Below are 54,903 nucleotides of genomic sequence, written 5' to 3'. Positions count from 1 at the left end.
GCCGAGCGAAAGGAGCGAACGCTGGAGGAGGCCCGGGCCGGAAGCCTGCCGCTTGCGCGCAGCCGCGGTCCTGCCCTTGCCGGCGCCGCGGTCAGGCTGTTTTCGCGCGCGTGCCGTCATGGCCCCTGCTCCTGCTGCTGCCCTTGTTGGCGTTGGAGACGTCTCCCTCCGTCATGGCCGCCGGTATCGCATCGTTTCTCTCGCGGGGAAACAGCCGCGGCGGAAATTCCCCGTCATTGTCGAAGACGCGCTCGCCGGCCTCAACCGTGCCGGAGCCGTCGGCGGGCAGGCAGACGGTGATGCGCGTGCCCTCGCCCGCATCGCTGCGGATCGTGAAGGTGCCGCCATGCAGGGCGACGAGGCCCTTGACCAGCGAGAGGCCGAGGCCGGTGCCCTCGTATTTGCGGGTATATTCGTTTTCCACCTGGACGAAGGGCTGGCCGATCAGGTCGAGCTTTTCGGCGGGGATGCCGATGCCGGTGTCGCTGACGGTGATGACGAGGTCGCGCCCGCGGCGGGCCGCATCGATCATGACCATGCCGCCCTTCTCGGTGAACTTGACGGCGTTGCCGACGAGATTGATCAGGATCTGCTGGAGCGCGCGCTGGTCGGCGATCGCCTCGCCGACGTCGCAGGGCACGCGGCTCGACAGCTTCACGCCCTTCTGGCGCGCCTGCAGCGCCAGCATCTGCTCGCAGGCCTTGACGCTGTCGGCAACCGCGAAGGGTTCCAGCACCAGTTCGTAGCGGCCGGCCTCGATCTTGCTGACGTCGAGCATGGTGTTGACGACCGACAGGAGATGGCCGCCGGACTGGTGGATGAGGCCGACATATTCGCGCTGGCGGTCGTTCTCCAGCTTGCCGAAATACTCGCCGGCGAGGATGTCGGAAAAGCCGAGGATCGCGTTCAGCGGCGTGCGCAGCTCATGGCTGACGGCGGCGAGGAAGCGGGTCTTGGCGTCGTTGGCCGATTCCGCCTCAGCCGCCTTGCGGGCGCTGTCGTGGCGCAGTTCCGCCTCGAGCGAGATATCGCGCGACTGGGCGACGACGGAGGCGAGCAGCCCGGACGTATCGCGCACCGCCGTCATGTCGGTGCGGACGTGCAGGAACTGCGGGCTGCCCTCGCCGGACTGGCGCTGCTCCAGGCGAAGGTCGACTGTGACATGGGCCTGGCCCTGGCGCAGGCGGTCGATCGCCTGCAGGAAGCCGAGCCGGTCGGAGACGTGGATCTGGTCGATGAAGCCGCGGCCGGCGGGATCGCGCATGGAGCGGAGATAGGCCTCGCGGTCGCGGCCGCGGACGTCGGTGACGTAGCCGCGCGGATCGTGCAGCGTGACGAGACCGGCGAAGAGATCGTAGCAGGCGGCCGGATCAAGGGCGGTGGCCTTCGGGGCGGCTGCGGCCGGGGCCCTGCCGATGCGGCGGCGCGACAGCACCGACGAGGCCGCCGTCGCCAGCAGGCCGCCGGAGGCAGCGAGCGCGGCGCCGGCCGGGAGCGCGGCCGAAACGGGCATGACGGTGGCGAGCGCCAGCGGTAGCAGCGGGACGGCTGCGACAGAGGAAAGCAGGATCGCGCGCAGGCCGGCGGGTGCCGCGTCACCGTTTGTGGAGACGCATGCCTCACCCGTAACGGCTGCCGCGAAGGCTGCCATCCTGTCAGCGATGTCACTCAAGAGACGCACGCAATACCCTGCCGTCAGTTGTTCTTTTATGTGGCCGCAGAATCGCACCGGCCGCTTAGAAAAGGATAAACAGGCCGGGTCGGAAAAGGGGCAAATAGGCCCAAAAGGCCCGTTTCAAACCGTTGCCGACGGCATTTGAATTTCGTGGTTAATGACGGGTAAGCGTCTAGAAATGCGGCATTTTCTCGTTCGCGTTAACCTCTCGGGCAGGACGCCGGCGAAGGGAATCCCCAACTTTCCGAGACTTGCCCCGATGCTGCCTGCCTTGATGTTTAACGCCGATCGCTAAATGTTGAGGTAAATGTCCGGCGGCGGGCATTGATTCAAATTTTATGCAGTTTTGAGGAAAAGCCGAGTGATTCCCGCAAAGGGCCGTTTTGGTGTATCCCCTATTGTCACAGCGACGGTCCGGAACGCTTTTGCGGGGCGGACAAGACGGCAGCGGCCGGAAAGAGCGGCGCCGGACAGACAACGAGGATGGGCAAGGCGATGTGGTTTCTGATCAAGGGAGCGTTCTGGTTCTCGCTGGTTCTGGTGCTGCTGCCGCTGTTCGACACGGACGCGACGCAGAAGCTGGAACAGGGCCCGGCGGTCGAGCTCGGCGATACCGTCAGCGCGGCCAGCGAGGCCATCTCCTACCTGTCGGCCATGTGCCTGCAGAAGCCTGAGGTCTGCGAAAAGGGCGCCGAAGCCTTCGTGGCCCTCGGCCACCGGGCGCGCGAAGGCGCCCATGTCGCCTACAAGCTGCTGGACTCGCAGTTCGCCGACCCGTCCGAACTGGCCGCTGCACTCGACCAGCCGCTGCCGGCAGCCGCTACCGCCGAAGACGACGCCGATAACGTCGTCACCGGCACGGTCGCCGCAAAACCGGCGATCTCGGCGGCAGACGCCCTGCTCGAGATCATCGCCATCCCGACGCCCCGGCCCGATCCGGCCGGCTAACTGCCTTACCCGCGCCGTTTTGCCTGGCCGGCGCGCCTTGGCTCTTTGTTTCGACGCATGTCTCGATCCCGAAACCGGAGACCACTTTCGGGAGACATGCTCCGGAACTGCCTGACTTGTTGCTTTGCAACCGCCGCGAGGACAGCCCATGCCTCGCGGCGTCTTCTTGTCGTGCGCCCCATATTCCCGCCGCGTCAATCCAGCCGCACGGTTCAAATTGCCGTCCAATTGCACTATATGTCCGGCAGGAGCCAATTGGACGCGACATGACAGAGCTTGACCGGATCATCGACGACTTCGCCTTCCTCGACGAGTGGGAGGACCGCTATCGCTATGTGATCGAGCTCGGCAAGGCGCTGCCGGAACTGGCCGAAGACAAGCGGACGGCGCAGAACAAGGTGCAGGGCTGCGCCAGCCAGGTCTGGCTCGTCACCCATTCCGACGGCGGCACCGACCCCGTACTCACCTTCGAGGGCGATTCGGACGCGCATATCGTGCGCGGGCTGGTGGCGATCGTGCTCGCCGTCTATTCCGGCAAGCCGGCCTCGGAGATCGCCCGCACCGACGCGATCGGCGTGTTCGACAAGATCGGGCTCGTCGAACACCTCTCCTCCCAGCGCGCCAACGGCCTGCGCTCGATGGTGCGGCGCATCCGCGAGGAAGCCACGGTGCGGGTCGCCGCCTGATACCAACCAGCCTCGCGCGCCGGTCGCGGCGCATTCCTCAATCCGGCGCCGCCGGCCGGTCGAGGCGGCCGGCCAGTTCCGGCCGGTATCCTTCCGCCCCCCAGGAATGGCTGCGCGGCCTCGGGCTCCTTTCGGGCGCATAGTGGCGCGAGAGCGCCATCAGGGCGGCGCGCAGCATCAGCTTGGCCGAACGCGCCGGCCACTGGCGCTCCCGCTCCACCGTCTCCAGACCCTTCATGAAGCAGCAGACGTCGAGGGCGGCGCCAGACAGCTCCGGCCCCATCGCCGCGATCGCCTGCTGCAGGCGGCCGCGCGCGGCGAGCGCGGTATCGGAGAGTTCGCGCGCCCGGCCGAGGTCGCCGCCGTCGCGCGCGGCGAGCCGCGGCTCCCAGCGCATGGTCAGCCGCGGCTGCAGGCCGGCGCGGGTGAAATCGCGCGCCAGCCGCTCCCCGGCCGCAATCGCAGCCTCGGGAAGAAACAGCGCGCCGGCCTTGTCCTTCAGGCGCGCCAGCGCCGCAAGCGGCGATTCCAGCTGGTTGACGCTGACGCGCTCGCTTCCGGCAGCCGTGACGAGAGCGCGTTCGGTCAGGTCGCGGTGCTGGTCGAGATAGCCATCGGCCCCGGCCATAAGCCGCCGCAGGTGGCTGCGGGTCTCGGGCGAGGCGCGCAACATGCCGGCCTCGCGGATCGCAAGGCCAAGGCGAAGCGCCTCGGCGACCACGGAGGCGCCGGCCGTCGCCTGCCGGCCGCCGGCCGCGGCGAGACGAAAGGGATCCTCGCCGGAGATCTCCGCTTCGCCCGCGGCTGCGAGAAAGCGCAGGAGCGCCGCCAGCGGCCGCTTCGCCGGGACCGCGGACGGCTGGCCGGTCTTGCCCGTGCCCGGCCTGTTCATGTCCGGCCTCCTCATGCCCGGCCTACTCATGCTCTGCCGCCCCGGAGACGGCGAAGACGGACAGCGTGATGCGCTCGAGCGTCGCCACGAAATCGTCGAAGGCGCTGTCGTCGCGACGGTCCTCGACCACGTTGCAGGCGTGGCTGACCGTGGTCCTGTCGCGGCCGAAGGCCTGGCCGATGTCGGCGAAGGAAAGCTGCAGCGCCACATGGCAGATATACATGGCGATCTGGCGGACATGGGCGGCCGACCGCCTGGCGCTGCGCCGCTGCTGCGGGCGGTCGGCGACAAGTTGCAGGAGCTCGGCAACGAGCTGGCGCACCGTGCGGCAGACCGAACGGGCGGACGGCTCGGCCTGGTGGAACCTGCCGGCGCCGGTGAAGGTCACGGCGTGCAGCCGGTCGCTCCTGGCCCGCAGCCTTGCGCCGGCGCGGCTGGTCCGGCCCGACCGGGCGCCGGGGTCACGATGGACGGAGGTGGAAACGGAAGAGAAAGCTGTGTCTGCATGGGCGCATCTCCTTTGTAGGAATTTATTCATACACCCTACGAAGGAAACGGGGACGAATGAAGCGCATAGACACAACCATTCCTTGAATTCCCAAAGGAAACTCGAATGATTATCCCCAATATAGGTTTATTTTCCTTCTTTCACATAAAGGCAACGGCCCCGGCGGCGCACGCGCGCATCCCCTCGCCGCCGCCGCGGGCGGGAAAACGCCAGCGCGACGCGGACATCATGCCCGCATCGGCGCAAGGGATCGGCTTTCTGGAAAAAGGGGCGCAGGAATGGACACTGCGCCGGGACCGGGGGAGGTCCCGCAGGAGGCGCGGCGGGGCGATGCCCCGGCCTGCGCATGGTTGCTGCGAAGCCCGGGCGGGCTCCGCGGATCGCTTTCTCAGCGCTTGGCGGCGGCCGCCTTGCGGCGCTGGCCGAGGCCCATTTCCTTGGCGAGGCGCGAGCGCGCTTCCGCATAGGACGGGGCGACCATCGGATAGTCCGCCGGCAGGTCCCACTTCTCGCGGTATTCCTCGGGGGTCATGCCGTAGTGGGTCATCAGGTGGCGCTTGAGCGACTTGAACTTCTGACCGTCCTCGAGGCAGATGATGTAGTCGCTCTGGACCGACTTGCGGATCGGAACCGGCGGCTTGGGCTTCTCGGCCTGGACCGGGGCTTCGGCAACGGCGACGGGTTGCGAGGTGTTGTTCAGTGCGGAATGCACATCGGCGATCAAGGTCGAAAGTTCTGCAACCGGAACGACATGATTGCTGACATAGGCGGCAACGATATCGGCTGTCAGCTCAACTAGCAAATTGGAGCCGTTACCGTCGGAAATCTCAGTCATCTTCTTCTCCTGTGGGTCGAACCGCCTGACTCGCGTACGCGAGCGCGGAACAAACTACGCTCTCTTGCAAAGCATACCTTGTTTTGGCTGGGTGAACCTGCCCGCATCCATGAAAGGACGCCCCACGAGGGCAGACTTCACTAATCGCTAATATTACTTCCGTTACCGGAGCGCCCCTCCGCTACCCAAATCTTTATCACAACCGTGCCTGAAAAAGAGCACTTTAGAATGGTCGCAACTTAGACTGGAGCTCTTCGCGCAAGCAAATTCAACACAGCAGCTTTACTTAAAGTGGAATAGCATCGTTTATCCCAAAGTCCAATATTATTTTGACCAAGATCAAACGATTCTTGTACATCCCCCAGATGGGTGAAATCCCGAGAAAAAAGCGTGTTTTTTGGGGGTGATCGAGCGCCCGTCAGCCCATCACTTCTTCGTGTGATCACGCATGTCGTCGCAGGTGGCACCGCGCGAGAGGCGGTAGCCGGCATGGTGGGCGGCCTTGGCCACCAGATGTGCCGCCACGGGCGCGGTGAGGACGAAGAAGAAGAAGCCGGCGAAGGCGCGGGCGAGCACGGCGAACTCGCCGGCATGCAGGCCGGCTGCGACCAGCATCAGCCCGGATCCGACGGTGCCCGCCTTCGAGGCGGCATGCATGCGGGTATAGACGTCCGGCAGGCGGACGACGCCGACCGCGGCCAAAAGGGTGAAGATGCCGCCGCCGATCAGCATGACGGCGACGACGAGCGCGAGCACGACCGCCATCACCGCGCCCTCCCCCGCCTGGAGGCGCGCTGCTTGCGCGGCGCCGGGCCCTTGCCGTGACGCGCAGCGGTGGAGGCGAGCGGATCCCGGTCGTCCTCCGGCATGCCCTGGGTGAGCACGAAGCGGGCCAGGGCGACGGTGGCCAGGAAGCCGACCAGGCCGAGCGAGATGGCGATGTCGATATAGAGATTGAAGCCGGTCTTGATCGCGATCACCGCCAGGAAGCCGATCGCGATCGCCACCAGCATGTCGAGCGCGACGATCCTGTCCGGCAGGGTCGGGCCGCTGATGACGCGCCAGACGGTGAGGAAGAAGGCGACGCACATCAGGAACAGGGCGACCGAGCAGGCGAAGAGCACGACGGTTTGAGCAAAGGTCTCGGCGGTCATCAGCGAAGGGCCTCCAGGATCTTGCGTTCGAAGCCGGTGGCGATGTCTTGTTTGGCGGCTGCGGGATCGGAGCAGTCGAGCGCGTGGACATAAAGGAAGCGGCGATCCTCGGAGACGTCCACCGACAAGGTGCCGGGGGTCAGCGTGATCAGGTTGGCGAGAAGCGTGATCTCGATGTCGCGGTCGACCTTCAGGGGATAGGCGAAGATGCCGGGCCGGAGGTCCATCTTCGGGCTGGCGACGAGGACGGCGACGCGCCAGGCCGACAGCGCCAGTTCCCTGGCGAACAGGACCAGGAGCGAGAGCAACTTAAGGGGCCGGACGACCGTGGGGGTGCCGGCGAAATCGCGGCGGATGATCCAGAGCGCGATCAGGCCGAGGAGGAAGCCGAGGATGACGTTCAGCGGCGACAGGCTGCCGGTGACGGCGGCCCAGACGACGGCGAAGACGAGGCCGGTGAAGAGGGTCACCATCATCGCGCTCCTTGCGGGAAGACCGAGTTCAGATAGGCGGACGGTTCCACCAGCCCGCTCGCCGCCTGCTGGACCTGCCGCAGCAGCGGATCGGGAAAGAGGCCGACCAGCACCGTCACCAGCACCAGCGCCGAGAGCGACAGGATGGCGCTCGTGCGGATGGCGTCGTCGCCGCCGGGCGTGGCCGCCGCTCCCGCCGGGCGCCAATAGGCCAGCAGCCAGACGCGGCCGACGGCGATCATGGTGAGGAAGCCGGTCAAAAGCACCGTGCCCGCCAGCCACCAGGCGCCGATGTCGAGCGCGGCCCTGGCCACCATCACCTTCGGCCAGAAGCCCGAGAACGGCGGCATGCCGGAAACGGAGAGGAACAGGATGAACGACAGGGCGGAAAAGAAGGCGGTGCGGCCGTAGAGCCCGCCCGCCCGGTTCAGGTCGAAAGCGCCGGACAGGCGCCCGGCCATGCCCGCCGCCATGTAGAGCGCGGTCATCACCACCATGGAATGGAGCGCATAGAACAGCGCGCCGCCGACGCCGCCGGGGCCGCCGACGGCGATGCCGGCGAGCATCACGCCGATGCCGGAGATCACCAGATAGCCGAGCAGGCGGCGGGTGTCGCTCTGGCCGATGGCGCCGAGCGCGCCGAAGATCATCGTTGCGGCGGCCGCGGCCGCGATCACCACGCTCAATTCGTCGCCCTCGACCGGAAAGAGCATGACCATGACGCGGATCAGCGCATAGATGCCGACCTTGGTCAGCAGGCCGGCGAACAGCGCGGAGACGACGATGCGCGGGGTGTGATAGGAGGCTGGCAGCCAGAAATTGACCGGGAAGGCGGCGGCCTTCATGCCGAAGGCCAGCACGAACAGGACGCCGAGCGTCATCAGCGGCAGGCCGGCGCGGCGCTCGACGGCCTTTGCCGCGATGTCGGCCATGTTGAGGGTGCCGAACAGGCCGTAGAGAAAGCCGACCGAGATCAGAAACAGCGTCGTGGCGATCAGGTTGAGGAAGGCGTACTTGATGGCGCCGTCGATCTGCTTCGGCTCCGAGCCGAGCACCAGCAGGCCGAAGGAGGAGATCAGGAGCACTTCGAACCAGACGTAGAGATTGAAGATGTCGCCGGTCAGAAACGCCCCGGAGACGCCCGCCATCAGCAGCATCAGGAACGGGTAGAAGCCGTAGCGGCGGCCGGAGGCATCGATGCTTTCCGCCGCGTAGACGCCGCCGGCAAGGGCCACCAGCGCCGAAGACAGGGCGAACAGCGCGCCGGCGAGATCGACGGTGAAGGCGATGCCGAAGGGCGGCAGCCACCGCCCCATCACCATGGTCACGGGGCCGCCCTCAACCACCCGCCAGAGCAGGGCCGCATCGAGCACGAGAAGCACGGTCAAGGCGGTGATCGCCAGCGGCGCCTGCAGCCGCACGTTCTTGCGCAGCATCAGCAGGATGGCGCCGCTTGCCAGGCACCAGGCGACGGGGAGGATCACCAGCCAGTCGGCAAGCGCCGGCGGCGTCAGCACCAGCGCCCTGGAGAGGTCGATCGCGGAAGCGGCAGGAGCGGCCATCTGTCTAGTATCCCGTCGGCGGCGCGCTGTCGGCCGCGGGTTCGGCGACGCGCATCTCATTGGCGTTGTCGGTGCCGAGGTCCTGGAAGGCGCGGTAGGAAAGCACCAGCAGGAAGGCGAAGAACGAGAACGAGATCACGATCGCCGTCAGGATCAGCGCCTGCGGCAGCGGATTGGCGGTGACGGCCACCTGGTGATCGAAGGCGGCGGGCACGATCGGCGGCACCTCGCGCACGATCCGGCCATTGGTGAAGAGCAGAAGGTTCACCGCATTGCCGAGGATAGCGACGCCGAGCAGGATGCGCACGAGGAATTTCGACAGCATCAGGTAGACGGCGGCGGCGAAGAAGATGCCGATCAGGATGACGAAGGGCACTTCCATCAGATGTCCTCCCTTTCCAGCGCCAGCGCGATCGAGGTGACGGCACCGACCACGACCAGGTAGACGCCGAAATCGAACAGCATCACCGTCGACAGCGGGACCTGCACGCCGAACAGGGCCGGATAGATCCACAGGCCCGTCATGAAGGGGACGGCGGCGAAGATGGAGACGAGGCCGGCGATGCAGGCGAGCAGCAGGCCGAAGGCGGCGATCGTCATCGGATGGAACCACAGCGCCTCGCGCACCGGGCGGATGCCGCGGGCGATGCCGTAGATCGCCAGCGCGGAGGCCGCAATCAGCCCGCCGATGAAGCCGCCGCCCGGCTCGTTGTGGCCGCGCAGCAGCACGAAGACGGAAAAGAGCAGCATCAGCGCGGTGAGGAAGGGGGCGAGCGTGCGGAAGATGACGGTGTTCACGGCTGACGCTCCTTTGCGACCTTTTCAGCGCCCCGGGCGGCCGGCGCGGCGGCCGTCCCCGAAAGTCCCTTGCGGATGCGGATCAGCGACAGGATGGCGAGGCCGGTGGTCATGACGACGGCGATCTCGCCCAGCGTATCGGTGCCGCGGAAATCGACGATGATGACGTTGACGACATTGGCGCCGTGGGCGATCGACTTGGAATAGAGGTCGAAGAACTCGGTCAGAACCGGATCGAAGCGGCCCTGCGTCACCTTCAGAAGATAGAGCGAGAGGCCGAGGCCACAGGCGATGGCGATGGCCGCATCGGGCAGCCTCTCGGGCAGCGGCCGGGAATCACGCGGCTGCAGGTGCAGCCGCGTCATGACGAGGGCGAGGATGACGACCGAAAGCGTCTCGACCATGAACTGGGTGAAGGACAGGTCCGGCGCGCCGAAGAGCAGGAACAGCAGGGCGACGGCGAAGCCCTGGATGCCTAGCGCCAGGATCGCGTTCAACCGGTTCTTCGCCGACAGCACGCCGAACACGCCGGCGAGCGCCAGCGCCATCACGGCGAGTTCGTGGAACTGCGCGTCGGCCGGCCAGATCGGCAGCCGCGGCCATTCGCCGTACCAGGCGAGCGGGACGAGGAGCGCCAGCGCCACGACCACGAACGTCACGGTGAGATAGGTCTCCATCAGGCCGGGCTGCAGACGAAGCGACAGCCGGTGAGAAACGCGGACGAGCCCGGCCATGAACTGGTCGAAGCCGCGGTCCGGTCCCCAGCCGATCGTCTGCACCAGCCGATCCGCAGCGGCGCGCGCGCGGTCGAGCAGCAGGAAGACGGTGACCCCGAGCGCGACCGTGACCGCCGACAGAAGCAGCGGCAGGCTCACATGCGGGATTGCGGAGATGGTCACCGCCTCCGGCGTTCCGGCGATGGCGGTCGCCAGCGGCGAGGAGACAAGCGGATGGACCGCTCCGGAGAAGAGGCCGGCGCCGAGACCGAGGACTGCAAGGACCGCCGGCCCCAGCCAGAGCAGCAACGGCCCTTCATGCGGCGCCTTCGGCGTCTCGACGCGCGGGCCGAGGAAGGGCTTCAGCGCGACGGCGAAGGCGACTGCGAGCATCAGGGCGTTGCCGATCACGGCGGCGAGCGTGGCAGCGATCGCCCACAGATTGCCGCCTTCGAGCGCCGCATAGACCTCCTCCTTGGCAAGGAAGCCGAAGAAGGGCGGCAGGCCACCCATCGACAGCGCGGCGAGCAGCGCTGCGACGAAGGTCACCGGCATCAGGCGCGCAAGGCCGCCGAGGCGGGTGACGTCGCGCGTGCCCGTCTCGTGGTCGATCACGCCGGCGACCATGAAGAGCGCGCCCTTGAACAGCGAATGGGCCACCAGATAGAGCGCCGCGGCGGCGGCGGCATGTTCCGAGCCGAAGCCGGTCAGCATCACCAGCAGGCCAAGCGAGGCGACGGTGGTATAGGCGAGCATCAGCTTCAGATCGGTCTGGCGGATCGCCAGCACGCCGCCGACCACGAGCGTCAGCCCGCCGAAGACCGGCAGGATCGTCGCCCACGAGGTGGTGTCGCCGAGCACCGGGTTGAGCCGCATCAAGAGATAAACGCCGGCCTTCACCATGGTCGCCGAATGCAGGTAGGCGGAGACCGGCGTCGGCGCCTCCATGGCGTTCGGCAGCCAGAAATGGAACGGGAACTGCGCCGACTTGGTGAAGGCGCCGCCGAGCACGAGCAGGAGGATCGCCAGATAGAAGGGGCTGGCACGCACCGCCTCGCCCTGGGAGAGCAGCAGCGACAGCTGCGTGACGCCGGTGACGTTCCACAGCACGAGTAGGCCGGCGAGCAGCAAAAGCCCGCCGCCGCCGGTGACGACGAGCGCCTGCAGCGCCGCCCGGCGCGAGGCCTCGCGCGCATGGTCGAAGCCGATCAGCAGGAACGAGGTGATCGAGGTGAGTTCCCAGAACACGAACAGCATCAGGAAGCTGTCGGAGGCGACGAGGCCGAGCATCGCGCCCATGAACATCAGGATGAAGGAGAAGAAGCGCCCCTGATGGGGATGGCCTTTCAGGTAGCCGCCGGAATAGAGGACGATCAGCGCGCCGATGCCGGAAATCAGCAGCAGGAAGGTGAGCGAGAGGCCGTCGATCAGCCAGGAGAAGCTGACATCATAGGCGGGCACCCAGGCATAGCCGCCGGTGACGACGCCACCGGCGGCCACTTCGGACAGAAAGCCGGAAAAATGCGCGAAGATCGCCGCCGGAAACAGCGCCAGCGGCCAGGCGGCCCGGTGGCCGAGAAGGCGGGTCAGCACAGGGGCAACGAGCGCGCCGAGGAACGGCAGACAGAAGGCAATGAAGGTCATGGCCATCTTATCCGTCTGCATGCGCCCTCCCCCTCAAGTCCTGCGGCACCCGGTTCCCGCCAAGGCAGGAACCCTTAATTTACGGCCGGCGATCCCATCGTCGCCGTCAGCGGCCGTGCGCCCGCCAACCCCGATCGCGGGCCGCGATCCCGCCGTGCGGAACGGATCACGGACGCGCGGCGATCCGATTCGGTCGCTCCGTCAACGGGCAGGTTCTATGTCGGTATGGCCGAAATCGCCACCCTTGAAAAGCAGAGGGGCCTGTTTTTCCCATAGAGGAACAGGCTCATGGGCGATCCGGGGCGACGATGGAGAGCCTGGGGAAATAGGTATGATAACGTGCGACGTCGCGCGTGATCAGGATGAGATCGCTCACCGCCGCATGGGCGCCGATGAAGAAATCAGGCAGGACGCCCGTCCGTGTTCCGCCGGCGCGGCGATAGCGCTCGAATGCCTTGCCGGCCAGAAAGAGCGCAGCCCGGGGCGTGCGCCGCACGTCGATCTGGGCACCAGCCAGCATCGCATCCAGTTCCTCTATCCGCCCGTACCGGATCGAGACCTCCGCATAGATGACATCGTTGACGTGGACGGGGCCGGCGAGCGAGGCGATCTCCAGTTGTCGCACCGACCAGCCGGCCCATACCGGGTCGTCCGTCACAAGGTCGAGCAGAACGTTGGAATCGACCAGGAACAATTAGCCCTCGCCGCGGGTCAGCGCCATGATCTCATCGGTGGAAAGGCCTCGTCCTGCCTGCCCTCGCAAGCGCTCGAAACGGCTCGGGCCCGGCTTTTCATCCAATGCGACAAGCACGATCCTGCCGTTCGGATCGCGCCGGAATTCGACGCGGCTTCCGGCCTTGAGCCCCAATATGTCGCGCACCGCCTTGGGGATGGTGACCTGCCCTTTCGCCGTGACTGTGTTTGCCATGATCGCCTCGGTAAGACTTCGCTATTCCAAAGTATTACTTAGCCGATTTTGAAGACGTTGCCAAATTGCGCAACGCCCCTCTCGATTGCATTCCGCCCTGCCGGGCCCTACATCAGGCGCAAAGGAGGCTCCCATGAGCGACAAGGCGAACATGAGCGACAATGCGAAGCTGAAGGTCTTCAAGACGGACGAGGAGTGGCGGCAGATCCTGACGCCCGAGCAGTATCGGATCACCCGGCAGCATGGCACCGAACGGGCGTTTTCCAGCCCGGACTTCGACAGTTCCAAGAGCGGCACCTATCGCTGCATCTGCTGCGATCGCCCGCTCTACAGTTCGGAGGCGAAGTTCAACTCCGGAACCGGCTGGCCGAGCTTCACCCAGCCGATCGCGCCCGATGCGGTGACCAACCACCGGGACCTGTCCTACGGCATGAACCGGGTGGAAATCCGCTGCGCCGACTGCGACGCCCATCTCGGCCACGTCTTCCCCGACGGCCCGCCGCCGGCCGGGCTGCGCTACTGCATGAACGGCGTGGCGCTGTCCTTCGAGGAGCAATAGCCAAGCGGTCGCGCGGAGACGAAGCCCCCTCCCGACCCTCCCCACAGGGGGAGGGCTTACCCCAGGCGCATCGTCGGGGCTCCAGTCGGGCAGGACGTTGCCGCGGGCTTTCTCCCCCCTTGTGGGGGAGATACCCCGCAGGGCAGAGGAGGTTGCGCCACCGGCGCCCTGCGACAGGCCACCTGCCCGAACGAAATAAAAAGCAATATTAAGCAATGACTTGATGGAATCTTCCGAGAATCCGATTCCGTTCGGCGGCGCAGCAGCGCCGCCGCTGCCCCTGGCGGAGCGGTCGGGTTCGCTTCGGATCAGACAAGGATTCGCCTGATCCGCCCAAGGCCTTGTCAGGCAACGTTTTTCTGGCGCCTGAGGCAGAGCTCCATGCAGGTCAGGTCGAGCCAGCGGCCGAATTTGGTGCCGACCTCCTCGAACCGGCCGACGACGCGGAAGCCGAGGCTTTCGTGCAGGCGGATCGAGGCTTCGTTCTCCGCCTCGATGCCGGCAATCATGACGTGGATGCCGGCATCCTTCGCCCGGGCGATCAGGCTTTCGAGCAGCGTGCGCCCGACGCCCCTGCCACGAACGTCCCGGTGCACGTAGATCGAATGCTCGGCGGTGTGGCGGTAGCCGTCGAAGGCGCGCCAGTCGCCGTAGGAAGCATATCCGACCACCCTGCCCTCGATCTCGGCGACGAGCACCGGAAAGCCGCGGGCGCGACGGGTGCGGAACCAGTCGAGCCGGTTTTCCAGATCGACCTGTTCGTCGTTCCAGATGGCGGTCGTGTTGGCGACGGCGTCGTTGTAGATCTCCATGACCGCGCCCATGTCGTCCTCGCGCGCATCGCGGATGAGCGCCGCCTGTTCCGTCGTCGCTTGCCTCATGATCGTCTGTCCACTATTGTTACAATATGTCCATTTTAGCAGATGATTTCGACCGGAGTCTAGGCCTTCGCGTCCGCGCCGAGCGCGAGGGCCGCGGCTGGTCGCTGACCGAACTTTCCGAACGCGCCGGCGTCTCGCGCGCGATGATCCACAAGGTCGAGCGCGGCGAGAGCAGTCCGACGGCGGCCCTGCTCGGACGGCTGTGCGGCGCCTTCGGCTTTTCCGTCTCGACGCTGATCGCGCGCGCCGAAGCCGGTTCCGAGCGCCTGATGCGCCACGCCGACCAGCCCGTCTGGGTCGACCCGGAAACCGGCTACCGCCGCCGCCAGGTCTCGCCGGTCGCAGCGCCCGCCGAACTGGTCGAGGTGGAACTGCCGCCCGGCGCCCGGGTCGCCTATCCCGCCGCGGCCTTCGCCTTCCAGCGCCAGATTCTGCGCGTCGGCTGCGGCGTGCTGACCTTCGTCGAGGGCGAGACGACCCACCGGCTCGAAGCGGGCGACTGCCTGACCCTCGGCGCGCCGGTCGACTGCGTCTTCGTCAACGACGGCAAGCAGCCTTGCCGCTACCTTGTCGTCCTGCTCAAGGGCGAGCGCCGTTCGCCGGGTCCCTGACCTTGCGCATGTCGTGCCGGCAAACCGCAGCACGGTGTTGCGAGACCTGCCGGCCGCCCGGATCCCGTCAGGCGCTGACGCAGGAAATCACCGCGGAATAGTGGATGCCGGCGGCGGCAACGACGAAGCCGTGCCAGATCGCGCTCTGGAAGCGCAGGCTCTGCCAGATGTAGAAGACGACGCCGAGCGAATAGACGATGCCGCCGGCGAGGATCAGCAGGATCGTCGTTTCCGACAAAGTCGCGCTCAAGGGCCCGGAGGCGATGACGCCGCTCCAGCCCATGCCGAGATAGAGCAGGATCGCCAGCCGGTCGTAGCGTCCCGGCAGCAGGAACTTGAGCGCCACGCCGGCGGCCGCGATCAGCCAGACGGCGACCAGCATGCCCGCCAGAACGGGATCGTGCAGCCCGCGCTGCAGAAACGGCGTGTAGGTGGCCGCGATCAGGACGAAGATCGCCGAATGGTCGAAGCGGCGCAGCATCCACTTCACCTTCGAGGCGGGCCAGAGATTGTAGGCGAAGGATATGCCGAGCGACATCAGCAGGCCGAGACCGTAGATCCAGGCGGCGGCGATCTGTCCGCTCGTGGTCCAGACGGTGGCGTAGAAGATCAGCGCGGTGACCCCGATGAGGGCAAGCACGACGCCGATTCCATGAACGATGCCGTCGGCGATCAGTTCATGGCGGTCGTAGTCCCATCGGATGCCTTCGAGTTCCATGCGACCCCGTTCCACGCGCTACATTGCCGACGTCAGGCTTCGAAGGCGCGTCCGGCAAGCCAGGACCATCGGCGCCATGCTGCCCCACTCCCCTCCCGGAAGGGAGCGCCCCATCGAGACGTTGCGGGCATCCCATGGTGCCAATTGCGGGCGCAGCCTTCAAGGCCGGCAGGCGCCGGGAAAGCCGCCAGGGCTTCACGTTTGGTAACCTCGGTAACGGTTTGGCGAGGACTCTAGAGCGCGAAAGCGATCTTTCAGGGTCGCTTCCGCGCTTCGGATTTCTGATCCTGCGCATGTCGCCGCCGCAAAACCGCTGCACACTTTTGCGCGACATGCATTTTTTGATTGCGCATGTCGTCGCCGCAAAACTGCTGCACACTTTTGCGCGACATGCTTGTGAGGAAAAAAGCCTACGGGTGGATGCACTCCTCGCAGAGCGCCGCATGCGGGACGGCTGCGAGCCGCGCCGGCGAGATCGGGTTGCCGCATTTGGGGCAGATGCCGAAGGTGCCGGCCTCGATGCGGTTCAGCGCGGCGTCGATGGCGGCGAGTTCGCCGAGGCCAGTATTGCCGATCTCCTCCAGCACCTCGTCGTTCTCGCGCTCGGTCGCGCGCTCCTCGGCGTCCGGATTGGGCGTCGCCTCCAGGTCGCCTTCGATCTTGTGCAGGCGGCGATAGAGTTCGTGCTTGCGGCCGAGAAGCCTGTCCTTGAATTGTGCGGTATCCAGCATCGGCTGTCCTTTCCAGAAAATACCCGTCCGTCGAAGACGGCGGGGATGCCCGCCCCGGCGCGGCGGCAACGCGACTGCACGACATGGGAGGAGCCTGCGTCCCACCTCCCATTGCCGCCCCGTCACGGGCCGGCGGTCGGGGCGTCAGCGATCGACGAGAACCGAGATCGGCGCATGGCGTACGACCCGGTCCGCAGTCGAGCCCAGCAGGTAGTTTGCCAGCCCCGGGCGATGCGAGGCAACAATGATGAGATCGCCGCCATGTTCCTGCGCGGCGGCGAGAATTTCGCGGGCACTGGCGCCGTAGCGGATGTCGATCGTCGCCTTCAGGCCGAGCTTGTCGCGCAGGCGGGCGAGGCGCTCCTCGGCCTGCTTGAGTTCCATTTCGACCATGCCGGCGGGAAACTCGATCGAGATGTAGCTCGTGGCGATCTCGATGACGTTGACCAGGACGACCTCGCCGCCTTCCGACAGGAGCCCGACGGCCCTTTTCAGGATCTGCTCGCCGCGCTCCATCTGGTCCATTGCAACGGGAACGATGATCTTCTTGTACATGCCCGGCTCCCTTTTCTCCTTATCACGGAGCAAACGTCGCATGCCGAGACTGCACGCGACATTGACGAGGATCAAGCCAAAACTGAAGGACCGCGCCAAACCGGCCGCCGGCATGCGGTTACCGAACCGGCGCGGCCCCACCGTCAACTCCATGTTGACAATATTTCGCCAGATCACCACCTATTCCGAACGACCGCCCGCAGCCATATTCACGACAGATCGGTTTTACCGAAAACCGAAGCCCGAAACCGGTCCGAAGCTCTCGGACCGGCACGATGGAAATCACAGCGGAGTAAGGTTCATGACCGAACAGACGGCGCTCGCCTCGCCCAACCATGCCGTCAACATGCCGGCCCATGTCGACCATGCGCACCTCGTCGTCATGGACCTGCCGATGGTGGCGGACTGGTACCAGAAGATCATGGGCCTTTCGGTGCTGGAGCGTTCACCTTCGGGCCTGACGCTGGGCGTCGGCGGCCGGCCGCTCCTGACGCTGTCCACCGACGGCAAGGCCGCCCGCGCCTCGCGCCGCGCGCCGGGGCTGTTCCACAACGCCTTCCTGGTACCGGACCGCAAGGAACTTTCGCGCTGGCTCGCCCATGCCGCCCATGGCGGCGTGCACCTGACAGGCGCCTCCGACCACCTGGTCAGCGAGGCGATCTACCTGGACGATCCGGAAGGCAACGGCATCGAGGTCTATCGCGACCGCAGCCGCGAGGACTGGAACTACCAGCAAGACGGCACGGTGGAGATGGCAACGCTGCCGCTCGACCTGCAGCGGCTCTACGACGAGGCTCCCAAGGACGAAGCCTGGAGCGGCCTTTCCGAGGAAACCGCTATGGGCCACATCCACCTGCAGGTGTCGGACATCCCCCAGGCCGACGCCTTCTTCCGCGACGTGCTCGGCCTCGACCTGATGGCGCGCTATCCCGGGGCGAGCTTCTTCGCCTCCGGCAAGTACCACCACCTTGTCGCGGCCAATGTCTGGAATTCGCGCGGGGCGGCCAGGCGCGAGCCGGCGATGAGCGGCCTTGCCGACTACACGATCCGCTTCGCCGAGCCCGGCCGGCTGCAGCAGGCGGTCGACAGGCTCGAGACGATGGAAATCGCAACAACGCGGCAGGGCGGCGTCGTCTCGCTGGTCGACCCCTGGGGGATCGGCCTCAACCTGTCGGCCTGAGGCAAGGCTTCAGGCCGATGCGCCGGCCGGGGGCGTCTCAGTCGTAGAGGTAATGCTCGTCCCAGGCCTCGCGCGGCACCATCTCGCCGATCTTGAACTTGAAGGCGGTGACGTCGAAATGGTCCGGCGTGGTCTCGCACCGGAAGGCGAGGCGGTACCATTCGCCCTTGCTGCGGAAGACGGCGCCCTTGGTCTTGAGCATGTTGCCGGAGGTCGTCGGATCGCCGAAGGAATAGGCGATCACCTTGTCGGGCTGGTAGCCTTCCTTCGCCTTGCGGATCCGGTTCATCGCCTCCATGTCGCAGCGCTGCTCGAGGCGGGTCTGGGGATCGAGCTTGGACAGCTGGCGCCGGATGCTTGCGTCCATTGCGGATGCGGCGGACGCGAGCGCGCAGACGCCGACGAGCAGCGGGATGGCAGTCTTCATGCGTTTGGTTCACTCCGATGCTGGGACAGCCGCTCCTGCGACAGAAATGGGGCGATTACGAGTCCAAAACCGCACCTGGCATGTTTTACACAGGACGGCCGGCCGCAGCATCCCGGCGTTTCAGGGAACTGCGGGCGTTCTTGCGCGTTGTCTTCGCGATCCGGGGACCCGCACCATGCACAAGATTTCGTCGGCAGCCATCCATCAGATTGCGCGCAAGCGAGAAGGACGCGCGCTCGCGCGACAAGACGGCTCTGCGCTGCGTCTGATCGACGGGGCTGCGGAAGACGGGCCGCCGCCGACGATCAGCGGGCTGGAGCTCTCCTGGCGCTGGGCGATGATCGGTATCTTCGTCATCCTGGCGCTCGGCGTCATCTACCTGATGGCGCATATCCTCATTCCGCTGACGCTGGCGGTCGTCGTCGGCCTCATCCTCGGCGTCGCCGCCGAGAAGCTGAACGACCTCGGCATTCCGCCGCTGCCGACCGCGCTTTTGCTGGCGACCGGCTTCGCCACCGGCGCCTTCTTCGCCGTCGCCGCCCTGTCCGGCCCGCTGATGCGGCTTGCCGCCGAAGCGCCGGACATCGTCAACGCCACGATCGAGCGCTTCGCGCCGCTCCTGGGCAAGCTGGAATGGCTGCATCTCGACCCGCGCAGCCTCACCGCCGGCTCGGTGACGCTGGACGGGCTGCTCGACAAGGCCGGAAGCGTGCTCGGCATGGTCACGGCCGGGATCACGCCCGCCCTGATCCAGGTGCTGATCTTCTTTGCCGCGCTCGTCTTGTTCCTGTCGGGGCGGGTGAAGCTGCGGCGGATGCTGATCCTCGCCTTCCCGCACCGCCGGCAGCGGCTGACGACGATCCGGGTGATGAACGCGATCGACTGCGCGCTCGGCTACTACTTCGCCACCGCATCGCTGGTCTACGGCGCGCTGGGGCTGATCACGACGCTGATCGCCCTTGCCGGCGACCTCGGCCTTCCCTGGATGTGGGGGCTGTTCGCCTTCGTCTCCTCCTTCGTCCCCTTCCTCGGCGTGACCGTGATGACGCTGGCGCTCGCCGCCGGCGGGCTTCTGGCGCACGACACCGTGCTGCCCGGCCTTATGCCGGCGCTGGCCTTCGTCTCCATTCATCTGGTGATCGAGAACTTCGTGCTGCCGGCGATCATGGGGCGACGGTTCGAGGTGAACGCCTTCGTCATCTTCACCGCGATCGTGTTCTGGAGCTGGATGTGGGGGGCCGCCGGCGCGATGCTGGCGCTGCCGCTGTCGATCATCGGCATGACGATCGTCGACGAGCTTCGCCCCGGCCGCAAGATCCAGCCCGTGCTTCCCGGCTGACCGCTCCGCGCTTCCTGGCCGGCCGGGACGGCCAGTGCCGGACCTACAGCGCCGGCGGGGCTTCCATCGCCTCGGCATCCGAGAGCCGGACGAAATGCACGCCCCTCGCCTTCAGCGCCAGGACACCCCTGGCCACGCCCTCGCCGGCGGAATGGGTCGGATGGTTGATACGGGCGATGACGACATCGCCGTCGCGGGCAGCGGCGATGCGTCGTTCCGCCGTGCGGGCGGGTGCCTGCCGCAAGGCGCGCCGGCGCGGGAATATTCGGCGGCCGTCGGTTGTCTGTCAGGACACCGGGCAGAATACGAATGAACAGGACATAGACGCGCCGGCATCTGCGCAGGCGGGCACGGATCGGGTACAATGCGGCGGCCGCCCTTTGTCGGCGGCTTCCGGCGCGTCGGCCGGTGCGCCGGTCGGTTTCGGGAGGTCGCGGCATGCAGGGGCGACGGCAGGCGGGATACGCCACATCGGGCGGCACGGCCCATGACACACCCTATGGCCCGCTCTCGATCTGCCTGCACTGGCTGATCGCGGCGCTGATCTTCGCCCTGATCGGCATCGGCTTTGTCATGCGCCGGACGGAGATCGACCCGGCGCTGCAGTTCTCGCTCTACCAGTGGCACAAGTCGCTGGGGCTGACCGTGCTGGCGCTCGCAGCGCTCCGCGAGATCCACTGGCTGTTCGCCCGCCATCCGCAGCCGGTGGCCGATCTCGGGCCGCTCGAGCGGCAGGCTTCGCGGACGACGCATGTCGTACTGGCGCTGCTCTGTCTGTTCGTGCCGCTGTCCGGCTGGGCGGTCGCCTCGACCTCGACGCTCGCCATTCCCACACTCCTGTTCGACCGCGTGCTCGTCCCCGCCCTGCCGCTTGTGCGCAGCGCGGCCGGCGAGGCCTTCTGGTCGCTCGTGCATGCGGGGTCGGCCTATCTGCTGCTGACGCTCGCGGCCCTCCACGTCGCGGCCGCCCTCCATCACCATTTCATCCGCCGCAACGGCGTGCTCCTGCGCATGCTCGGCCGGCCGGCAGCGAACGATCCAGGCGGGCCCGGTGGCACCCGTGGCCCTGCGCGCAGAGGAACACGACGATGAATGACCGGACCGGCCCGATGGTCGCCCTTGCGGCCCTGTTCTGCATCCCATTCGCCTCTCCCCTGCCGGCACTGGCGCGCACGCCGGCGCTCTCGGAAGCGGCCGGGACCTACGACATCAGCAGCGCCTCGCAGATCCGCTTCTCCGTCGACCAGATCGGCGGCGGCGGCATCCGCGGCAGCTTCGGGAAATTCTCCGGCGCGGTGCGGATCGACGGCCGCCGGATCGGCGCCTCGACGGTGTCGTTCACGCTCTACCCGCAGAGCGTTTCCGCCGCGGAGGCGCGCATCGAGAACTTCCTGCGCTCCAGCGCCGTCTTCGACGCGGCCGCCTACCCGACCGTGACCTTCCGCTCGACGGCGGTGCGCCAGACCGGCGCGGACGCGGCGGTGGTCGACGGCATGCTGACTGCCCGCGGCATCACCCGTCGCGAGCAGTTCGCCGTGCGGCTGCGGCAACTCAGCGGCAGCACGATCGCCTTCAACGTCACCGGCAACGTCTACCGCTCGCGCTACCGGATGGACGTCGGCACGCCGATCTACCTCAACGTCGTCAAGTTCGACATGGACATCCGCGCCGTGCGGCGGTGAATGGCGCGCTTCCGGGGCCTGAAGCAGCACCGGACACCTGCGGCCGGCCTCCTCTACCTCCGTCATGCCGGCCTCCGAGCCGGTATCCAGCCCGCGCAAGTCCTTGCGCGAAAAGAGCATTCTCCGCACCGCGGACGCGGCGCCGCTGGATGCCGGATCAAGTCCGGCATGACGGAAGAGAAGGACGGAAACGCTCGCAAACCGGCTGGCGGCAATGGCGGCGGCACTGGAGGAGCCGTCGCGGCGGCGGCCGGCTGCTGTCGTCGGCGGCCAAAGCGACTTGATGCGCGGGCGCGCGCTCTCTATCTCTGTCGTTCCCGCCGCAGCGGATCCCTATCGATCCACCGGCCCCATCCGGAGTACCGCCTTGTCCGCCTTCAAGTCCCTGCCCGCAGCCCCGATCGCCACGAAGAAGCCGGTGCAGGACACGCGCCACGGCATCACCCGGACCGACGACTACGCCTGGTTCCGCGCCGACAACTGGCAGGCGATGTTCAAGGACACCTCGATCCTCGACCCGGAGATCCGCGCTCATCTGGAGGCGGAGAACGCCTATATGGAAGCGGCGATGGAGGACACGAAGGGCCTGCAGAAGAAGCTCTTTTCGGAGATGCGCGGGCGGATCAAGGAGGACGACAGCTCGGTGCCGGTGAAGGACGGCCCCTTCGCCTACGGCACGTCCTACGTCACCGGCGGCGAGCAGCCGCGCTACTTCCGCACCCCGCGCGACGGCGGCGAGCAGACGCTTTTGCTCGACGGCGACAAGGAAGCCGAGGGCAAGGGCTATTTCCGGCTTTCCGGCATCGACCACAGCACCGACCACACGCTCGGCATCTGGGGCTATGACGACAAGGGCTCGGAATATTTCACGCTGAGGGTGCGCGATCTTGCGACGCTCCAGGACCGCGAGGACCTGATCGAGAACACCGGCGGCGGCGGCGTCTGGGCGCCGGACGGCAAGAGCTTCTTCTACACGCTGCAGGACGAGAACCACCGGCCGTCGAAGATCTTCCACCACATCCTCGGCGAGCAGCAGGCGCAGGACCGGCTCGTCTACGAGGAGAAGGATCCGGGCTTCTTCCTGTCGGTCGGCGGCTCGCTGCTCGACGACGTCATCTATATCGACATCCACGACCACGAGACCAGCGAATACCGGCTGCTTTCGACCAAGGACCTTTTGGCCGAACCGGCGATCGTCGCGCCGCGCCAGACGGGGCTCGAATATTCGATGACGGAGGGCGGCGACGTCTTCTATATCCTCACCAATGCCGACGGCGCCAAGGACTTCAAGATCATGGAGGCGCCGGTGAATGCGCCGGGCCGCGAGAACTGGAAGGAAGTGGTGCCGCACCGGCCGGGCACGCTGATCCTCAACCACCTCGCCTTTGCCCGCCACCTCGTCTGGCTGGAGCGCCACGAAGGGCTGCCGCGCATCATCGTGCGCGACCGGAAAAGCGGCGAGCAGCACGAGATCGCCTTTGCCGAGGAAGCCTATTCGCTCGGGCTTTCCGGAGCCGCGGAATACGACACCGATGTCATCCGCTTCACCTATTCCTCGATGACGACGCCCTCGCAACTGTTCGACTACGACATGGCGACGCGCAAGCGCACGCTTTTGAAGACGCAGGAGGTGCCGTCGGGCCACGTGATCGACGACTACGTCACCCGCCGCGTCTTCGCGCCCGCCTGGGACGGCGAGCGGGTGCCGGTCACCCTGCTCTACCGCAAGGATACGCCGCTCGACGGCACGGCGCCCTGCCTGCTCTACGGCTACGGCGCCTACGGCATCTCCATTCCCGCCGGCTTCAACACCAACTGCCTGTCCCTTGCCGACCGCGGCTTCGTCTATGCCATCGCCCATATCCGCGGCGGCAAGGAGAAGGGATATGCCTGGTACGAAGACGGCAAGATGGAGAAGAAGACCAATACCTTCAAGGACTTCATCGCAGCGGCGGATTTTCTGAATCGGGAGAAGTTCACCTCCTACGCGAAGATCGTCGCAGAAGGCGGCTCGGCCGGCGGCATGCTGATGGGGGCGATCGCCAACATGGCGCCGGAAAAGTTCGGCGGCATCATCGCCGCCGTGCCCTTCGTCGACGTGCTCAACACCATGCTCGACGACACCCTGCCGCTGACGCCGCCGGAATGGGCCGAATGGGGCAACCCCATCGAGAGCGCCGACTTCTACCGGCTGATGGCGTCCTATTCGCCCTATGACAACGTCGAGGCCAAGGCCTATCCGCCGATCCTGGCGCTGTCCGGCCTGACCGATCCGCGGGTGACCTACTGGGAGCCGACCAAGTGGGTGGCGAAGCTGCGCGAGAAGGCGACCGGCAATCAGCCGATCCTCTTGCGCACCAACATGGGCGCCGGCCACGGCGGTGCCTCCGGCCGCTTCCAGCGCCTGGAGGAAATCGCCTTCGAATACGCGTTTGCGATCAAGGTGGCGGGGAAGATGTGAGGGTCGTTCGTGACTGATCACAAATATCAGTACACGATGGCTTCCTATGCAGGGGTCTATACCGACGTCATACTCTCGCTCCAAAGGGCGTTGGCGCATCTCAGTGCTTCCGTTCCACCGCCGCAACAAACTAGGATAGCGACGGGCAACGCATATCGCTATCGCGAGAAGCTGCCTCAACAAGCAATCGTGCTGAAGTGTACGCGAGCCTTGAGCGCACTCATCGCAATAAAGTCGCTGCTAGATGAAGGTCTTGCACTAGATGCCGGCGCCCTGATGAGAGTGAGTGACGAGGTAGGATCGGACATTTTATTTTTGGCTGGTCCCTTGATATTCCGACATGAACCCGAGAATAGCCATTCTCGTTATTTGGACGAATTCTTTCAGGAGGAATTTGATACTCCTGATCCGATAAACTCGTCACAAAAGCGAGATCGCGTTAGTCGTCGGCAAGTCAGGGCGTATGTTGCACGCACATTCTCGTCGACGGCTGACGTCAATCAAGCCGTAGAGGTAACTCGCACAATAGAGACCACATTTTCCGGTTATGTGCATGGGGCCGGCGCGCACACGATGGACGTCTATGACGGACGCTCCTTTCACATCCATTTACAGGAAGGCGACAAGCCGCTAGTCGACTTAATTAATCAGTATTCTCAATATCTTCAGCGTACTGTTATGCACTTTGCAATTGCTTCAAAAGCTTTGGGAGCCGAAGGACTGTTTAATCAACTCTATGCGTTAAACCGTCACCACTTCGATGACTATGGTGAACTCCGTTAGCCTACTTTTGACAACGACACGTAAGCCTTCCACGGCGCTCCCCAAGCATTTGTTCATCGTTTGCGCCTAGCTTGCGCCCGGGCAAGCGAGGCAATCAGGTGGCATGGCAGGGAGCAGAGAAGCAAGACGAAGGCGCTTAGACGCTATATCAGTCCGCGTCCTGACGGACATCGCCGGCATGGAGGCGATCGCGGACGAATGGCGGGCGCTGGAGCGGCGCTGCGACGGCGGGCTGTCGTTCTTCCAGAGCTACCTGTGGTGCCGGGCCTGGGCGGAATGCTTTGCCGGCGGCGGCGGCAGCGGCACCCCCCGGCCCTTCGTCGCCACTGTCCGGGCGGGCGACCGGCTGGTCGCCGTGTGGCCTCTGATGGTGGGCGGCCTGCGCGGGACGCTGCGCCGCATCGAGACGCTCGGCGGCACGCACAGCCAGTACAGCACGCTCATCCTCGACCCGGAATTTTCCGACCGGACGGCGGAGATCGCAGACAGGCTGCTCTCTTCACTGACCGCATCGGGCGGCTTCGACGTCGCGCTGTTCGAGGCGGTTCCGGACGGTTCGGCGCTGGCGGCGATGCTGTCGCGGGCCGCCCCGGCCGCGACCGTGCGCAACGCCGCTTCCCTGCTCGACCTGACCGGATTTTCCTCCTCGGACGCCTATCTCGCCGGGCTCGGCAAGCTGCAGCGGCGCAACCGCAACCGCCGGCGCAACCATCTCGCCCGCCACGGGGCGTTGCGGTTTTCGGTGCTGTGGCCGGACGAGCCGGCGTTTGCGCCGACCGTCCGGCAGGCGCTGGCGATGAAGCGGCGCTGGCTGGCCGAGACGGGACGGCTCGGCATCGGCCTGTCGCAGCCGGGCTTCGCCGGCTTCCTCGCCGGGCTGCAGGGCGACCGGGGCCGCCGCGAGGGCGCCTGCCTGTTCGTGCTGGAAGCGGGCGAGCGGATCGCGGCGATCGAACTGGGCTTTCTGCACGCCGGCCACTATTATTGCTATCTCGGCGCCTTCGACTGGGACCTGCGCGACGCCTCGCCCGGCAAGGTGCAGATGGAGATGACCGTCTGCTGGCTGATCGACAACGGCGTTTCGACCTACGACCTGCTCGCCAACCCGACCGCCTACAAGGACAGCTGGAGCAACCGCATCGTCGGGCTCGGCACCTATACGATCGCCCGCACCTGGCGCGGGCGGCTCTATGCCCGGGGCTGGCTGCCGACGCTGCGGCCGGCGCTGAAGCGCGCCGCCGAGGCAGTCTCCTACCGCCTCCGCCGGCTGGCCGCCTTCGGCCAGGGGCTCGGCTGCCTGATGCTCGTGGCGTAGCGCTCCCCTGCCGCGGCCCGCCCGCTCAGGACGCCGCGGCCGCCCGCCGTTCGATGCCGCCGCGAAACAGCATCCTGACGAAGGAACGCAGGACGAGCAGCTGGTCGGGCAGGCTCCTGGGCTCGCGCAGCGCCTTGGACATGACGATGCCGCCTTCGAGCACGGTGGAGACCATATCGGCGAGCTGGTCGGGGTCGAGGGGCTCGCGCGGCTCGTAGACCTCCATGATCTCGGCAAACATCGCCCGGAACCGGCGGCGCCATGCCAGCGCCGCCTGGCGGTTGATCTCCTGGATGCCGCGGTCGAAGGCGCGTTCGTGCACGCACATGACGGCGACGAGGCAGCCGGGGTGGCCGTTCGGCAGGTCGGCGAGTTGCTCGGACAAAAGCTTCAGGCCGAGCAGGAACGCCTGCAGCGGATCGTCCGCAAGTTCGCGGGCGCGGCCGAAGATCTCGTCGTAGATGCGGTTGTCGTTTTCCAGGTAGCGCTCCAGCAGCGCCCTGGCGAGCTCGTTCTTGTCGTGGAAGTGATAGAAGAACCCGCTCTTGGTGATGCCGGTCTCGGTGATCAGTTCCTCGATCGAGGTCGCACCGAAGCCCTTGGCGAGCACGGCGGCCTCTGCCACCTGCAGTATTCGTGCGCGCGTCTCGTCGCCCTTGCGCATGCGCAGCCTCCTGTACCGCCGGTACAGTTTTTGCCCTTCACGCCCCGCCACTAGCGTTAACATTGACGTGAAAGCGGCCTCCAAGCAATTGATTAATCGCTCATATGAGCTCTTCCTGCTGGAGCTTGACCACGAGACGCCTAGTTTTACGGGCGGAAAACAGGCAAAAATCCACACGCGTTTCGGAAAATGTGGGAAAAATCCTCAAGACGAAATCGCATTGAGGGATAACCAAAACACTGCTGATGACATGGCTCTCATTTGGCGCGTTCGCAAGACCGCGCCCGCTCCAGGCTTTTCCGGGACGGAAGTGTAACGAGTGGAGAAAGTTATGGCAAAGTACAGACATGGCCTGCCGCTGACGCGGGGAGAACGGTTTCTCACCGATGGCGGCATGGAGACGACGCTGATCTTCCACGAGGGCGTGGATCTGCCGCATTTCGCCTCTTTCGTGCTGATGGCCAGCCCCGAAGGGCGGCGTAAGCTGAAGGACTACTACATCCGCTATCTCGAGCTGGCCCGCAGCGCCGGCGTCGGCTTCGTGCTCGACACGCCGACCTGGCGGGCAAGCCCGGACTGGGCGGACAAGCTCGGCTACGACGCAGACGCACTGAAGGCCGTGAACGAAGAGGCGATCGGCATGCTCGTCCAGCTTCGCAAGCTTTACGAGCGTCCCGGCCAGCCGATCGTCCTGAACGGCGCCATCGGCCCGCGCGGCGACGGCTACAAGGCCGGCACCATGAGCGCCGACGAGGCCGAGGCCTATCACCGGCCGCAGGTCGAGACCTTCGCCGCCACCGAGGCCGACATGGTCAGCGCGGTGACGCTCACCAACATCGACGAGGCGATCGGCGTGGCAAGGGCGGCCCGGAAGGCCGCGATCCCCTGCGTGATCGCCTTCACCGTCGAGACGGACGGCAGGATCGTCACCGGCAGGACCCTGCAGGAGGCGATCGAGGCGGTGGACGCCGCCACCGGCAGCTATCCGCTGTTCTACATGGTCAACTGCGCGCATCCGAGCCACTTCGAGGATGCGCTCGATCACGGCAGCGGCTGGATCAGGCGGGTCGGCGGCATCCGCGCCAACGCCTCGGCGCTGAGCCACCAGGAGCTCGACGAGAGCGAGACGCTGGACGCCGGCGACCCCGAAGACTTCGGCCGGCGCTACCGCGCCTTCGTCGGCCGGATGCCGCAATTGCGCCTTCTCGGCGGCTGCTGTGGCACCGACCATCGCCATATCGGCGCCATCTGCCGGGCCTGCATGTCGCAGCCGGCCATGAGCGCCTGAGGAGAAGATCTTGAGGAGACATCGTCATGTCGACGAAGGAGCATCAGAGCAAAGGCCATAGACACGCCGCCGGCAAGCGGCACGGCACCGGCCTGTTCGGGCGGCTGTTTTCCGGCTGGCTCGGGCGGCCCAACTACGACTGGGGCTGCGGCCCGATCGACCTTGCCGGATCGGAGGGCCTCGACGGCCACATCGCCCGGCGCTCCGAGTTCCGGAACCCGAGCGGTACCGGCCGCAACCGCCGCCACGGCCGGTAGCCCGGAACCCGGCAGTCCACGAAAGCCAGCGGCCCGCCGAAAGGCGGGCCGTTTTCTTGCGGGGGATTCCGCATTCCCGCCGTCTCCCCGGTTCCGTGGTCCAAAGGCGCCGCGTCCGCGGCGCGGGACATGCTCTTTTGGCGCAAGGACTTGCGCGGCTGGATACCGGCTCGGGGGCCGGTATGACGGCTCTGTTTGGCGTCCGGGCCAAGTTGGGCGCTTGCCGATCGACCGCTGGCCGGCTTCCAACGGACTTTCGCTCGCCTCGCGCGTTCCTATCTAATAGGCTGGAGACACCACAATCAGGGAAAGCGAGCGGGCCATGTCCGAGACGGCGAGCCGAGAAAAGCGGATCGATGCGGGGCCAATCGCGTTCGACAATTCCTACGCGCGGCTGCCGCAGGGCTTCTTTGCGCGCGTCGAGCCGACGTCGGTGGCGGCGCCGAAGCTCATCAAGTTCAACCGCGCACTCGCGGAAGATATGGGCCTCGACGCGGACGCGCTGGAGGCGGACGGGGCGGCGGTCTTTTCCGGCAACCGCATCCTGCCCGGCTCCGAGCCGATCGCGATGGCCTATGCCGGCCACCAGTTCGGCCAGTTCGTGCCGCAGCTCGGTGACGGGCGAGCGATCCTGCTCGGCGAAGTCGTGCGCCCGGGCGGGGCGCGGCGCGACATCCAGCTGAAGGGATCGGGCCCGACCCCGTTTTCGCGGCGCGGCGACGGGCGGGCGGCGCTCGGCCCGGTGCTCCGCGAATACATCGTCAGCGAGGCGATGGCGGCCCTCGGCATTCCGACCACCCGGGCCTTGGCGGCGGTGACCACCGGGCAGCCGGTCTACCGCGAGCGGGTCCTGCCCGGCGCGATCGTCACCCGTGTCGCCGCGAGCCATATCCGCGTCGGCACCTTCCAGTTCTTCGCCGCGCGCGGCGACACCGACAGCATCCGCATCCTCGCCGACCACGTGATCGACCGGCATTATCCGGAACTGAAGGACGCGGATGGCCGCTACCTGAAGCTGCTCGACGCGGTGGCGGCGCGGCAGGCGGCGCTGATCGCCCGCTGGCTCGGCGTCGGCTTCATTCATGGCGTCATGAACACCGACAACATGGCCGTGTCCGGCGAGACGATCGATTACGGCCCCTGCGCCTTCATGGACAATTACGATCCGCGCACGGTGTTCTCCTCGATCGACCAGACCGGGCGCTATGCCTATGGCAACCAGCCGATGATCGGCCAGTGGAACATCGCCCGCTTCGCCGAGACGCTGCTTGCGCTCCTGCACGAGACGCCCGGCGAGGCGGTGGACCTCGCCAACGATGCGGTCGACCGCTACATGCAGCGCTTCCAGGCGGAATGGGACGGCGTGATCCGCGCCAAGCTGGGGCTCGGCGGGACGGCAGGCGAAGGCAGTGGCGAAGCTGGAGACGACGAGGACACCGAACTCGTCCGCGCCTTCCTGGCGCTGATGGCCGGGCAGAAGGCCGATTTCACGCTCTCCTTCCGCAGGCTCTCGGACGCAGCCGCCGGCGAGGCCGCCGATCCCGCCTTCGCCGCCCTTCTGGCCGATCCCGAGGCGGCAGCGCCCTTCCTTATCCGCTGGCGCGCCCGGCTTGGGCGCGATGCCCGGCCCGCGGCCGAACGCGCCGCCGCGATGCGCGCCGTCAATCCCGCCTTCATCCCCCGCAACCACCGCATCGAAGAGGCGATCGCCGCCGCCGTCGAGGAACAGGACTTCTCGCTGTTTGCGGCGATGAACGACGTGCTGGCCCGCCCCTACGAGGACCGGTCGGCGCTCGCCGCCTTCGCCGCGCCTCCGAAGCCCGGCGAGGAGGTGTTGCAGACCTTCTGCGGGACGTGAGGCGGCCGGGGGGGCGGCGGGGCAAGCCCGAGTTGTGGTGTTGCACGTCTGCACCAGCGGGTGCTCAAGTCGGGCCGCATCCTTGTTCGGGTAGCATTCGACCTCGCGATCAACTAGCGTGTGCATTAGCGTGCAGGCGTTCAATCACCGATACATCGCGAGGGGTCAGGCTCCATGGCAACACCAAACTCGAATTCGGTTTCGGCCAGGTTCTTCGATGCCGCTTCGACCGGTGCTGCCAAATACCTGCTCTCCGGCTCAAAATGGGGTGGCGCGCTCGGTTCGGGCGTGACCCTCACCTACAGCTACTACGAAGGAAATCCGTCGGATCCCACCTATCTCGACGGGTACTGGTCCAATTCCTACCCGGGCTTCATCGACACCAGCCGTGCCGACAGCCTCAACGGGGGTGCTGCCTCCGCCGACCCGTGGATACGGGAGTGGAACAACGAGGCCCTCAAGGCGTGGTCCAAGTCCGCAAACGTGACTTTCAAAAAGGTCGTGGACACTCCGAGCCGGGTGGGCGAGTTGCGGTTTTCGGAGATCAACAATCTGCGCGACGCGAGCGGCACGCATGTGGACGGCCTGGCGTTCTTTCCGAACAACAGCCCCAATGCGGGCGACATCTGGTACGACGAACACCTCTTCATAGACACGGCAACCGGCTTGTATGTGCCGCACGACCGGTCCCTCATGAAGGGATCGGAGGTCTATTTCGTGATGTTGCACGAGATAGGCCATGCGCTTGGCCTCAAGCATCCCCATGAGGGGACCCGCATGCCAAGCCAGTACGACAGCATCATGCACACCGTCATGAGCTACAACAAGAACCTTCCCGGCGTCACCGGCAGCCTTCTTCAATTCTTCCCGACGACGCCGATGTATTTCGACCTTCTCTCCATCAAGGAGCTTTATGGAGCGAGAAAGGTCAACAAAGGGAACACGACCTATTCCTACGACGAAGGAAAGAAGTATTTCGAGACGATCGACGATTCCGGCGGATACGACAAGATCGTCTACAACGGATCGAAATTCGCCTGGATAAGGCTGACGCCCGGTGAATTCAGCACGCTCAGCGAGAACATCGCCGGCGCCGGGGAAATGAGGAACTCCGTCACCATCGGGCCGGGTGTCGTGATCGAGGCTGCGGTCGGCGGAAGCGCCAACGACCGCCTGGACGGCAACAGTGCGGACAACACGCTCAACGGCCGCGGTGGCGACGACATCATGCAGGGCGGATCGGGCAACGATATCTACATCGTCAACTCCGCTGGGGACCAGACGATAGAGCTGGCCCGCGGGGGCACCGATACCGTTCGCTCCAGTATCGACTGGAAGCTCGGGGCGAATATCGAGAACCTCGAACTGCTGGGCACGACCGCCATCCACGGCAGCGGAAACGGCGCTGCCAACAAGATCACCGGCAACGCGGCCAACAATGTCCTGCGCGGCGGGTCGGGGCAGGACACGCTGGAGGGCGGGGTCGGTGCCGACAGGCTGGCTGGCGGCAGCGGGACGGACACGGCCTCCTATGCCGATGCGTCCAAGGGCGTTACCGCGAGCCTGCAGCGGCCGTCCTCCAACACCGGCGAGGCAAAGGGCGACACCTATTCCTCGATCGAGCGGCTGACCGGCTCCGACCATTCCGACAGGCTGGAAGGCAACGCCCTTGCCAACCGGCTGTCCGGCAAGGACGGCAACGACGTCCTGATCGGCGGCGCAGGCGCCGACCAGCTCAGGGGTGGTTCCGGTCGCGACACGGCGTCCTATGAAGGCGCGCAAAAGGGCGTCGTCGCCAGCCTCGCCAACCGTTCCTCCAACACGGGGGACGCAAAAGGCGACACATACTCCTCCATCGAAAGCCTGCGCGGCTCGTCCTTCGCCGACCGGCTGGAGGGCAATTCGGGGGCGAACACGCTCAGCGGCGGCGCCGGCAACGATCGCCTCACCGGCGGCTCCGGGGCCGACAAGCTCTATGGCGGATCCGGCGCGGACCGGTTCATCTTCAAGAAGGTCTCGGACAGCACGGCGAACAACCCCGACACGATCTACGATTTTTCACGCGGCGCCGGAGACCGGATCGATCTTTCCAGGATCGACGCCCGCAGCAACAGTTCGGGCGATCAGGCCTTCACCTTCATCGGCGAGAAGGCCTTCAGCGGCAAGGCGGGTGAACTGCGCTATGTCAACCAGAAGGGCGACACCTACCTCCGTGGCGACGTGGACGGCGACCGGAAGACCGAATTCTCCCTCCGGCTCGACGCCACCATCGACTTCACCAAGAGCGATTTCATCCTGTAGCCGGGACTAAGGCAGGCGGCGGGCGCATGAACGGCAGGTCGCCATCGCCCGGCCTCGCGGAAGTTTCGGGCGAGCCCCAATCGCCGGCCTCCTTCCGGGTGGCCGCGGAAGCGGGCTTCGCGCTTCGGTGAAATATCGTCCTTGTACAACCGCCCTTCCCATTCGCCGTCACGGCCCTAAGTTGACGCTTGCCATGCTCATGGCGGGTGTGGCGAGGATTGAGTGGGAGCCTCCGCATGCGTGACGACAGCACCAATGAAAGCCCGGCGTCCGCGCCAGGCAAAATTTCTTTGACCAGACGAAACATTCTTCTAGCAGGATCAGCACTGGCCGCCGCCGGCATCGTCGGCACGGCGGGGACAGACGACGCAAATGCGCAGCAGGCGGCGAGCCCGGCGCCTTCCGGTTCGCCGACGGATCGGCCCAACATCCTCGTCATTTTCGGGGACGACATCGGCCTGACCAACGTCAGCGCCTATTCGATGGGCCTGATGGGCTTCGAGACACCGAATATTGACCGCATCGCGAAAGAAGGCACGATCTTTACCGACTACTATGCCGAGAACAGTTGCACGGCGGGCCGGTCTTCCTTCATCACCGGCCAGACGCCGAAACGCACCGGCCTGTCCAAGGTGGGCGTCCCCGGAGCGACTGTCGGCCTGCAGGACCGCGACATCACCATCGCCCAGGCATTGAAGCCGCTGGGCTATGCCACCGGGCAGTTCGGCAAGAACCATCTCGGAGACCGCGACGAGTACCTGCCGACCAATCACGGTTTCGACGAGTTCTTCGGCAACCTCTACCACCTGAACGCGGAGGAAGAACCGGAGAACCCGACCTGGCCGAAGGACGATGAAGCCTTCACGAAGATGAACTCTCCACGGGGCGTCGTCAAAGCGACGGCCGACGGGAAAATCGAGGACACCGGCGCGCTGAACAAGAAGCGCATGGAGACGATCGACGACGAAACGACGGATGCCGCGATCGACTTCATCAAGCGCCAGGTCGAGCAGGGAAAGCCGTTCTTCACCTGGATGAACGCGACCCGCATGCACCTCTTCACGCATGTGCGGGAATCGATGCTCGGCCAGAGCGGCATGCCCGGCAACTTCTATGCGGACGGCATGATCGAACACGACGGGCACGTCGGCAAGCTGCTCAAGACGCTGGACGACCTCGGATTACCGAAAACACGATCGTCGTCTACACCACGGACAACGGCCCGAACAAATGGTCATGGCCGGACGCTGCGAGCTCGCCGTTCCGGAACGAAAAGGACTCCAACTTCGAAGGCGCCTTCCGCGTCCCCGCCATGGTTCGCTGGCCCGGAAAAATTCCCTCGGGCAAGATCTCCCGCGAGATGTTTTCCGGTCTCGACTGGTTCCCCACGCTTCTTGCGGCTGCCGGCGATGCCGACATCAAGGATCGGCTGCTTCAGGGGGCCGACGTCAGCGGCAAGACCTTCAAGGTCCACCTCGACGGCTACAACCAGCTACCCTACCTCACCGGATCGGAACAGAAGGGCGCGCGCGACGCGTTCGCCTATTTCAACGACGACGGCGTTCTCGTCGCCTACCGGCTTGGAGACTGGAAGGCCGTCTTCGTTGAAATGAAGTTTCCGGGAGGCTTTCAGGTGTGGCAGGAGCCGTTCACGCCGCTCCGGGTCCCGAAGCTGTTTCATCTGCGCATGGACCCTTACGAACAGGCCGACATCGTTTCGGATCAATACAACGACTGGCTCGTCAGGAACGATTTCAAGATCGCCCAGATCACGATGCATGCGGCCCAGTTCCTGGAAACCTTCGTCGAGTATCCGCCGAGCCAGGAGCCGGCATCGTTCTCGATCGACCAGATCGCCCGAAACGTCGAGGCCGCGATCCAGGAAAATGCGGCGAAGGCAAAAGCCACCGCACAATAAGGCCGGGTGAACGCTCGCCGGCCCGGAACGCCCGGGCCGGTCTTTCTGAACGTCGGCCTACTCGGTCACCTCTGCCGTTTCCGGCCCCGTCTCGGGCTCTGTCGGCTGTTCGGCGGCCAGGACGTCGCGCACCTCGTCGATCTTTCCGACGGCCGGGCCGACGCCGAGGACATCCTTTGCCCACGCCATCACTTCCGGATCCGTCACCACGACGTCGCCGGGCTGCTGCACGGTGCCGATTTCCTTGTTGGATGCGGCCAGCAGGGCCGCACTCAGGGCCTCGTCGCCGAGGGCGGGATCGGTCGGGACCGCATCGACGCCGTTGTCGAGCTCGAACTGCGCATAGGAGACAACATAGGCGCGGATCGCGGCCATGCGCGGATCGCTGGAATTGAGGTAGGCATGATAGTTGCGCTTCAGCGAGTTCAGCCCCCCGAGCCTGGCAGCCAGATTTGGCTTCGCCTTCAGGGTCGGCTCTTCCACTTCGACCGCGGCGACTTCCGTCACCACCTTGGGCTTTGGCGTGGGCTTGACGGCCTTCACGATCGCCTTGTCGGCCCGCGGCGAAACCCTGTCCTTTTCCGTCACGGTCTTCTTCGAGGCAACGCGCCTTTCCTCGCTCTTGCGGGTGCCGAAGAGCTTTCCGAATGCATTCGCTACAGGATCGTTCGACCTGGCGGTTTCGCTCTTGCCGCGGGACGTTTGTCCGGATTTTCCACGATCGGACGAGGCATGGCTTTCGCTTCTGCCCTTGCCGCCACCGTTGCCGACGCCATTCCCGCCGCCGTTGCCGCCACCATTCCCGCCGCCGTTGCCACCGCCGTTACCACCGCCATTGCCACCACCGTTGCCATTGCCGGCAAGCGCCGCCGATGTGGTCAGCTTCAGGGGGCTTTTCAGGTCCAGGACGACAGGCGTGGCAGCGAGTGTTGCAGACACGCAGGCCACGAGCGTCAGAGTGCCAATTTTTCGCATGCACCATTCCTCCGAATCATACGCTTGGCGAGCCCCGCCACAAGGATTGTCAATATTCTGGCGCCGAATTGTGGCAACGCCCCCTTGGTTGCACCCCGATTAAATTAGGGTGCATCTCGTGCATGAAGGGTTGGAAATATCGTTAGACTTGTCGCGACGGCCACTCGGGGCGATCGTAGAGCGACGATTTTCGGCTGCGCCGAACAGGCATGGCATGGTCGTGCGCGGGGTTCCCATGGCGATGAAACGGCAATGTGCGCTTCTTGTCTGCCTTGGCCTTCTGGGAGGCAGCGTGCCCGCCCGGACTGCTCCGGTCGTGGTCGATCTCGCGCTGGTGCTTGCCGTCGACGTCTCCTATTCGATGGAGATCGACGAGCAGCGGATGCAGCGCGAGGGCTATGTGAACGCGTTTCTCCAGCCCGTGCTCGTCAGCGCGATCGAGAGCGGCGCGGTCGGCAGGATCGCGGTGACCTATGTCGAGTGGGGTGGCTCGGCGGTGCAGACCGTCCCCTGGACGCTGATCGACGGCGCGGGCAGCGCGGCCCGGTTCGCCGAGGCGCTGCGCCGGCAGCCGCTGCGGCGGATCTCGTTCACCTCCATTTCCAACACGCTTGCCTTTTCGCGAAACCTCTTTGCGATCAACCCGTTCCGAGGCGTGCGGCGGGTGATCGACCTATCGGGGGACGGGCCGAACAATGCGGGCGTGCCGGCGCCCGTGGCCCGCAATTCGACCGTCGCCCGGGGCATCGTGATCGACGGACTTGCCGTGATGCTGGCGCGGGATTCCGCATCGATCCCCGACCTCGACGCCTATTACGAGAACTGCGTGATCGGCGGCGACGGGGCCTTTCTGCTGACGGTCAAGGATCCCGGCGACTTCGCAGACGCCATTCTGAAGAAGCTCGTCATCGAGATCCTCGGGCCGGTCGTCGGCGGACTGCCGCGACCCGATCCGCTCGTCAAGCGCGTGGCCGGCCGGGCGGGCTACAATTGCTTCGTGGGCGAGGAGATGCAGGAGCGCCGCATCGGACAGTAGAGCGCGTCGCGTGATTTCTCCTGCGCGTGTGCTAAGCTCTCGGCCAGCAGACACCGTTGCACCTCGTGGAGGACCCGACATGAACAGCTTCATCGCCAGCCTGATCCCCCGCCTGATCCGAGGCGTCGCGGCCTGCGCCTTGCTCGCGGCGGCCCACGCAGCACCCGTCCATGCCGAGGACATGATGAAGTCCGACATCCTGCAGCCGGATACCATGAGCACCGAGGCGACGCAGCCAGGTGCTGTGCCCGCGGCAGGGACGACTACGGGAACCAAGGCCGACTGCCTGCACATGGCCGAGATGGAAACGGACAGCGTGAAGAAGGCGGAGATGACGAAGGCCTGCGAGGCGATGCAGTAAGGCCCTACTCGCCGACCGTGACGACGTCGGACAGCACCCACTTCCGGTCGAAGAAATCCTTCGTCGGCCCGTAGGCGCGGAACATCAGCTCGAAGTTCCGCGCCGGGTCGGTCGGCACCCAGTTCGCCTCCTGGCCCTCGGGCGCCTTCGGGCCGAAATAGAGGTCGATCGAGCCATCGGCGTTCTTTTGAAGCTCGGGGATCTGCGACGAGCGGCTGGCCCGGGCGACGTTCCTGATCAGCGCGTGGGTTTCCCGGTCGTAGGCGGTCACCGACCAGTATTGCTGGACGGGAACGTCCGGCGGCACGTTCAGCCGATAGGTGCCGGCGCCGTCGAAGGCGTTGCCGTCCCGGTCGCGGATCGAGATCGAATAGAACTGCCCCGCCCCGAGCCGCTTGATGCCGATATAGGCATAGCTGTAGGTGACGCCGCGGTGGTCGACGGGGTAGGCATTCTCCTCGTCGAAGCCCCGGCCGCCGGCCTGGATCAGGTCCGGGTAGGTCGGGAAAGTCCAGCGGCTCGTCTCGGAGAAGAACGGCGGCAGGCCGGCGTCGTATTTCGCTTCCAGCAGCGCCCGGCCCTCTTCGATCGCCGACGTCATCAGCGCCTTCATGTGTCCGTCGGGCTGGTAGGGCTTGCCCTTCTCGATGCCGAGCGACGTCAACTGGTCGATCATCACCTGGTCGCGGACGATCCACGGCTCCTCCTGGACGACGCGGTTCAGGTTTTCGAAGAAGCCCGCATCCCACTTGATGGTGGAATCGAAGAGGATGTCCTTGACGTCGGTAAACACGGTCTCGGGCGGATCGGCGGCGGCAGACAGCGGGTAGACCTTCATCTTCCTGCCATAGTCGATCGAGGCCTGCACGTCGGCGTCGGCGTGGCTCTTCAGGTTCGCCCGGAACAGCATGTAGCCGCCGAACACCTCCGACGGCAGCGGGATGAAGCCCTCGGGCAGCTTCTCCGCATAGCCGGGCGGCAGCACGACGTACCGGCCGCCCTTGCCCTTGTCGAGACCGAGCAGGCCGGCGTCTTCCAGCGGCAGTTGCCAGGCGTTGACGATATTGCCGTTGAAGGAGGCGCCGGCTTCGGCCGGCGGCAGGTCGAGCACGACGGGGCCGTCCCTGGTGGTGAAGAAGACCATGAAGTAGAGGGCGTCCGGATTGGGCGTCAGCGTCTGGTTCCGCCAGTCAAGCGGGCGGCCCCAGTAGATCACCTGGCCGACCTTGCCGGGCGTCTTCGACAGCATCTCCTGGCGCATCAGGTCGTAGTTGACGGCGGGCATGCCCCAGATCACCGCCTGCACGGCCTTGCGCTCGATTTCCCTGTCGGCGATCTGTTGCGGTATCCGTTCCGCCCCGAATGCAGCGCCGCCGACCAGCAACAGGCTCAAGAGCACGATGAATTTCATTCGAGTTCCCCCTCACGCGAACTGCACCGCGATGGGACGGGACGATATCATATCGCACAGGCCTTGTCGGGATGGCGGCGCGCCATTCGTCCTCGGAAGGACAGGGGCAGGACCCGGCCATGGAGGAGAGCGATGACGATCACCCTTACCGCCTTCGATAGTTCGCCAGACCGCGGCAGGGGGCTGGCGCGGGACATGCGCGTGCGCTGGGCGCTCGAGGAGGCGGGCCTTCCCTACGAGGTCCGCCTTCTGTCGTTCAGGGCGATGAAGGAACCGGCGCATCTGGCGCTTCAGCCCTTCGGGCAGATCCCTACCTACGAGGAGGGCGAGCTTTCGCTGTTCGAGTCCGGCGCGATCGTGCTCCACATCGCCCAAAACCATGCCGGCCTGCTCCCCGACGACGCCACTGCCCGGGCGCGGGCGATCATGTGGATCTTCACCGCGCTCACCACGATGGAGCCGGTGATCGTCGAGCGCGAGACGGCCCGGTATGCGGAAGGCGACAAGAGCTGGACCGAGGCGCGCCTGGCGCTCATCGACGACCGCATCCGCACACGGCTCGGCGAACTCTCCACCCGGCTCGGCGACAGCGAATGGCTGGACGGCGCGTTCAGCGCCGGCGACCTCGCGATGGTGTCGGTGCTGCTGCGGGCAAGCGGATCGGGACTGGTGGAAGCCTATCCAAATCTTGCGGCCTATGTCGCCCGCGGACAGGCGCGGCCGGCCTACAAGCGCGCCTTCGAGGCCCAGCGCGCGGTCTTCCTCGCAAGTTCGGCCCGCTGATCGGGGCCGGCTGCTTGTGGAATGAAGGCCCCTCTCCGCCCGCCCCACATGGAAGAGGGCCAGAGGGGTTTTGGCGACGGCGACTGCCCTGCGCATCCCCGCGCGGCCCCGGCCCGCGCCCTGCCGAAAGCGCTGTCGCACGCACCTGTTGATTGAACGAAAGCGAGCACTAGTTCTTCGTGGAAGGATCCCGGTCCGGGGTTCCGGCCGGCCTATCCCGTGTCGCCACCTGCGCTTTTTGGAGAATGCCCATGCTCCTCATCCTCACCGCCATCCTGTTCGACATCATCGGCATCGTCCTCCTTGCGGGCGGCGGCTGGCTGGTGGCGCTGGGGGGCAGCCCCTACTATCTGGTGGCCGGGCTGTTCTTCCTGGCGACCGGCATCTTCCTGTTCCTGAAGCGGCCGGCGTCGATCTGGATCTATGCGGCGCTCATCCTCGGCTCGCTCGCCTGGGCGGTGTGGGAGGTCGGGTTCGACTGGTGGCAGCTCGGTCCGCGCGGGGGCATCATCGTGCTGCTCGGGCTGTGGCTGATGCTGCCGGCGATCCGCCGGCCGCTCGGCTTTTCGAGCCCGACCGGGCAGGTCTACCCGGCCTCGTGGCTGCCGCTCGCGGTCGCCTGCGGCGTCGCCGTCGTGGTCGCGGCCTATGCGATGACCCGGGACGTGCGCGACATCCGCGGCAGCCTGCCGGTGACGGCGCTGAACACCACGCCGGCGCTCGGCGGCGACGTGCCGCCCGGCGAGTGGCACCAGTACGGCCGCACGCCCTACGGCCAGCGCTATTCGCCGCTCGACCAGATCACCACCGGCAATGTCGGCACGCTTCAGGTCGCCTGGCAATACCAGACGGGCGACGTGAAGCTGCCGGACGATGTCGGCGAGACCACCTATCAGGTGACGCCGCTCAAGGTCGGCGACACGCTCTACCTCTGCACGCCGCACAACTGGGCAATCGCGCTCGACGCGGCGACGGGGCAGGAGAAGTGGAAGTTCGACAGCAACTCCGGCATGAACCCCGACCGCCAGCACCAGACCTGCCGGGGCGTCACCTACTGGAAGGACCCGGCGGCAGCCGCCGGCGCGCCCTGCGCCGAGCGCGTCTACCTGCCGACCTCGGACGCGCGGCTGATCGCGCTCGACGCGGCGAGCGGCGAGATCTGCACGACCTTTGCCGACAACGGCGTGCTGCACCTGGAAACCGGCATGCAGTACAATCCGGCCGGCTACTACTACTCGACCTCGCCGCCGGTCGCCGTCGCCGGCAAGATCATCGTGGCCGGCGCGGTCAACGACAACTACTCGATCCACGAGCAATCCGGGGTGATCCGAGCCTTCGACATCGCCACCGGCGCGCTCGTGTGGAACTGGGACAGCGGCAATCCTGACGTCACCACGCCGCTGCAGCCGGGACAGACCTACACCACCAACTCGCCGAACAGTTGGTCGGTTTCCAGCTATGACGAGGCGCTCGGGCTCATCTACGTGCCGCTCGGCAACCAGGTGCCGGACCAGCTCGGCATGAACCGCAGCGACAATGTCGAGAAATATTCCTCCTCCATCGTCGCCCTCGACATCGAGACCGGGCAGGTGCGCTGGGCGCGCCAGACCGTGCACCACGACCTGTGGGACATGGACGTTCCCGCCCAGCCGGCCCTGCTCGACATCACCAAGGAGGACGGCACGGTGGTGCCGGCGCTGGTCGGCCCGACCAAGCAGGGCGACATCTACGTGCTCGACCGGCGCACCGGCGAGCCGATCCTGGCGGTGACCGAGTTCCCCGCGCCTTCGGGCGCGATCCCGGAGGATTTCACCGCGCCGACGCAGCCGGTCTCCGACCTCACCTTCATGCCGGATCCGCTGACGGAAAAGGATATGTGGGGGGTGACGATGTTCGACCAACTCGCCTGCCGCATCGACTTCCGCCGGCTGAAGTACGAGGGGCGCTATACGCCGCCCTCGCTCGAGGGCACGCTCGTCTATCCCGGCAATTTCGGCGTGTTCAACTGGGGCTCGGTCGCCGTCGACCCCGAACGGCAGATCATGTTCGGCATGCCGACCTATCTCGCCTTCACCTCCAAGCTCGTGCCGCGCGACCAGATCCCGCCGAAGGAGCAGGACGAAAAGGGCTCCGAGCAGGGGCTGAACCGCAACGAGGGCGCGCCCTACGGCGTCTACATGGGGCCCTTCCTCGGTCCGCTCGCCATCCCCTGCCAGGCGCCGCCATGGGGCTATGTCGCCGGCGCCGACCTGCGCACCGGCAAGATCGCCTACAAACTGAAGAACGGCACGGTGCGCGACATGGCGCCGGTGCCGCTGCCCTTGAAGGTGGGCGTGCCCGGCATCGGCGGGCCGATCATCACCAAGGGCGGCGTCGCCTTCCTGGGGGCCGCCGTCGACGACTACCTGCGCGCCTACGACGTGACCACCGGGGAAGAACTCTGGCAGGCCCGCCTTCCCGCCGGCGGCCAGTCGACGCCGATGACCTATACCGTCGGCGACAAGCAGTACGTGCTGATCGTGGCCGGCGGACACGGCTCGATCGGCACCAAGCCGGGCGACTACGTGATCGCCTATACGCTGCCGTAGGACCTGCAAGGCTCGCATAAGCTGTGCAACCTAGCGTGCCCCCGTTCCCGCGACATGCGCGGGAATCGCAACCAGACGATCGCGCGGGGCTCCCGCGCCACGGGGAGAGATCCGATGAAGATCGATAGCGGCCGCCTGACGGCCTACGCATATTCCTTCCAGCAGCCGCGCAACTTCGCCAATGACGGCGATGGCCCCGGCCGCACCGCCTCGGTCGCCAGCGTCGGCGCGCCGACCGTCGGGCCCTCGCTCGGCACCTCGGGCCTTGCCAGCTCGCTGTGGACGCTCAAGGCATCCGAGGACAGCCCCCTCCCCAGCCCGCGCGACGAGTTCCTCGAATGGGCGGACATGGACCCGACCGAGCGCCTGCGCGCGCAGATCCTGCAGTCGATGGGGATATCCGAGGACGACCTGGAGGCGATGTCGCCCGAGGAACGCGCGGCGGTCGAAGCCGACATCCGCAAGGCGATCGAGGAGAAGATCGGCATGGCGGAAGACCCCACCGAGGCTGCGGACGACGTCGCGGGCACCGATCTCTGATCGTGATGGATGCGATCCCGAGGCAAACGCCTAGGGAAGAAAACCGCTCCCCAACCCTCCCCGGAAGGGGGAGGGTTTAGCCCGGACGCGCCGCCAAGCCCCTCGATCGGGCAAGCGCATGCCTCTGGTTTTCCTGCCCTTTTTGGGGAGATGCCCGGCAGGGCAGAGGGCGTCGCGTCACACGCGCTTGCCTGGCCGCGCCCGCCGCATCCAAGGCGACAATGCCGGCGGGCGCGGCCTTGGACACGTCCGCGAAAATCACCGACGCAAGAGAAAATTAACATGTGAACATTGCCTGTCGTCGCACATGGGGATAGGAGGATGCCATCCGCTGAACCGTCGCCCTCCCGCCGGTTCCTGGCAGTTTGCGGACAACATCAACGACCGGGCCGACCGGCCGCGCAGCCAAGCGCACGAAGGCCAGCCCGCAGTTCCATGTGGATCCATCAATGACAGTTACACTTCGAGACGTCGGGGTACCGGCCGCACCGGACCAGCGCACGCGTCTGAAATCCATCATCGGCGGCTCTGCCGGTAATCTCGTGGAATGGTACGACTGGTACGTCTATTCCGCCTTCACGCTCTACTTCGCCCCCGTGTTCTTCCCCTCCGGCGACCAGACGGCCGAGCTTCTGAGCGCTGCCGCCGTCTTCGCGGTCGGCTTCCTGATGCGGCCGATCGGAGCCTGGTTCATGGGGATCTACGCCGACCGGCGCGGCCGCAAGGCGGGCCTCACCCTGTCCGTCACGCTGATGTGCCTCGGCTCGCTGCTGATCGCGGTCACCCCCGGACATGCGACGATTGGCGTCCTGGCCCCGGCCATCCTCGTCTTCGCCCGCCTCTTGCAGGGCATCAGCGTCGGCGGCGAGTACGGCGCCAGCGCCACCTATCTTTCCGAAATGGCCGGCAAGAGCCGGCGCGGCTTCTTCTCCTCCTTCCAGTACGTGACGCTGATCTCCGGGCAGTTGCTGGCGCTCGCCGTGCTGCTCGTGCTGCAGCGGGTGCTGACGCCCGAGCAGCTGACGGACTGGGGCTGGCGCATTCCGTTCTTCATCGGCGGGGTGCTGGCGATCGTGGTCTTCTACATCCGCCGGGGCTTGGCCGAGACGCAGTCGTTCGAAAACGCCAAGGCGGGCGGCACGCCGAAGTCCTCGGGCTGGACGCTGTTCGTCAAGTATCCGAAGGAAGCCTTCATGGTGCTGGCGCTGACCGCCGGCGGCACGCTGGCCTTCTATGCCTACACGACTTACCTGCAGAAGTTCCTGGTCAACACCTCGGGCTTCAGCAAGGAAGTGGCGACGGAGATCACCACGGCGGCGCTGTTCATCTTCATGCTCTGCCAGCCGCTCGCCGGCGCGCTCTCCGACCGCATCGGCCGCAAGCCGATCATGGTCGGTTTCGGCGTGCTGGGCGTCCTCTTCACCCACCTGATCTTCTCGACGCTGTCAGGCACCAGCGATCCCTATGTCGCCTTCGGCCTGGTGCTCGCCGGCCTTCTGATCGTCACCGGCTACACCTCGATCAACGCGGTGGTGAAGGCCGAGCTGTTTCCCGCCCATATCCGCGCGCTCGGCGTGGCCCTGCCCTACGCGCTCGCCAACACCATCTTCGGCGGCACGGCGGAATGGGTGGCGCTGAAGTTCAAGCAGATCGGCCACGAGAGCTGGTTCTTCTGGTACGTGACGATCATGATCGGCCTATCGCTGATCGTCTACATCCGCATGCGCGACACCCGCGACCACAGCCTGATCCACGAGGATTGAGGGCGGGCCGCGGCGACGGGGGTTCGCGAGGCTGCCCCTCACCCCAACCCTCTCCCCGCAGGCGGGGAGAGGGAGATCGAGACGCCGCGGCATCCCCCCTTCTCCCCGCCCGCGGGGAGAAGGTGCCGGCAGGCGGATGAGGGGCGGCGGTGACGGCGGCGCGGTTCGTGACGGTGGCGTATGTGGCACCCCGGACAAATGGATCTTCGGCGGCGGTCATATGCGGCACTCTTACGATTGCCAACCTTCGCGCGATTTTCCCGATTGACATCCGCAAGGAAACGGAGAATATCGCCGCCATGATCACGAACGCACCCATCGCGCATACGTATTTTTGGCTGTTCCGATAGGAGCGGCTGTTCGATCATCATGTCAACAAGCCGCCATCAGGCGGCTTTGTTGTTTTAAGGCACCTGGTGGCACAAGAGACCCGAAGGAGCCCGACCATGACCGCCGTCCTCAAGCTTGAAACACCACCCGTCGAACGCCCTGCCGTGCTGACGATCCGCGCCGCGCGGCCCGGCGACCTGCGGCCGCTGCTCGACATGATCGCGCTGCATGCCGAATGCCACGGCGACGCGGCGAAGATCACCGCCACCGACCTCGACCGCGACCTGTTCGGCACCTCGCCCTGGATCACCGCGCTCGTCGCGGAGGCCGGCGGCCAGTTGATCGGCTATGCCATCCTCGTGCCGCTCTACCGGGCCATGGAAGGCCGCCGCGGCATGGAACTGCACCAGATCTTCGTGCGCGAGGGGCACCGCGGCACCGGCATCGGCCGCCATCTGGTCGCCCGCGCCCGCGAGCAGGCCCGCATGTCCGGCTGCTCGTACCTGTCGGTCAGCGCCGCCACCGGCAATTTCGGCGCGCACCGCTTCTACGAGGAGATGAACTTCCAGGCCGGCCCCGTCACCGGCATGCGCTACGTCCAGCAACTGGCATGATGCGGCGGTGCCGCGCCCGGGCTCCGGCGCGGCACTCCCCTGCCCTGTCCGCGCCTTTCTCTGCTCCTTGACGTCAATGCGCCGGGATCGCCTTCAGATAGGCGGCGATGGCCTCGCGGTCGGCGGCCGGCAGGCGGGCCATGTTCTTCTGCACCGCCACCATCGCGCCGCCCACCGAATCATAGTCCGGCGTGAAGCCGGTCTCGAGATAGGAGGCGATGTCTCCGGCGCTCCAGCCGCCGATCCCGCCTTCGCCGGCGGTGATGTTCGGCACCCGCCCCGGGCCGCCTTCAGGGTTCGGCGCACCGGCGAGCCATTGCGCCGTCTCGAGACCGCCGAGGGCCGTGCGCGGCGTGTGGCACTCGCCGCAGTGGCCGGGGCCCTCCACCAGATACTGGCCGCGCTCGATCTTGGCATCGGCGCCGGCGAGCGTCACGCGCGGCGCATCGTTCAGATACAGGAACTTCCACGCGCCGAGCAGCGGCCGCAGGTTGAACGGAAACGGCAGGTCGTGCGGCGGGGCGACGTTGTCGCTGGCGGGGAGCGTGCGCAGGTAGCCGTAGAGATCGTTGATGTCGCGCGGCGTCATCCGCGCATAGGAGGCGTAGGGAAAGGAGGGATAGAGATGCTCGCCGCGCCGGCCGACGCCGCCAAGCATGGCATCGCCGAATTCCTGCAGGGTCCACGCCCCGATGCCGGCCTCGGGATCGGAGGAGATGTTGGGCGGATGAAACGTGCCGAAGGGGCTCTTGAGCGGCGCTCCACCGGCCAGGACGAGCCGGTTTTCCTCGCCGGCACCGGGGGCGGCATGACAGCTGGCACAGCCGCCTTCGGAAAAGACGCGCTCGCCGTTTGCGACGTCGGGCTCGCCGAGCCCCTGCCAGCTTTCCGAGGCGCTGCGCGCCGGTGCCGTGATCCACGCGAAGGCGCCGATGCCGACAACGCCTGCGAGGAGTGCTGCGGTGGCAAGACTGCGAAGTTTCATGGTCTCGTTCCAGGGCTCATGGCGCCGGCCCGCACGCCCGGCCCGAATGTGTGGTCCGCATGGATGGAAAGGCGCCCGCCCGCATCGTCGCACGGAGGCGGCAAAAGGCAACCTTTCCGGGGTGCGGTCCCGGAAAGGTCCCGGGCCTTGAAGCGCGCCGCGATCCTCCGGATCGCCTTGCGCGCTTCAAATCGTTGTTTTTTCTCATGTCGTTGTCGCAAGACCGCGGTCCGCTCCTGCGCGACCTGCTCCGGACCCGCGCTACTTCTTGATGCGGTAGGTCTCGTGACAGGCGCCGCAGTTCTTGCCGATCGGGCCGATCGCGGCGGCCACCGCGGCCTGGTCGCCCGGCAGGGCGGCAAGCGCTGCATCGGCGTCCTTGCCGAGCTGGAGCGACTTGGCGTGGAAGTCGTCCGGGTTCTCCCAGATCTTCGGGCTCGCCTCGGTTTCGGCGCCGGTCTCGGTGCCGGCCGGGAACTGGTCGGGGAAGGTCTTGGAGACCTCGCTGATCGTCGCAAGCGAGACGCGCACCACCTCGGCGTCATAGGGCTTCTCGCCCTTGGCGATGCCAGCCAGCGCGCCCATCGAGCGGCCGACGTCCTTCATCATCTGCTGGCGGGCGGCCTGCGGCTCCTGCGCCACCGCGACACCGGTGGCAGCGGCGGCGCCAAGACAGAGAAAGGTGGCCGCGGCAATTGTCTTCAGGTTCATGGATCACTCCCGGTAAGATCTCGTGCCCGCCGGTACCCCCGCCGGGCGGCGGCATGATTGCATGCGGGCGGCCCAGTCCAAGTAACAATATGTTGACCCGCGCAGAGGCCGAGGGCGATGGGGGTCGTGCCGCATCCGCGGCCACGCCGGGACGTTTCATTTGCCGGCCTTCATACCGTCCCCCAGCCGCGCCAGACCGTGACCACGGCGATCGCGACGAGCAGCACGCCGGCAGCACGGCCGATGAAGCGCGTGGCGGCGGGGCTGCCGGTCAGGGCATCGCGGCTGCGGGCGGCGGCGAGCGCCAGGCCGCCATAGACGGCAAGCTGCGTCGCCCAGATCATCGCCAGCATGACGAGCGTCTGGCGCCAGAGCGGGCCGAATTCCGGGCGCAGGAACTGCGGGAAGACGGCGAGCATGAACAGATAGGCCTTCGGATTCATCAGGCTCGTCAGCGCGCCCTGGCGGAAGCGGGCGACAAGGCCGCGCCGGTCGAGGGAGCCTACGGCATCGACGACGATCGAGGAACGGAAGAGCTGCCAGCCGATGTAGACGACATAGGCGGCGCCGACGAGCAGCAGGCCGTTGAACAGGCCAGGCGCGAAATGCAGCAGCATGCCGACGCCGAGCGCGGCATAGAGCGTGTGCACGAGCCCGCCGGCCATGATGCCGAAGGTCGCCGAGAGCCCCGCCCTGCGCCCGCCGGAGAGCGAGCTCGCCAGCACGAAGACCATGTCCATGCCCGGCACGATGATGATGCCGGAGACGAGCAGGAAGAAGAGCCAAAGGTTTTCCGTGTAGGTCATGTCAGTTGTCCATTGCCTTCGCCTGGATCGCCGCCCCATGCGGCCTTTTGTTTCAAGCGGTTGAGGCATGGTATAAGGAAGGCCAACTGACAACGCTGTGTCAGTTGTGACGGAGGACATCATGCGCAAGGCCTCGCGGCTGTTCGAGATCATCCAGATCCTGCGCCTCGCGCGCCACCCGGTCACCGCCGCCGAGATTGCCGGGCGGCTGGAGGTGACGGTGCGCTCGATCTACCGCGACATCGCCGCCTTGCAGGCGATGCGGGTGCCAGTGGAGGGCGAACGGGGCATCGGCTATATCCTGCGCCCCGGCTTCGACCTGCCGCCACTGATGTTCTCCATCGAGGAGATGGAGGCGATCGTGCTGGCGCTGGCGCTTCTGGAACGCACCGGCGATGCGGAACTGAAGGCCGCCGCCCGCCGGGTCGGCGAAAAGATCGCCGGCGCGGTACCGCCGCCGCTGCGCCAGACGCTGTCGGCCCGCTCCTTGCACGCCTGGGGCACGACGCCGCGCCAGCCGGATGGCATCGACCTTGCCACCGTGCGGCGCGCGATCCGCGACGAGGAGAAGCTCGTCATCGACTACCGGGACGAACAGGGCCGTGCGAGCGGGCGCACCGTCCGCCCCATCGCCCTCATCTACTATTCCGAGACGGCCAACATCGTCGCCTGGTGCGAATTGCGCGAAGCCATCCGCAACTTCCGCGCCGACCGGGTGGAGGCCTGCGCGGCGACCGGCACGCATTTCCGCGGCGGCGGCGACAGGCTGCGGCAATTGTGGATTTCCGGCTGGGCGGAAAGCCGGCGGGATGCGGGATGAGCGCTATTCCGGCCACGCGTCCGTGGGCCAGTTGCGTGCCGTGTGAATGACGCGGAGGATGAACATGGTCTCCCGGCCATCCCGCGTGCCGATGCAATAGGCGATGACGTAGGGCAGCCCGTTCACGGATTTCTCGTAGGTTCCGCCGACCCGGCCCGGCCGGCCAACTGGCCGTTTGCCGAGCAGGATGGCGGCGGCATCGATCCGGCCGGCGACGGAACGGGCTGCCGCGGGATCGTCGCGCGCAATATGGCCTGTCTGCCGCTTGAGATCGTCGAGAGCGGAAAGCGCCCAGCGGACGGGCCGCTTCACCGGCGATCGCGCTCGGCCGCATCCACGACGGACGCCAGTTCGGCCATGGCCTCCTCATGGGAGGCCGTGCGGCCCTGCCGGACGTCCTCCAGGCCCTGGTTGACGCCTTCGACGATCGCGAGTTCGCGGGCGACATAGGCGGAGACCGCCTCGGCCGCGAGAAAGGAGCGGCTGCGCCGCGTATCGGCGGCCAACCGGTCGAGTTTCTGCTTGAGGTCCGCGCTCACACGGATCGTCATCGTCGTGCTGCTCATGCCCGTCACCTGTGCTTGTTTGTGTACATGCTAGCACAGGCGGCCCGGCCCCTCCAAGACAGGAAAAGCCCCGGCCGTTTCCGGCCGGGGCATTCCGAATGCCAAGGGTCGAAGCGCCTTACTTCGTCGCGGCTTCGTACATTTCCAGGACGTAGTCCCAGTTGATCAGGCTGTCGACGAAGGCTTCGAGGTACTTCGGGCGGGCGTTGCGGTAGTCGATGTAGTAGGAGTGCTCCCAGACGTCGACGCCGAGGATCGGGGATGCGCCGTGGACCAGCGGGTTCTCGCCATTCGGGGTCTTGGAGATGGCGAGCTTGCCGTCCTTGACCGAGAGCCAGGCCCAGCCGGAGCCGAACTGGGTTGTGCCGGCAGCGACGAAATCGGCCTTGAATTTGTCATAGCCGCCGAGATCGCTGTCGATCGCCTTCTGCAGCGCGCCCGGAAGCGACTTGCCGCCGCCGCCCTTCTTCATCCACTTCCAGAAATGGACGTGGTTGTAGTGCTGGCCGGCATTGTTGAAGAGGCCCTGGTTGGTGCCGTAGGACTTCTTGACGATCTCTTCCAGCGTCAGGTTGGAGAGACCGGCTTCCTCGGCGAGCTTGTTGCCGTTGTCGACATAGGCCTTGTGGTGCTTGTCGTGGTGATATTCGAGCGTTTCGCGCGACATGAACGGGGCAAGGGCATCGTAGTCGTAGGGAAGCGGCGGAAGTTCGAAAGCCATGGGTCGTCTCCTCTTAATCGCGGAATTTTAAAAAGAAATCCGTGAAGCGGAACATAGGGGGATGCCCCCTCCCCGGCAACCGGCTGGATGCCAAAATTTGCGCTTGGTCAGGAATTTCCTTCCCCCGCGCAAGTTGCGCGCCTGCTTTGGAACCGCCCCGGGCTTCGGCCATTCCTGACCTTGCGTGATTCGCATCATGAAAGGCTCTGACCATGACCGATTTCTTCCTCCGCCCCCTTCTCCTCGCCCTTCCGCTCGCCACAGCCCTCGGCGCCGCGCCCGCACTCGCCTCCTCCGACGAGGCCTGGGCGGCGTTCAAGGCGGACGTCGAGGCGAAATGCGTGGCCGCGCTGCCGGAAAAGCTGAAGAACCAGACCGTATTCGTCGACGAGACCGGAACCGAGGCCTACGGCGTGGCGCTGATCGCCGGCCGCTCGGCCAGCGAAAAGGCGCGCGTGACCTTCGCCTGCGTCTACGACAAGCAGGCGAAGACCGCGCAACTGACCGGGCCGATCGGCCGCGAATTCGTCCGCGTCATCACCGACAAGCAGCGCGCGGCGATGGAGGAACGGCGGAAGGCGAACGGTGGGGCGGACGACGACAACGGCGCCGAATGACGCTGACTGCAGCGCTCGGGATAGGCCGTCATCCCGGCCCTCGAGCCGGGATCCAGCAGCGCCGCGTCGGCGGCGCAGGAAAAGCTTTATAGCGCAATGGCTTGCTGGATGCCGGCTCGGGGGCCGGCTCGGGGGCCGGCATGACGGAGAGAAAGGGGACGGTCTCACCTGCCGGCAAGCTCCAAGACCTCCGTCATCCTCGGCTCTGTGCAGTACAAGGCCCAGGATGACGTCGCCCGGGTTCCACGGCCCGTCGACGACCCGGGCGCAGTGCCCGCCCCGCCTCAGCCGTTGGCGGTCGAGTGGGCCCAGTCGAAATAGAGCTCGCGCGCCTTGGCCGTTACCGGGCCGGGCTGGAGGTGGCGGTCGTCGAGGCGGTTGACGGGGACGACCTTGGAATAGTTGCCGGAGGTGAAGATCTCGTCGGCGGTCTGGAAATCCTGCACCGTCAGCGTCTTCTCGACGACCTCGAAGCCTTCCTGGCGCATCAGCGTCATGACCCGGTAGCGCGTGATGCCGGCGAGGAAGGTCTGGTTGGCGGCGGGGGTGAAGACGACGCCGTCCTTGACCATGAAGACGTTGGAGGCACCGGTCTCGGCGACGTTGCCGAGCATGTCGCGCACCAGCGCATTGTCGAAACCACGCTTCTTCGCCTCGACGATGATGCGGCCGTTGTTGGGATAGAGGCAGCCGGCCTTGGCATCGGTCGGCATGCACTCGATCGTCGGGCGGCGGAAGGGCGAGACGGTCAGCGAATTGCCGGCGTGGGCGTCGCCCATCGGCGCCTCGAACAGGCACAGCGCAAAGCGGGTGGACTCCGGATCGGCCGGGACGACGCCGAAGGCGCCGTGCTCGGCCCAGTACATCGGCTTGACGTAGATCGCCGTCCTGCCGTCGAACTTCTCCACGCCCTCCCAGGTGAGCGCCTGGATCTCCTCGGCGCGCATCGTCGCGTTCAGGCCGAGGCTCACGGCCGAGCGGTTGACGCGCTGGCAATGCAGGTCGAGGTCCGGGGCGATGCCGTCGAAGAAGCGGGCGCCGTCGAACACCGTCGAGGCGAGCCACATCGCATGCGAGGTGGGGCCGATCAGCGGCGGGTTGCCGGGAAGCCACTCGCCGTCGACATAGGTCCAGGTGGGGGTCCGCGGGGAGGTATCGACTGCCATCTTGTTACTCCTTTTCTCTCCGGCGTGCCGCATTTCAGTTATCTCCGGCGTGCCGCATGTCCGGCCTGACGCTTCGGGGCAAGCTGCCTCTGGCCTGAACCAATCGGCGGACGCTGTCCACTCACGATCTTAGATGAATGCATCAGCCATTGTCATGGGTGGTGCGGTGGCAGGCGGGGCCGGCGCGTGGCATAGAGAGGACAAGAGAGACCTGGAGGGACCGCCGGTGAAAGCAATGTACTACGAGGCCTTCGGTGCGGTGCCCGAGATCCGCGAACTGCCGGATCCGACGCCGACGCGCAACGGAGTGGTGGTCAAGGTCGAGGCGACCGGGCTCTGCCGCTCGGACTGGCACGGCTGGCAGGGGCACGATCCCGACATCCGGCTGCCGCACGTGCCGGGCCACGAACTCGCCGGCACGGTGCTCGCCGCCGGCCAGGGCGTGTCGCGCTTCAAAGTCGGCGACCGGGTGACCGTCCCCTTCGTCTCCGGCTGCGGCCATTGCCACGAGTGCCGCTCGGGCAACCAGCAGGTCTGCGAGGAGCAGTTCCAGCCGGGCTTCACCCATTGGGGTTCGTTTGCCGAATATGTCGCACTCGACCATGCCGACCAGAACCTCGTTCCCCTGCCGGAGAACGTCTCCTTCGCCACCGCCGCCAGCCTCGGCTGCCGCTTCGCCACCTCGTTTCGCGCCGTCTGCGACCAGGCGAAGGTCAAGGGCGGCGAATGGGTCGCCGTACACGGCTGCGGCGGCGTGGGGCTGTCGGCGATCATGATCGCGGCAGCGCTCGGCGCCCGGCCGATCGCGATCGACATCTCCGAGGAGAAGCTGTCGTTCGCCCGAAAGATGGGCGCGGTCGCGGCCGTCAATGCGCGTGCCGTGGCCGATGTCGCCGAGGCCGTGCGCGAGATCACCGGCGGCGGCGCGCACGCCTCGATCGACGCGCTCGGCTCGCCCGTCACCTGCTTCAATTCGATCAGGAACCTGCGCCGCCGCGGGCGACACGTGCAGGTGGGGCTCATGCTCGGCGACGATGCAACGCCCGAAATCCCGATGGCGCAGGTGATCGGCCACGAACTGGAGATCTACGGCAGCCACGGCATGCAGGCCTGGCGCTACGACGCCATGCTGTCGATGATGGCGGCGGGCAGCCTGCAGCCGGAGCGGCTGATCGGCCGGGAAATCAGCCTCGCCGAGGCCATTCCCGCGCTGATGGCGATGGACGGCGCGACCGATCTCGGTATCAGCGTGATCACGACATTCTGAGGCGGCCGTCGCTGGACGGGCCTTGCCGCCGCAGCAGGAGCCGCCCTATGACCATCGCGCGTCCCCCGCCGGGATGCGGGCCGGCGAATGGGAGGAAGACGATGGCGAACGGGACGAGCAAGAAGACGGGCAAGGGCGCCGAGGCGACCGGGGCTGAAAATGGTCCGGTGCTGCTGTCGGGCGGCAATCCGCAGATCGCCAAGGGCTATGGCGACGCGCCCGTGCAGGCCTATATCGCCGCCATGCCGGGATGGAAGAGCGCTGCGGGACGCCGGATCGACGCGCTGATCGTCGCCGCCGTGCCGGAGGTTACCAAGGCGGTCAAGTGGAACTCGCCGTTCTACGGGCTGGAGGGACAGGGCTGGTTTCTCAGCCTGCATTGCTTCACGAAATACATCAAGGTGGCCTTCTTCCGCGGCACCGCGCTCGACCCCGTCCCACCGGAAGCGTCCAAGAGCGGCGACACGCGCTATTTCCATATCCACGAGGGCGAGGCGCTCGACGAGGAGCAGTTTTCCGGCTGGGTGACGCAGGCGAGCCGGCTGCCGGGCGAGAAGCTGTGAGGCCAGGGAGGGAGGAACGCGGATGACGACCAGCGGTTCGAAGACGGCGCCTGTGGGCGAAGATCCCGCGCGGCTGATCGATGCGCGGATCGCCGAACTCGGCGACTGGCGCGGCGAGACGCTGGCGCAGGTGCGAAGCCTCGTCAGGGAGGCGGTTCCCGACGTGATCGAGGAATGGAAGTGGCGCGGGGTGCCGGTATGGTCGCATGGCGGCATCCTCTGCACGGGCGAGACCTACAAGGACGTCGTCAAGCTGACCTTTGCCAAGGGGGCCGCCCTTGCAGACCCTTCCGGCCTCTTCAACGCCAGCCTGGAGGGCAATACCCGGCGCGCCATCGATATCCGCAAGGGCGAGGCCATCGACGGCGAGGCGCTGAAGGCGCTCCTGCGCGCCGCCGCCGACCTGAACGCCGTGGCACGTCCGCGAAAGGCCAAGGGCGGCTGAGCGCGAAACGGGCCGGCAACCGGCCGACGCTGGCGCATGTCGGCGCCGGGTATTGTGCGGCGCACCGAATATTGCCATGATCGGAGGCCAATGATCTGGCGCTAGCGATCTGGAATGTCAGCGCTTTCGGAAAGTTGAGCCATCGCCTTGTCCTATGCCGCCTATGTCTTCGATGCCTATGGCACCCTGTTCGACGTCCATGCGGCGGTCCGCCGCCATGCCGGCGACGTCGGCCCGGACTCCCAGCGTTTTTCCGAACTGTGGCGGGCCAAGCAGCTCGAATATTCCTGGACCCGGGCGCTGATGGGCGCCTACCGCGACTTCTGGCAACTGACCGAGGAGGCGCTCGACTTCACGCTCGAACGCATCCCGGGCGTCGATCCGGGCTTGAGGGACCGGCTGCTGGAGGCCTACTGGAAGCTCGACTGCTATCCCGAAGTTCCGGCCGTGCTGAAGGCGCTGAAGGCCCGGGGCGCGCGGGTGGCGATCCTGTCCAACGGCTCGCCGGCGATGCTGCGATCGGCGGTCGCCAATGCCGCGCTCGACACGGTGATCGACGACGTCTTCTCCGTCGATGCGCTGCGCACCTACAAGACGGCGCCGGCCGTCTACGACGTGGTGACGACCGGCTACCGGCTCTATCCGGATGCCGTGTCGTTCCAGTCCTCCAACCGCTGGGACGTGGCCGGAGCCACGAAATTCGGCTTCCGCACCGTCTGGATCAACCGCAGCGGCATGCCGGACGAATATGCCGACCTCAAGCCGTCGCTGATCCTGCCGACGCTGGAGGCGTTGTAGCGAGGATACCGGCAGCGGCCGGAAAAGGTTAGAGATCGGGAGGACAGGATGGGCTGGTCGGCGGCGCAATATCTGCAATTCGAGGACGAGAGGACGCGGCCGGCGCGCGACCTGCTTTCGCAGGTGCCGGACCTGCCGGCGGGCACCGTCTACGACCTCGGCTGCGGGCCCGGCAACTCGACGGAACTGCTGCTGGCCCGCTTTCCCGGCCATCCCGTCACCGGCATCGACAGCGACGCGGACATGCTGGCCGCCGCCCGCAGGCGACTGCCGCAGCTCGCCTTCGACTTCGGCGACCTTTCCGGCTGGACCCCGCCGGCGCCAGCGGCGCTCCTCTATGCGAACGCGGTGTTCCAATGGGTGCCGAAGCATCTGGCGGTGCTCTCGCGGCTGATGGACCACCTCGTGCCCGGCGGGGTGCTGGCCGTGCAGATGCCGGACAACCGGACGGAGCCGAGCCATGTCGCGATGGACACCGTAGCCGAGGACGACCGTTTCGCGCGGCATTTCGCGGCCGACCACCCGCGTCGCCCGACGCTGCCGCCGCCGCTCGCCTATTACGACGCGCTCTCGGCCAAGGCCGCACGCGTCGACATCTGGCATACGATCTACAACCACCCGATGCGCGACGCGGCGGCGATCGTCGAGTGGGTCAAGGGCACGGGCATCCGGCCCTATCTGGCGAAACTC

58 protein-coding genes and 3 pseudogenes (2 of these 61 running past the window's edge) are annotated in these 54,903 nt (G+C 66.4%); 30 read left to right on the top strand and 31 right to left on the bottom strand.

Annotated features, from left to right (window positions below):
* Together OCK02_RS05670 and OCK02_RS05665 are read right to left on the bottom strand one after the other, a co-directional pair.
* Positions 1-120 carry the start of a peptidoglycan-binding domain-containing protein gene (locus OCK02_RS05670; RefSeq protein WP_263811948.1) on the bottom strand. Its footprint begins 810 nt before the window's first position, so 120 of the gene's 930 nt are visible here — the first part of the coding sequence; it begins with the start codon at positions 118-120; its stop codon lies off the left edge, out of view.
* On the bottom strand, positions 92-1,681 hold the full coding sequence (locus OCK02_RS05665; protein ID WP_412178755.1) for a sensor histidine kinase: 1,590 nt from the start codon (positions 1,679-1,681) through the stop codon (positions 92-94). Before OCK02_RS05665 ends, OCK02_RS05670 begins: the two co-directional genes overlap by 29 nt.
* A 489-nt stretch (positions 1,682-2,170) precedes the next feature.
* On the opposite strand from OCK02_RS05665, the gene OCK02_RS05660 reads away from it, so the two are divergent.
* The gene (locus OCK02_RS05660; RefSeq protein ID WP_263811946.1) at positions 2,171-2,623 is read left to right on the top strand and encodes a DUF5330 domain-containing protein; all 453 of its coding nucleotides are present in this window, start codon (positions 2,171-2,173) and stop codon (positions 2,621-2,623) included.
* A gap of 266 nt (positions 2,624-2,889) precedes the next feature.
* Positions 2,890-3,309 (top strand): SufE family protein, encoded by a 420-nt coding sequence (locus OCK02_RS05655; protein WP_263811945.1) that lies wholly within the window; start codon positions 2,890-2,892, stop codon positions 3,307-3,309.
* Between the two features lie 37 nt (positions 3,310-3,346).
* On the opposite strand, the gene OCK02_RS05650 is transcribed toward OCK02_RS05655, so the two are convergent.
* The 12 genes from OCK02_RS05650 to OCK02_RS05595 all read right to left on the bottom strand — a co-directional run bounded on the left by OCK02_RS05650 (position 3,347) and on the right by OCK02_RS05595 (position 12,819).
* On the bottom strand, positions 3,347-4,201 hold the full coding sequence (locus tag OCK02_RS05650; RefSeq protein WP_263811944.1) for a DUF6456 domain-containing protein: 855 nt from the start codon (positions 4,199-4,201) through the stop codon (positions 3,347-3,349).
* 22 nt (positions 4,202-4,223) lie between these two features.
* Positions 4,224-4,589: a helix-turn-helix domain-containing protein gene (locus OCK02_RS05645; protein ID WP_263811943.1), complete on the bottom strand. Its 366-nt coding sequence runs from the start codon at positions 4,587-4,589 to the stop codon at positions 4,224-4,226.
* 508 nt (positions 4,590-5,097) lie between these two features.
* Positions 5,098-5,544 carry a MucR family transcriptional regulator gene (locus OCK02_RS05640; protein WP_230803141.1) on the bottom strand — a complete coding sequence of 149 codons (447 nt, stop codon included), beginning with the start codon at positions 5,542-5,544 and terminating at the stop codon, positions 5,098-5,100.
* Between the two features lie 426 nt (positions 5,545-5,970).
* Complete coding sequence (mnhG, locus tag OCK02_RS05635; protein ID WP_230803139.1) at positions 5,971-6,312, bottom strand: monovalent cation/H(+) antiporter subunit G; 342 nt, start codon at positions 6,310-6,312, stop codon at positions 5,971-5,973.
* Positions 6,309-6,698 carry a cation:proton antiporter gene (locus OCK02_RS05630; RefSeq protein WP_263811942.1) on the bottom strand — a complete coding sequence of 130 codons (390 nt, stop codon included), beginning with the start codon at positions 6,696-6,698 and terminating at the stop codon, positions 6,309-6,311. The genes mnhG and OCK02_RS05630 overlap by 4 nt, the downstream gene beginning before the upstream one ends.
* Positions 6,698-7,171 carry a Na+/H+ antiporter subunit E gene (locus OCK02_RS05625; RefSeq protein WP_263811941.1) on the bottom strand — a complete coding sequence of 158 codons (474 nt, stop codon included), beginning with the start codon at positions 7,169-7,171 and terminating at the stop codon, positions 6,698-6,700. The genes OCK02_RS05630 and OCK02_RS05625 overlap by 1 nt, the downstream gene beginning before the upstream one ends.
* Entirely contained in the window at positions 7,171-8,733 is a 1,563-nt protein-coding gene (locus OCK02_RS05620) for a Na+/H+ antiporter subunit D (protein ID WP_263811940.1), read from the bottom strand. Before OCK02_RS05620 ends, OCK02_RS05625 begins: the two co-directional genes overlap by 1 nt.
* A 4-nt stretch (positions 8,734-8,737) precedes the next feature.
* A complete protein-coding gene (locus tag OCK02_RS05615) occupies positions 8,738-9,115 on the bottom strand; it encodes a Na+/H+ antiporter subunit C (RefSeq protein WP_263811939.1) in 378 nt (125 codons plus the stop codon).
* A complete protein-coding gene (locus OCK02_RS05610) occupies positions 9,115-9,531 on the bottom strand; it encodes a Na+/H+ antiporter subunit B (protein ID WP_263811938.1) in 417 nt (138 codons plus the stop codon). The genes OCK02_RS05615 and OCK02_RS05610 overlap by 1 nt, the downstream gene beginning before the upstream one ends.
* The gene (locus OCK02_RS05605; protein ID WP_263811937.1) at positions 9,528-11,912 is read right to left on the bottom strand and encodes a putative monovalent cation/H+ antiporter subunit A; all 2,385 of its coding nucleotides are present in this window, start codon (positions 11,910-11,912) and stop codon (positions 9,528-9,530) included. Before OCK02_RS05605 ends, OCK02_RS05610 begins: the two co-directional genes overlap by 4 nt.
* 265 nt (positions 11,913-12,177) lie before the next feature.
* Positions 12,178-12,585 (bottom strand): type II toxin-antitoxin system VapC family toxin, encoded by a 408-nt coding sequence (locus OCK02_RS05600; protein ID WP_263811936.1) that lies wholly within the window; start codon positions 12,583-12,585, stop codon positions 12,178-12,180.
* Complete coding sequence (locus tag OCK02_RS05595) at positions 12,586-12,819, bottom strand: AbrB/MazE/SpoVT family DNA-binding domain-containing protein (RefSeq protein WP_263811935.1); 234 nt, start codon at positions 12,817-12,819, stop codon at positions 12,586-12,588.
* Between the two features lie 151 nt (positions 12,820-12,970).
* Here OCK02_RS05595 and msrB point away from each other — a divergent pair, with 151 nt between their 5' ends.
* Positions 12,971-13,378, top strand: coding sequence for a peptide-methionine (R)-S-oxide reductase MsrB (gene msrB / locus OCK02_RS05590; protein ID WP_263812208.1), 408 nt, complete (start codon positions 12,971-12,973; stop codon positions 13,376-13,378).
* A gap of 344 nt (positions 13,379-13,722) precedes the next feature.
* Here msrB and OCK02_RS05585 read toward each other — a convergent pair whose 3' ends face one another.
* Positions 13,723-14,259, bottom strand: a complete 537-nt coding sequence (locus tag OCK02_RS05585) for a GNAT family N-acetyltransferase (protein WP_263811934.1) — start codon at positions 14,257-14,259, stop codon at positions 13,723-13,725.
* Positions 14,260-14,285: 26 nt separating this feature from the next.
* Between OCK02_RS05585 and OCK02_RS05580 the strand changes: the two genes are divergently transcribed.
* The gene (locus OCK02_RS05580) at positions 14,286-14,870 is read left to right on the top strand and encodes a helix-turn-helix domain-containing protein (protein WP_263811933.1); all 585 of its coding nucleotides are present in this window, start codon (positions 14,286-14,288) and stop codon (positions 14,868-14,870) included.
* Between the two features lie 67 nt (positions 14,871-14,937).
* On the opposite strand, the gene trhA is transcribed toward OCK02_RS05580, so the two are convergent.
* The 3 genes from trhA to OCK02_RS05565 form a co-directional block, all read right to left on the bottom strand.
* The gene (gene trhA, locus OCK02_RS05575; protein ID WP_230803119.1) at positions 14,938-15,588 is read right to left on the bottom strand and encodes a PAQR family membrane homeostasis protein TrhA; all 651 of its coding nucleotides are present in this window, start codon (positions 15,586-15,588) and stop codon (positions 14,938-14,940) included.
* Positions 15,589-15,998: 410 nt separating this feature from the next.
* Positions 15,999-16,319 carry a TraR/DksA family transcriptional regulator gene (locus OCK02_RS05570; RefSeq protein ID WP_230803117.1) on the bottom strand — a complete coding sequence of 107 codons (321 nt, stop codon included), beginning with the start codon at positions 16,317-16,319 and terminating at the stop codon, positions 15,999-16,001.
* A gap of 144 nt (positions 16,320-16,463) precedes the next feature.
* A complete protein-coding gene (locus OCK02_RS05565) occupies positions 16,464-16,874 on the bottom strand; it encodes a universal stress protein (RefSeq protein ID WP_230803116.1) in 411 nt (136 codons plus the stop codon).
* A 301-nt stretch (positions 16,875-17,175) separates the two neighbouring features.
* Here OCK02_RS05565 and OCK02_RS05560 point away from each other — a divergent pair, with 301 nt between their 5' ends.
* Entirely contained in the window at positions 17,176-18,054 is an 879-nt protein-coding gene (locus tag OCK02_RS05560) for a VOC family protein (RefSeq protein WP_263811932.1), read from the top strand.
* A 37-nt stretch (positions 18,055-18,091) separates the two neighbouring features.
* Here the strand turns inward: OCK02_RS05560 and OCK02_RS05555 are convergent, their stop codons facing one another.
* Positions 18,092-18,481: a DUF930 domain-containing protein gene (locus tag OCK02_RS05555; protein ID WP_230803109.1), complete on the bottom strand. Its 390-nt coding sequence runs from the start codon at positions 18,479-18,481 to the stop codon at positions 18,092-18,094.
* A gap of 175 nt (positions 18,482-18,656) precedes the next feature.
* On the opposite strand from OCK02_RS05555, the gene OCK02_RS05550 reads away from it, so the two are divergent.
* A complete protein-coding gene (locus OCK02_RS05550) occupies positions 18,657-19,820 on the top strand; it encodes an AI-2E family transporter (RefSeq protein WP_263811931.1) in 1,164 nt (387 codons plus the stop codon).
* 43 nt (positions 19,821-19,863) lie between these two features.
* Here the strand turns inward: OCK02_RS05550 and OCK02_RS05545 are convergent.
* A pseudogene (locus OCK02_RS05545) lies at positions 19,864-20,052 on the bottom strand (polysaccharide deacetylase); the annotation flags it as partial.
* Between the two features lie 206 nt (positions 20,053-20,258).
* Here OCK02_RS05545 and OCK02_RS05540 point away from each other — a divergent pair.
* The 5 genes from OCK02_RS05540 to OCK02_RS05520 all read left to right on the top strand — a co-directional run bounded on the left by OCK02_RS05540 (position 20,259) and on the right by OCK02_RS05520 (position 26,061).
* Positions 20,259-20,912, top strand: a complete 654-nt coding sequence (locus OCK02_RS05540) for a cytochrome b (protein WP_263811930.1) — start codon at positions 20,259-20,261, stop codon at positions 20,910-20,912.
* The gene (locus OCK02_RS05535; RefSeq protein WP_412178754.1) at positions 20,909-21,502 is read left to right on the top strand and encodes a YceI family protein; all 594 of its coding nucleotides are present in this window, start codon (positions 20,909-20,911) and stop codon (positions 21,500-21,502) included. Before OCK02_RS05540 ends, OCK02_RS05535 begins: the two co-directional genes overlap by 4 nt.
* A gap of 367 nt (positions 21,503-21,869) precedes the next feature.
* Positions 21,870-23,963 (top strand): S9 family peptidase, encoded by a 2,094-nt coding sequence (locus OCK02_RS05530; protein WP_263811929.1) that lies wholly within the window; start codon positions 21,870-21,872, stop codon positions 23,961-23,963.
* A 9-nt stretch (positions 23,964-23,972) separates the two neighbouring features.
* Positions 23,973-24,746: a hypothetical protein gene (locus tag OCK02_RS05525; protein ID WP_263811928.1), complete on the top strand. Its 774-nt coding sequence runs from the start codon at positions 23,973-23,975 to the stop codon at positions 24,744-24,746.
* 178 nt (positions 24,747-24,924) lie between these two features.
* Complete coding sequence (locus OCK02_RS05520) at positions 24,925-26,061, top strand: GNAT family N-acetyltransferase (protein ID WP_263811927.1); 1,137 nt, start codon at positions 24,925-24,927, stop codon at positions 26,059-26,061.
* Between the two features lie 25 nt (positions 26,062-26,086).
* Here OCK02_RS05520 and OCK02_RS05515 read toward each other — a convergent pair whose 3' ends face one another.
* Positions 26,087-26,725, bottom strand: a complete 639-nt coding sequence (locus tag OCK02_RS05515) for a TetR/AcrR family transcriptional regulator (RefSeq protein WP_263811926.1) — start codon at positions 26,723-26,725, stop codon at positions 26,087-26,089.
* A 331-nt stretch (positions 26,726-27,056) separates the two neighbouring features.
* Here OCK02_RS05515 and OCK02_RS05510 point away from each other — a divergent pair, with 331 nt between their 5' ends.
* From OCK02_RS05510 to OCK02_RS05490, 5 genes and pseudogenes are all read left to right on the top strand, one after another.
* Entirely contained in the window at positions 27,057-28,013 is a 957-nt protein-coding gene (locus tag OCK02_RS05510; protein ID WP_263811925.1) for a homocysteine S-methyltransferase family protein, read from the top strand.
* Between the two features lie 26 nt (positions 28,014-28,039).
* On the top strand, positions 28,040-28,270 hold the full coding sequence (locus OCK02_RS05505) for a hypothetical protein (protein WP_230803102.1): 231 nt from the start codon (positions 28,040-28,042) through the stop codon (positions 28,268-28,270).
* A 322-nt stretch (positions 28,271-28,592) separates the two neighbouring features.
* Entirely contained in the window at positions 28,593-30,128 is a 1,536-nt protein-coding gene (locus OCK02_RS05500) for a protein adenylyltransferase SelO (protein ID WP_263811924.1), read from the top strand.
* Positions 30,129-30,302: 174 nt separating this feature from the next.
* A complete protein-coding gene (locus OCK02_RS05495; protein ID WP_263811923.1) occupies positions 30,303-32,429 on the top strand; it encodes a M10 family metallopeptidase C-terminal domain-containing protein in 2,127 nt (708 codons plus the stop codon).
* A 236-nt stretch (positions 32,430-32,665) separates the two neighbouring features.
* A pseudogene (locus OCK02_RS05490) lies at positions 32,666-34,347 on the top strand (arylsulfatase).
* A 57-nt stretch (positions 34,348-34,404) separates the two neighbouring features.
* On the opposite strand, the gene OCK02_RS05485 reads toward OCK02_RS05490, so the two are convergent.
* On the bottom strand, positions 34,405-35,322 hold the full coding sequence (locus OCK02_RS05485) for a hypothetical protein (RefSeq protein WP_263811922.1): 918 nt from the start codon (positions 35,320-35,322) through the stop codon (positions 34,405-34,407).
* A gap of 292 nt (positions 35,323-35,614) precedes the next feature.
* On the opposite strand from OCK02_RS05485, the gene OCK02_RS05480 reads away from it, so the two are divergent.
* Together OCK02_RS05480 and OCK02_RS05475 are read left to right on the top strand one after the other, a co-directional pair.
* On the top strand, positions 35,615-36,358 hold the full coding sequence (locus tag OCK02_RS05480; RefSeq protein WP_263811921.1) for a DUF1194 domain-containing protein: 744 nt from the start codon (positions 35,615-35,617) through the stop codon (positions 36,356-36,358).
* Positions 36,359-36,437: 79 nt separating this feature from the next.
* On the top strand, positions 36,438-36,719 hold the full coding sequence (locus OCK02_RS05475) for a hypothetical protein (protein ID WP_263811920.1): 282 nt from the start codon (positions 36,438-36,440) through the stop codon (positions 36,717-36,719).
* A gap of 4 nt (positions 36,720-36,723) precedes the next feature.
* Here OCK02_RS05475 and OCK02_RS05470 read toward each other — a convergent pair whose 3' ends face one another.
* The gene (locus OCK02_RS05470; protein WP_263811919.1) at positions 36,724-38,130 is read right to left on the bottom strand and encodes a DUF1254 domain-containing protein; all 1,407 of its coding nucleotides are present in this window, start codon (positions 38,128-38,130) and stop codon (positions 36,724-36,726) included.
* A 132-nt stretch (positions 38,131-38,262) separates the two neighbouring features.
* On the opposite strand from OCK02_RS05470, the gene OCK02_RS05465 reads away from it, so the two are divergent.
* The 4 genes from OCK02_RS05465 (at position 38,263) to OCK02_RS05450 (ending at position 43,804) form a co-directional block, all read left to right on the top strand.
* The gene (locus OCK02_RS05465; protein ID WP_263811918.1) at positions 38,263-38,913 is read left to right on the top strand and encodes a glutathione S-transferase family protein; all 651 of its coding nucleotides are present in this window, start codon (positions 38,263-38,265) and stop codon (positions 38,911-38,913) included.
* Positions 38,914-39,164: 251 nt separating this feature from the next.
* Positions 39,165-41,501: a glucose/quinate/shikimate family membrane-bound PQQ-dependent dehydrogenase gene (locus OCK02_RS05460; protein WP_263811917.1), complete on the top strand. Its 2,337-nt coding sequence runs from the start codon at positions 39,165-39,167 to the stop codon at positions 41,499-41,501.
* 114 nt (positions 41,502-41,615) lie between these two features.
* Positions 41,616-42,041 (top strand): hypothetical protein, encoded by a 426-nt coding sequence (locus tag OCK02_RS05455; protein WP_263811916.1) that lies wholly within the window; start codon positions 41,616-41,618, stop codon positions 42,039-42,041.
* Positions 42,042-42,490: 449 nt separating this feature from the next.
* Complete coding sequence (locus OCK02_RS05450) at positions 42,491-43,804, top strand: MFS transporter (RefSeq protein WP_230803087.1); 1,314 nt, start codon at positions 42,491-42,493, stop codon at positions 43,802-43,804.
* A 28-nt stretch (positions 43,805-43,832) separates the two neighbouring features.
* On the opposite strand, the pseudogene OCK02_RS26205 reads toward OCK02_RS05450, so the two are convergent.
* Positions 43,833-43,928: pseudogene (locus OCK02_RS26205) on the bottom strand (cytochrome c-type biogenesis protein CcmH); the annotation flags it as partial.
* 322 nt (positions 43,929-44,250) lie between these two features.
* On the opposite strand from OCK02_RS26205, the gene OCK02_RS05445 reads away from it, so the two are divergent.
* Entirely contained in the window at positions 44,251-44,748 is a 498-nt protein-coding gene (locus OCK02_RS05445; RefSeq protein WP_263811915.1) for a GNAT family N-acetyltransferase, read from the top strand.
* Positions 44,749-44,821: 73 nt separating this feature from the next.
* Here the strand turns inward: OCK02_RS05445 and OCK02_RS05440 are convergent, their stop codons facing one another.
* The 3 genes from OCK02_RS05440 to OCK02_RS05430 form a co-directional block, all read right to left on the bottom strand.
* On the bottom strand, positions 44,822-45,733 hold the full coding sequence (locus OCK02_RS05440) for a cytochrome c (protein WP_263811914.1): 912 nt from the start codon (positions 45,731-45,733) through the stop codon (positions 44,822-44,824).
* 261 nt (positions 45,734-45,994) lie between these two features.
* Positions 45,995-46,444, bottom strand: a complete 450-nt coding sequence (locus OCK02_RS05435) for a c-type cytochrome (RefSeq protein ID WP_263811913.1) — start codon at positions 46,442-46,444, stop codon at positions 45,995-45,997.
* Between the two features lie 170 nt (positions 46,445-46,614).
* Positions 46,615-47,250, bottom strand: coding sequence for a LysE family translocator (locus OCK02_RS05430; protein WP_263811912.1), 636 nt, complete (start codon positions 47,248-47,250; stop codon positions 46,615-46,617).
* A 121-nt stretch (positions 47,251-47,371) separates the two neighbouring features.
* On the opposite strand from OCK02_RS05430, the gene OCK02_RS05425 reads away from it, so the two are divergent.
* Entirely contained in the window at positions 47,372-48,070 is a 699-nt protein-coding gene (locus OCK02_RS05425) for a helix-turn-helix transcriptional regulator (protein WP_263811911.1), read from the top strand.
* Between the two features lie 3 nt (positions 48,071-48,073).
* On the opposite strand, the gene OCK02_RS05420 is transcribed toward OCK02_RS05425, so the two are convergent.
* The 3 genes from OCK02_RS05420 to OCK02_RS05410 form a co-directional block, all read right to left on the bottom strand.
* On the bottom strand, positions 48,074-48,382 hold the full coding sequence (locus OCK02_RS05420; protein ID WP_263811910.1) for a type II toxin-antitoxin system RelE/ParE family toxin: 309 nt from the start codon (positions 48,380-48,382) through the stop codon (positions 48,074-48,076).
* Positions 48,379-48,636 carry a CopG family ribbon-helix-helix protein gene (locus OCK02_RS05415; RefSeq protein ID WP_263811909.1) on the bottom strand — a complete coding sequence of 86 codons (258 nt, stop codon included), beginning with the start codon at positions 48,634-48,636 and terminating at the stop codon, positions 48,379-48,381. Before OCK02_RS05415 ends, OCK02_RS05420 begins: the two co-directional genes overlap by 4 nt.
* Positions 48,637-48,754: 118 nt before the next feature.
* Positions 48,755-49,357: a superoxide dismutase gene (locus tag OCK02_RS05410; RefSeq protein WP_230803079.1), complete on the bottom strand. Its 603-nt coding sequence runs from the start codon at positions 49,355-49,357 to the stop codon at positions 48,755-48,757.
* Positions 49,358-49,569: 212 nt separating this feature from the next.
* On the opposite strand from OCK02_RS05410, the gene OCK02_RS05405 reads away from it, so the two are divergent.
* Positions 49,570-49,974: a hypothetical protein gene (locus tag OCK02_RS05405; protein WP_263811908.1), complete on the top strand. Its 405-nt coding sequence runs from the start codon at positions 49,570-49,572 to the stop codon at positions 49,972-49,974.
* 284 nt (positions 49,975-50,258) lie between these two features.
* Here the strand turns inward: OCK02_RS05405 and OCK02_RS05400 are convergent, their stop codons facing one another.
* Positions 50,259-51,140, bottom strand: a complete 882-nt coding sequence (locus OCK02_RS05400; RefSeq protein WP_263811907.1) for a branched-chain amino acid aminotransferase — start codon at positions 51,138-51,140, stop codon at positions 50,259-50,261.
* A gap of 226 nt (positions 51,141-51,366) precedes the next feature.
* On the opposite strand from OCK02_RS05400, the gene OCK02_RS05395 reads away from it, so the two are divergent.
* The 5 genes from OCK02_RS05395 to tam form a co-directional block, all read left to right on the top strand.
* Positions 51,367-52,407: a zinc-dependent alcohol dehydrogenase family protein gene (locus tag OCK02_RS05395; RefSeq protein WP_263811906.1), complete on the top strand. Its 1,041-nt coding sequence runs from the start codon at positions 51,367-51,369 to the stop codon at positions 52,405-52,407.
* A 101-nt stretch (positions 52,408-52,508) separates the two neighbouring features.
* Positions 52,509-52,970 (top strand): DUF1801 domain-containing protein, encoded by a 462-nt coding sequence (locus tag OCK02_RS05390; RefSeq protein WP_263811905.1) that lies wholly within the window; start codon positions 52,509-52,511, stop codon positions 52,968-52,970.
* 22 nt (positions 52,971-52,992) lie between these two features.
* The gene (locus OCK02_RS05385; protein WP_263811904.1) at positions 52,993-53,415 is read left to right on the top strand and encodes a DUF1801 domain-containing protein; all 423 of its coding nucleotides are present in this window, start codon (positions 52,993-52,995) and stop codon (positions 53,413-53,415) included.
* Between the two features lie 147 nt (positions 53,416-53,562).
* A complete protein-coding gene (locus OCK02_RS05380; RefSeq protein ID WP_263811903.1) occupies positions 53,563-54,213 on the top strand; it encodes a haloacid dehalogenase type II in 651 nt (216 codons plus the stop codon).
* 48 nt (positions 54,214-54,261) lie between these two features.
* On the top strand, positions 54,262-54,903 hold the 5' portion of the coding sequence (tam, locus tag OCK02_RS05375) for a trans-aconitate 2-methyltransferase (protein ID WP_263811902.1). It continues 129 nt past the right edge of the window; only the first 642 of its 771 coding nucleotides appear in the window; it begins with the start codon at positions 54,262-54,264; its stop codon lies beyond the right edge, outside the window.

It is taken from the genome of Rhizobium sp. TRM96647 (assembly GCF_025780115.1).
Classification (GTDB): Bacteria; Pseudomonadota; Alphaproteobacteria; order Rhizobiales; family Rhizobiaceae; genus Mycoplana.
The sequence above is the reverse complement of the archived record's forward strand: the minus strand, read 5'-3'. Positions and strand labels throughout refer to the sequence as shown.

Bases quoted from the DNA above. Each gene is read 5' to 3' on its own strand.
- OCK02_RS05660 (WP_263811946.1), top strand. From the start codon at position 2,171: ATGTGGTTTCTGATCAAGGGAGCGTTCTGGTTCTCGCTGGTTCTGGTG.
- OCK02_RS05655 (WP_263811945.1), top strand. From the start codon at position 2,890: ATGACAGAGCTTGACCGGATCATCGACGACTTCGCCTTCCTCGACGAG.
- OCK02_RS05650 (WP_263811944.1), bottom strand. From the start codon at position 4,201: ATGAACAGGCCGGGCACGGGCAAGACCGGCCAGCCGTCCGCGGTCCCG.
- OCK02_RS05640 (WP_230803141.1), bottom strand. From the start codon at position 5,544: ATGACTGAGATTTCCGACGGTAACGGCTCCAATTTGCTAGTTGAGCTG.
- OCK02_RS05630 (WP_263811942.1), bottom strand. From the start codon at position 6,698: ATGACCGCCGAGACCTTTGCTCAAACCGTCGTGCTCTTCGCCTGCTCG.
- OCK02_RS05625 (WP_263811941.1), bottom strand. From the start codon at position 7,171: ATGGTGACCCTCTTCACCGGCCTCGTCTTCGCCGTCGTCTGGGCCGCC.
- OCK02_RS05620 (WP_263811940.1), bottom strand. From the start codon at position 8,733: ATGGCCGCTCCTGCCGCTTCCGCGATCGACCTCTCCAGGGCGCTGGTG.
- OCK02_RS05615 (WP_263811939.1), bottom strand. From the start codon at position 9,115: ATGGAAGTGCCCTTCGTCATCCTGATCGGCATCTTCTTCGCCGCCGCC.
- OCK02_RS05605 (WP_263811937.1), bottom strand. From the start codon at position 11,912: ATGCAGACGGATAAGATGGCCATGACCTTCATTGCCTTCTGTCTGCCG.
- OCK02_RS05595 (WP_263811935.1), bottom strand. From the start codon at position 12,819: ATGGCAAACACAGTCACGGCGAAAGGGCAGGTCACCATCCCCAAGGCG.
- msrB (WP_263812208.1), top strand. From the start codon at position 12,971: ATGAGCGACAATGCGAAGCTGAAGGTCTTCAAGACGGACGAGGAGTGG.
- OCK02_RS05585 (WP_263811934.1), bottom strand. From the start codon at position 14,259: ATGAGGCAAGCGACGACGGAACAGGCGGCGCTCATCCGCGATGCGCGC.
- OCK02_RS05580 (WP_263811933.1), top strand. From the start codon at position 14,286: ATGTCCATTTTAGCAGATGATTTCGACCGGAGTCTAGGCCTTCGCGTC.
- trhA (WP_230803119.1), bottom strand. From the start codon at position 15,588: ATGGAACTCGAAGGCATCCGATGGGACTACGACCGCCATGAACTGATC.
- OCK02_RS05570 (WP_230803117.1), bottom strand. From the start codon at position 16,319: ATGCTGGATACCGCACAATTCAAGGACAGGCTTCTCGGCCGCAAGCAC.
- OCK02_RS05565 (WP_230803116.1), bottom strand. From the start codon at position 16,874: ATGTACAAGAAGATCATCGTTCCCGTTGCAATGGACCAGATGGAGCGC.
- OCK02_RS05560 (WP_263811932.1), top strand. From the start codon at position 17,176: ATGACCGAACAGACGGCGCTCGCCTCGCCCAACCATGCCGTCAACATG.
- OCK02_RS05555 (WP_230803109.1), bottom strand. From the start codon at position 18,481: ATGAAGACTGCCATCCCGCTGCTCGTCGGCGTCTGCGCGCTCGCGTCC.
- OCK02_RS05550 (WP_263811931.1), top strand. From the start codon at position 18,657: ATGCACAAGATTTCGTCGGCAGCCATCCATCAGATTGCGCGCAAGCGA.
- OCK02_RS05540 (WP_263811930.1), top strand. From the start codon at position 20,259: ATGCAGGGGCGACGGCAGGCGGGATACGCCACATCGGGCGGCACGGCC.
- OCK02_RS05535 (WP_412178754.1), top strand. From the start codon at position 20,909: ATGAATGACCGGACCGGCCCGATGGTCGCCCTTGCGGCCCTGTTCTGC.
- OCK02_RS05520 (WP_263811927.1), top strand. From the start codon at position 24,925: ATGGAGGCGATCGCGGACGAATGGCGGGCGCTGGAGCGGCGCTGCGAC.
- OCK02_RS05515 (WP_263811926.1), bottom strand. From the start codon at position 26,725: ATGCGCAAGGGCGACGAGACGCGCGCACGAATACTGCAGGTGGCAGAG.
- OCK02_RS05510 (WP_263811925.1), top strand. From the start codon at position 27,057: ATGGCAAAGTACAGACATGGCCTGCCGCTGACGCGGGGAGAACGGTTT.
- OCK02_RS05505 (WP_230803102.1), top strand. From the start codon at position 28,040: ATGTCGACGAAGGAGCATCAGAGCAAAGGCCATAGACACGCCGCCGGC.
- OCK02_RS05500 (WP_263811924.1), top strand. From the start codon at position 28,593: ATGTCCGAGACGGCGAGCCGAGAAAAGCGGATCGATGCGGGGCCAATC.
- OCK02_RS05495 (WP_263811923.1), top strand. From the start codon at position 30,303: ATGGCAACACCAAACTCGAATTCGGTTTCGGCCAGGTTCTTCGATGCC.
- OCK02_RS05485 (WP_263811922.1), bottom strand. From the start codon at position 35,322: ATGCGAAAAATTGGCACTCTGACGCTCGTGGCCTGCGTGTCTGCAACA.
- OCK02_RS05475 (WP_263811920.1), top strand. From the start codon at position 36,438: ATGAACAGCTTCATCGCCAGCCTGATCCCCCGCCTGATCCGAGGCGTC.
- OCK02_RS05470 (WP_263811919.1), bottom strand. From the start codon at position 38,130: ATGAAATTCATCGTGCTCTTGAGCCTGTTGCTGGTCGGCGGCGCTGCA.
- OCK02_RS05465 (WP_263811918.1), top strand. From the start codon at position 38,263: ATGACGATCACCCTTACCGCCTTCGATAGTTCGCCAGACCGCGGCAGG.
- OCK02_RS05460 (WP_263811917.1), top strand. From the start codon at position 39,165: ATGCTCCTCATCCTCACCGCCATCCTGTTCGACATCATCGGCATCGTC.
- OCK02_RS05455 (WP_263811916.1), top strand. From the start codon at position 41,616: ATGAAGATCGATAGCGGCCGCCTGACGGCCTACGCATATTCCTTCCAG.
- OCK02_RS05450 (WP_230803087.1), top strand. From the start codon at position 42,491: ATGACAGTTACACTTCGAGACGTCGGGGTACCGGCCGCACCGGACCAG.
- OCK02_RS05445 (WP_263811915.1), top strand. From the start codon at position 44,251: ATGACCGCCGTCCTCAAGCTTGAAACACCACCCGTCGAACGCCCTGCC.
- OCK02_RS05440 (WP_263811914.1), bottom strand. From the start codon at position 45,733: ATGAAACTTCGCAGTCTTGCCACCGCAGCACTCCTCGCAGGCGTTGTC.
- OCK02_RS05435 (WP_263811913.1), bottom strand. From the start codon at position 46,444: ATGAACCTGAAGACAATTGCCGCGGCCACCTTTCTCTGTCTTGGCGCC.
- OCK02_RS05430 (WP_263811912.1), bottom strand. From the start codon at position 47,250: ATGACCTACACGGAAAACCTTTGGCTCTTCTTCCTGCTCGTCTCCGGC.
- OCK02_RS05425 (WP_263811911.1), top strand. From the start codon at position 47,372: ATGCGCAAGGCCTCGCGGCTGTTCGAGATCATCCAGATCCTGCGCCTC.
- OCK02_RS05415 (WP_263811909.1), bottom strand. From the start codon at position 48,636: ATGAGCAGCACGACGATGACGATCCGTGTGAGCGCGGACCTCAAGCAG.
- OCK02_RS05410 (WP_230803079.1), bottom strand. From the start codon at position 49,357: ATGGCTTTCGAACTTCCGCCGCTTCCCTACGACTACGATGCCCTTGCC.
- OCK02_RS05405 (WP_263811908.1), top strand. From the start codon at position 49,570: ATGACCGATTTCTTCCTCCGCCCCCTTCTCCTCGCCCTTCCGCTCGCC.
- OCK02_RS05400 (WP_263811907.1), bottom strand. From the start codon at position 51,140: ATGGCAGTCGATACCTCCCCGCGGACCCCCACCTGGACCTATGTCGAC.
- OCK02_RS05390 (WP_263811905.1), top strand. From the start codon at position 52,509: ATGGCGAACGGGACGAGCAAGAAGACGGGCAAGGGCGCCGAGGCGACC.
- OCK02_RS05385 (WP_263811904.1), top strand. From the start codon at position 52,993: ATGACGACCAGCGGTTCGAAGACGGCGCCTGTGGGCGAAGATCCCGCG.